The organism is Streptomyces sp. NPDC017246 (assembly GCF_044331325.1).
GTDB lineage: Bacteria > Actinomycetota > Actinomycetes > Streptomycetales > Streptomycetaceae > Streptomyces.
Genome location: NZ_JBIRMW010000023.1, coordinates 56,712 through 111,764 on the forward strand (window position 1 = coordinate 56,712; position 55,053 = coordinate 111,764).

Annotated in this window: 51 protein-coding genes and 1 pseudogene (1 of these 52 cut by a window edge); 30 read left to right on the plus strand and 22 right to left on the minus strand. The window is 73.2% G+C overall.

Annotated elements, in window-relative coordinates; genetic code table 11:
• The 3 genes from ACH4MY_RS35640 to ACH4MY_RS35650 all read right to left on the minus strand — a co-directional run.
• A protein-coding gene (locus tag ACH4MY_RS35640) for a hypothetical protein (RefSeq protein WP_398008642.1) crosses the window boundary here: on the minus strand, positions 1 to 426 show its 5' portion. The gene continues 114 nt to the left of window position 1, outside the view; 426 of the gene's 540 nt are visible here — the first part of the coding sequence; it begins with the start codon at positions 424 to 426; the stop codon falls past the left edge of the window.
• A 222-nt stretch (positions 427 to 648) separates the two neighbouring features.
• The gene (locus ACH4MY_RS35645) at positions 649 to 2,256 is read right to left on the minus strand and encodes an alpha/beta hydrolase (protein WP_398008644.1); all 1,608 of its coding nucleotides are present in this window, start codon (positions 2,254 to 2,256) and stop codon (positions 649 to 651) included.
• 373 nt (positions 2,257 to 2,629) lie between these two features.
• On the minus strand, positions 2,630 to 3,280 hold the full coding sequence (locus tag ACH4MY_RS35650) for an alpha-ketoglutarate-dependent dioxygenase AlkB (RefSeq protein ID WP_398008646.1): 651 nt from the start codon (positions 3,278 to 3,280) through the stop codon (positions 2,630 to 2,632).
• 241 nt (positions 3,281 to 3,521) lie between these two features.
• Between ACH4MY_RS35650 and ACH4MY_RS35655 the strand changes: the two genes are divergently transcribed.
• Together ACH4MY_RS35655 and ACH4MY_RS35660 are read left to right on the plus strand one after the other, a co-directional pair.
• The gene (locus tag ACH4MY_RS35655; RefSeq protein ID WP_398008648.1) at positions 3,522 to 4,712 is read left to right on the plus strand and encodes an NAD(P)/FAD-dependent oxidoreductase; all 1,191 of its coding nucleotides are present in this window, start codon (positions 3,522 to 3,524) and stop codon (positions 4,710 to 4,712) included.
• A 10-nt stretch (positions 4,713 to 4,722) separates the two neighbouring features.
• Complete coding sequence (locus ACH4MY_RS35660) at positions 4,723 to 5,652, plus strand: sigma-70 family RNA polymerase sigma factor (protein ID WP_398008650.1); 930 nt, start codon at positions 4,723 to 4,725, stop codon at positions 5,650 to 5,652.
• 158 nt (positions 5,653 to 5,810) lie between these two features.
• On the opposite strand, the gene ACH4MY_RS35665 is transcribed toward ACH4MY_RS35660, so the two are convergent.
• Positions 5,811 to 6,131 carry an L-rhamnose mutarotase gene (locus ACH4MY_RS35665; RefSeq protein WP_398008651.1) on the minus strand — a complete coding sequence of 107 codons (321 nt, stop codon included), beginning with the start codon at positions 6,129 to 6,131 and terminating at the stop codon, positions 5,811 to 5,813.
• Positions 6,132 to 6,355: 224 nt separating this feature from the next.
• Here ACH4MY_RS35665 and rhaI point away from each other — a divergent pair, with 224 nt between their 5' ends.
• From rhaI to ACH4MY_RS35695, 6 genes are all read left to right on the plus strand, one after another.
• Entirely contained in the window at positions 6,356 to 7,522 is a 1,167-nt protein-coding gene (gene rhaI, locus ACH4MY_RS35670) for an L-rhamnose isomerase (protein WP_398008653.1), read from the plus strand.
• Positions 7,523 to 7,699: 177 nt separating this feature from the next.
• Positions 7,700 to 9,739: a bifunctional aldolase/short-chain dehydrogenase gene (locus tag ACH4MY_RS35675; RefSeq protein ID WP_398008655.1), complete on the plus strand. Its 2,040-nt coding sequence runs from the start codon at positions 7,700 to 7,702 to the stop codon at positions 9,737 to 9,739.
• A gap of 179 nt (positions 9,740 to 9,918) precedes the next feature.
• A complete protein-coding gene (locus ACH4MY_RS35680) occupies positions 9,919 to 11,406 on the plus strand; it encodes a rhamnulokinase family protein (RefSeq protein ID WP_398008657.1) in 1,488 nt (495 codons plus the stop codon).
• On the plus strand, positions 11,406 to 12,161 hold the full coding sequence (locus tag ACH4MY_RS35685) for a (Fe-S)-binding protein (protein WP_398008659.1): 756 nt from the start codon (positions 11,406 to 11,408) through the stop codon (positions 12,159 to 12,161). The genes ACH4MY_RS35680 and ACH4MY_RS35685 overlap by 1 nt, the downstream gene beginning before the upstream one ends.
• Positions 12,158 to 13,576 carry a LutB/LldF family L-lactate oxidation iron-sulfur protein gene (locus tag ACH4MY_RS35690; RefSeq protein ID WP_398008660.1) on the plus strand — a complete coding sequence of 473 codons (1,419 nt, stop codon included), beginning with the start codon at positions 12,158 to 12,160 and terminating at the stop codon, positions 13,574 to 13,576. The genes ACH4MY_RS35685 and ACH4MY_RS35690 overlap by 4 nt, the downstream gene beginning before the upstream one ends.
• Entirely contained in the window at positions 13,573 to 14,322 is a 750-nt protein-coding gene (locus ACH4MY_RS35695) for a lactate utilization protein C (protein WP_398008661.1), read from the plus strand. Before ACH4MY_RS35690 ends, ACH4MY_RS35695 begins: the two co-directional genes overlap by 4 nt.
• Positions 14,323 to 14,434: 112 nt before the next feature.
• Here the strand turns inward: ACH4MY_RS35695 and ACH4MY_RS35700 are convergent.
• Positions 14,435 to 14,857: pseudogene (locus ACH4MY_RS35700) on the minus strand (RrF2 family transcriptional regulator); the annotation flags it as partial.
• Positions 14,858 to 14,949: 92 nt separating this feature from the next.
• On the opposite strand from ACH4MY_RS35700, the gene ACH4MY_RS35705 reads away from it, so the two are divergent.
• The 3 genes from ACH4MY_RS35705 (at position 14,950) to ACH4MY_RS35715 (ending at position 18,336) form a co-directional block, all read left to right on the plus strand.
• The gene (locus tag ACH4MY_RS35705; protein ID WP_398008662.1) at positions 14,950 to 15,696 is read left to right on the plus strand and encodes an SDR family oxidoreductase; all 747 of its coding nucleotides are present in this window, start codon (positions 14,950 to 14,952) and stop codon (positions 15,694 to 15,696) included.
• A 68-nt stretch (positions 15,697 to 15,764) separates the two neighbouring features.
• On the plus strand, positions 15,765 to 17,123 hold the full coding sequence (locus ACH4MY_RS35710) for a nicotinate phosphoribosyltransferase (RefSeq protein WP_398008663.1): 1,359 nt from the start codon (positions 15,765 to 15,767) through the stop codon (positions 17,121 to 17,123).
• Between the two features lie 100 nt (positions 17,124 to 17,223).
• The gene (locus tag ACH4MY_RS35715; protein ID WP_398008664.1) at positions 17,224 to 18,336 is read left to right on the plus strand and encodes an ABC transporter substrate-binding protein; all 1,113 of its coding nucleotides are present in this window, start codon (positions 17,224 to 17,226) and stop codon (positions 18,334 to 18,336) included.
• 28 nt (positions 18,337 to 18,364) lie between these two features.
• Here the strand turns inward: ACH4MY_RS35715 and ACH4MY_RS35720 are convergent, their stop codons facing one another.
• On the minus strand, positions 18,365 to 19,861 hold the full coding sequence (locus ACH4MY_RS35720) for an IMP dehydrogenase (RefSeq protein WP_398008666.1): 1,497 nt from the start codon (positions 19,859 to 19,861) through the stop codon (positions 18,365 to 18,367).
• A 393-nt stretch (positions 19,862 to 20,254) separates the two neighbouring features.
• Between ACH4MY_RS35720 and ACH4MY_RS35725 the strand changes: the two genes are divergently transcribed.
• Genes ACH4MY_RS35725 through ACH4MY_RS35740 form a run of 4 tightly spaced genes read left to right on the plus strand, consistent with a single transcriptional unit; the run spans position 20,255 to position 24,440 of the window.
• The gene (locus ACH4MY_RS35725; protein WP_398008667.1) at positions 20,255 to 21,931 is read left to right on the plus strand and encodes an FAD-dependent oxidoreductase; all 1,677 of its coding nucleotides are present in this window, start codon (positions 20,255 to 20,257) and stop codon (positions 21,929 to 21,931) included.
• Positions 21,928 to 23,397 carry an ATP-binding protein gene (locus ACH4MY_RS35730; RefSeq protein ID WP_398008668.1) on the plus strand — a complete coding sequence of 490 codons (1,470 nt, stop codon included), beginning with the start codon at positions 21,928 to 21,930 and terminating at the stop codon, positions 23,395 to 23,397. The genes ACH4MY_RS35725 and ACH4MY_RS35730 overlap by 4 nt, the downstream gene beginning before the upstream one ends.
• Entirely contained in the window at positions 23,394 to 23,747 is a 354-nt protein-coding gene (locus ACH4MY_RS35735; RefSeq protein ID WP_398008669.1) for a UBP-type zinc finger domain-containing protein, read from the plus strand. The genes ACH4MY_RS35730 and ACH4MY_RS35735 overlap by 4 nt, the downstream gene beginning before the upstream one ends.
• 21 nt (positions 23,748 to 23,768) lie before the next feature.
• Complete coding sequence (locus tag ACH4MY_RS35740) at positions 23,769 to 24,440, plus strand: pyridoxal 5'-phosphate synthase (protein WP_398008671.1); 672 nt, start codon at positions 23,769 to 23,771, stop codon at positions 24,438 to 24,440.
• Between the two features lie 64 nt (positions 24,441 to 24,504).
• Here the strand turns inward: ACH4MY_RS35740 and ACH4MY_RS35745 are convergent, their stop codons facing one another.
• The 4 genes from ACH4MY_RS35745 to ACH4MY_RS35760 all read right to left on the minus strand — a co-directional run bounded on the left by ACH4MY_RS35745 (position 24,505) and on the right by ACH4MY_RS35760 (position 27,261).
• Positions 24,505 to 25,170, minus strand: coding sequence for a molybdopterin-binding protein (locus ACH4MY_RS35745; RefSeq protein ID WP_398008673.1), 666 nt, complete (start codon positions 25,168 to 25,170; stop codon positions 24,505 to 24,507).
• A 596-nt stretch (positions 25,171 to 25,766) separates the two neighbouring features.
• Complete coding sequence (locus tag ACH4MY_RS35750; RefSeq protein ID WP_398008675.1) at positions 25,767 to 26,276, minus strand: nucleoside deaminase; 510 nt, start codon at positions 26,274 to 26,276, stop codon at positions 25,767 to 25,769.
• Positions 26,273 to 26,449, minus strand: a complete 177-nt coding sequence (locus tag ACH4MY_RS35755; RefSeq protein ID WP_398008676.1) for a hypothetical protein — start codon at positions 26,447 to 26,449, stop codon at positions 26,273 to 26,275. Before ACH4MY_RS35755 ends, ACH4MY_RS35750 begins: the two co-directional genes overlap by 4 nt.
• A complete protein-coding gene (locus ACH4MY_RS35760; RefSeq protein WP_398008678.1) occupies positions 26,446 to 27,261 on the minus strand; it encodes a purine-cytosine permease family protein in 816 nt (271 codons plus the stop codon). Before ACH4MY_RS35760 ends, ACH4MY_RS35755 begins: the two co-directional genes overlap by 4 nt.
• 223 nt (positions 27,262 to 27,484) lie before the next feature.
• On the opposite strand from ACH4MY_RS35760, the gene ACH4MY_RS35765 reads away from it, so the two are divergent.
• Positions 27,485 to 29,059 carry a helix-turn-helix domain-containing protein gene (locus tag ACH4MY_RS35765; RefSeq protein WP_398008680.1) on the plus strand — a complete coding sequence of 525 codons (1,575 nt, stop codon included), beginning with the start codon at positions 27,485 to 27,487 and terminating at the stop codon, positions 29,057 to 29,059.
• Positions 29,060 to 29,089: 30 nt separating this feature from the next.
• On the opposite strand, the gene nhaA is transcribed toward ACH4MY_RS35765, so the two are convergent.
• The gene (gene nhaA / locus ACH4MY_RS35770) at positions 29,090 to 30,388 is read right to left on the minus strand and encodes a Na+/H+ antiporter NhaA (protein WP_398008681.1); all 1,299 of its coding nucleotides are present in this window, start codon (positions 30,386 to 30,388) and stop codon (positions 29,090 to 29,092) included.
• 272 nt (positions 30,389 to 30,660) lie between these two features.
• Here nhaA and ACH4MY_RS35775 point away from each other — a divergent pair, with 272 nt between their 5' ends.
• Together ACH4MY_RS35775 and ACH4MY_RS35780 are read left to right on the plus strand one after the other, a co-directional pair.
• Entirely contained in the window at positions 30,661 to 31,692 is a 1,032-nt protein-coding gene (locus ACH4MY_RS35775; protein WP_398008683.1) for an NAD-dependent epimerase/dehydratase family protein, read from the plus strand.
• Between the two features lie 47 nt (positions 31,693 to 31,739).
• The gene (locus ACH4MY_RS35780; protein ID WP_398008685.1) at positions 31,740 to 33,113 is read left to right on the plus strand and encodes an FAD-dependent oxidoreductase; all 1,374 of its coding nucleotides are present in this window, start codon (positions 31,740 to 31,742) and stop codon (positions 33,111 to 33,113) included.
• On the opposite strand, the gene ACH4MY_RS35785 is transcribed toward ACH4MY_RS35780, so the two are convergent.
• Both ACH4MY_RS35785 and ACH4MY_RS35790 read right to left on the minus strand, forming a co-directional pair.
• Positions 33,086 to 34,222, minus strand: a complete 1,137-nt coding sequence (locus ACH4MY_RS35785; RefSeq protein ID WP_398008687.1) for a sensor histidine kinase — start codon at positions 34,220 to 34,222, stop codon at positions 33,086 to 33,088. The genes ACH4MY_RS35780 and ACH4MY_RS35785 overlap by 28 nt on opposite strands.
• Positions 34,215 to 35,168: a response regulator transcription factor gene (locus ACH4MY_RS35790; RefSeq protein WP_398008688.1), complete on the minus strand. Its 954-nt coding sequence runs from the start codon at positions 35,166 to 35,168 to the stop codon at positions 34,215 to 34,217. The genes ACH4MY_RS35785 and ACH4MY_RS35790 overlap by 8 nt, the downstream gene beginning before the upstream one ends.
• A 123-nt stretch (positions 35,169 to 35,291) precedes the next feature.
• Between ACH4MY_RS35790 and ACH4MY_RS35795 the strand changes: the two genes are divergently transcribed.
• From ACH4MY_RS35795 to ACH4MY_RS35805, 3 genes are read left to right on the plus strand one after another with little or no spacing between them, the layout of a single operon-like run.
• Complete coding sequence (locus tag ACH4MY_RS35795; protein WP_398008690.1) at positions 35,292 to 36,008, plus strand: glycosyltransferase family 2 protein; 717 nt, start codon at positions 35,292 to 35,294, stop codon at positions 36,006 to 36,008.
• On the plus strand, positions 36,005 to 36,637 hold the full coding sequence (locus tag ACH4MY_RS35800; RefSeq protein WP_398008692.1) for a DUF2064 domain-containing protein: 633 nt from the start codon (positions 36,005 to 36,007) through the stop codon (positions 36,635 to 36,637). The genes ACH4MY_RS35795 and ACH4MY_RS35800 overlap by 4 nt, the downstream gene beginning before the upstream one ends.
• Complete coding sequence (locus tag ACH4MY_RS35805; RefSeq protein WP_398008693.1) at positions 36,634 to 37,293, plus strand: class I SAM-dependent methyltransferase; 660 nt, start codon at positions 36,634 to 36,636, stop codon at positions 37,291 to 37,293. Before ACH4MY_RS35800 ends, ACH4MY_RS35805 begins: the two co-directional genes overlap by 4 nt.
• 62 nt (positions 37,294 to 37,355) lie before the next feature.
• On the opposite strand, the gene ACH4MY_RS35810 is transcribed toward ACH4MY_RS35805, so the two are convergent.
• The gene (locus tag ACH4MY_RS35810; RefSeq protein WP_398008694.1) at positions 37,356 to 37,820 is read right to left on the minus strand and encodes a hypothetical protein; all 465 of its coding nucleotides are present in this window, start codon (positions 37,818 to 37,820) and stop codon (positions 37,356 to 37,358) included.
• On the minus strand, positions 37,817 to 38,962 hold the full coding sequence (locus ACH4MY_RS35815; protein ID WP_398008696.1) for a molybdopterin-dependent oxidoreductase: 1,146 nt from the start codon (positions 38,960 to 38,962) through the stop codon (positions 37,817 to 37,819). The genes ACH4MY_RS35810 and ACH4MY_RS35815 overlap by 4 nt, the downstream gene beginning before the upstream one ends.
• Positions 38,963 to 39,075: 113 nt before the next feature.
• On the opposite strand from ACH4MY_RS35815, the gene ACH4MY_RS35820 reads away from it, so the two are divergent.
• Positions 39,076 to 40,581, plus strand: a complete 1,506-nt coding sequence (locus tag ACH4MY_RS35820; RefSeq protein WP_398008697.1) for a hypothetical protein — start codon at positions 39,076 to 39,078, stop codon at positions 40,579 to 40,581.
• Positions 40,582 to 40,759: 178 nt separating this feature from the next.
• Here the strand turns inward: ACH4MY_RS35820 and ACH4MY_RS35825 are convergent, their stop codons facing one another.
• The gene (locus ACH4MY_RS35825) at positions 40,760 to 41,272 is read right to left on the minus strand and encodes a hypothetical protein (RefSeq protein ID WP_398008698.1); all 513 of its coding nucleotides are present in this window, start codon (positions 41,270 to 41,272) and stop codon (positions 40,760 to 40,762) included.
• Complete coding sequence (locus tag ACH4MY_RS35830) at positions 41,269 to 42,549, minus strand: molybdopterin-dependent oxidoreductase (protein ID WP_398008725.1); 1,281 nt, start codon at positions 42,547 to 42,549, stop codon at positions 41,269 to 41,271. The genes ACH4MY_RS35825 and ACH4MY_RS35830 overlap by 4 nt, the downstream gene beginning before the upstream one ends.
• A 366-nt stretch (positions 42,550 to 42,915) precedes the next feature.
• Between ACH4MY_RS35830 and ACH4MY_RS35835 the strand changes: the two genes are divergently transcribed.
• Positions 42,916 to 43,935, plus strand: coding sequence for a TIGR00341 family protein (locus ACH4MY_RS35835; protein WP_398008700.1), 1,020 nt, complete (start codon positions 42,916 to 42,918; stop codon positions 43,933 to 43,935).
• A 3-nt stretch (positions 43,936 to 43,938) separates the two neighbouring features.
• On the opposite strand, the gene ACH4MY_RS35840 is transcribed toward ACH4MY_RS35835, so the two are convergent.
• The gene (locus ACH4MY_RS35840) at positions 43,939 to 44,850 is read right to left on the minus strand and encodes a YhjD/YihY/BrkB family envelope integrity protein (protein WP_398008702.1); all 912 of its coding nucleotides are present in this window, start codon (positions 44,848 to 44,850) and stop codon (positions 43,939 to 43,941) included.
• Between the two features lie 6 nt (positions 44,851 to 44,856).
• Entirely contained in the window at positions 44,857 to 46,155 is a 1,299-nt protein-coding gene (locus ACH4MY_RS35845; protein WP_398008704.1) for a hypothetical protein, read from the minus strand.
• A gap of 226 nt (positions 46,156 to 46,381) precedes the next feature.
• On the opposite strand from ACH4MY_RS35845, the gene ACH4MY_RS35850 reads away from it, so the two are divergent.
• The 5 genes from ACH4MY_RS35850 to ACH4MY_RS35870 all read left to right on the plus strand — a co-directional run bounded on the left by ACH4MY_RS35850 (position 46,382) and on the right by ACH4MY_RS35870 (position 50,319).
• Positions 46,382 to 46,792, plus strand: a complete 411-nt coding sequence (locus ACH4MY_RS35850) for an SHOCT domain-containing protein (RefSeq protein ID WP_398008706.1) — start codon at positions 46,382 to 46,384, stop codon at positions 46,790 to 46,792.
• Positions 46,793 to 46,948: 156 nt separating this feature from the next.
• Positions 46,949 to 47,584: a hypothetical protein gene (locus ACH4MY_RS35855; protein WP_398008708.1), complete on the plus strand. Its 636-nt coding sequence runs from the start codon at positions 46,949 to 46,951 to the stop codon at positions 47,582 to 47,584.
• Positions 47,585 to 47,592: 8 nt separating this feature from the next.
• Positions 47,593 to 47,850, plus strand: coding sequence for a DUF1049 domain-containing protein (locus ACH4MY_RS35860; protein ID WP_398008709.1), 258 nt, complete (start codon positions 47,593 to 47,595; stop codon positions 47,848 to 47,850).
• 87 nt (positions 47,851 to 47,937) lie between these two features.
• Positions 47,938 to 48,555 (plus strand): TetR/AcrR family transcriptional regulator, encoded by a 618-nt coding sequence (locus ACH4MY_RS35865; RefSeq protein ID WP_398008710.1) that lies wholly within the window; start codon positions 47,938 to 47,940, stop codon positions 48,553 to 48,555.
• 93 nt (positions 48,556 to 48,648) lie between these two features.
• Positions 48,649 to 50,319, plus strand: coding sequence for an acyl-CoA dehydrogenase family protein (locus tag ACH4MY_RS35870; RefSeq protein WP_398008712.1), 1,671 nt, complete (start codon positions 48,649 to 48,651; stop codon positions 50,317 to 50,319).
• 69 nt (positions 50,320 to 50,388) lie between these two features.
• On the opposite strand, the gene ACH4MY_RS35875 is transcribed toward ACH4MY_RS35870, so the two are convergent.
• Positions 50,389 to 51,390: a LacI family DNA-binding transcriptional regulator gene (locus tag ACH4MY_RS35875; RefSeq protein WP_398008714.1), complete on the minus strand. Its 1,002-nt coding sequence runs from the start codon at positions 51,388 to 51,390 to the stop codon at positions 50,389 to 50,391.
• 209 nt (positions 51,391 to 51,599) lie between these two features.
• On the opposite strand from ACH4MY_RS35875, the gene ACH4MY_RS35880 reads away from it, so the two are divergent.
• The gene (locus tag ACH4MY_RS35880; protein WP_398008716.1) at positions 51,600 to 52,547 is read left to right on the plus strand and encodes a nitrilase-related carbon-nitrogen hydrolase; all 948 of its coding nucleotides are present in this window, start codon (positions 51,600 to 51,602) and stop codon (positions 52,545 to 52,547) included.
• A gap of 86 nt (positions 52,548 to 52,633) precedes the next feature.
• On the opposite strand, the gene ACH4MY_RS35885 is transcribed toward ACH4MY_RS35880, so the two are convergent.
• Positions 52,634 to 53,584 (minus strand): SDR family NAD(P)-dependent oxidoreductase, encoded by a 951-nt coding sequence (locus ACH4MY_RS35885; RefSeq protein ID WP_398008718.1) that lies wholly within the window; start codon positions 53,582 to 53,584, stop codon positions 52,634 to 52,636.
• Between the two features lie 217 nt (positions 53,585 to 53,801).
• On the opposite strand from ACH4MY_RS35885, the gene ACH4MY_RS35890 reads away from it, so the two are divergent.
• Positions 53,802 to 54,401 (plus strand): GNAT family N-acetyltransferase, encoded by a 600-nt coding sequence (locus ACH4MY_RS35890; RefSeq protein ID WP_398008720.1) that lies wholly within the window; start codon positions 53,802 to 53,804, stop codon positions 54,399 to 54,401.
• Positions 54,402 to 54,427: 26 nt separating this feature from the next.
• On the opposite strand, the gene ACH4MY_RS35895 is transcribed toward ACH4MY_RS35890, so the two are convergent.
• Positions 54,428 to 54,931 carry a GNAT family N-acetyltransferase gene (locus ACH4MY_RS35895; RefSeq protein ID WP_398008721.1) on the minus strand — a complete coding sequence of 168 codons (504 nt, stop codon included), beginning with the start codon at positions 54,929 to 54,931 and terminating at the stop codon, positions 54,428 to 54,430.
• Positions 54,932 to 55,053: the final 122 nt, after the last annotated feature.

Sequence of the window (55,053 nt, forward strand, 5' to 3'; positions counted from 1 at the left end):
GGGATTCATCTCCTCCTTGGTCCAGTCTCCGTACTGCCGGCGCCACAGGCCCGGGCTCAGGCCGACGCCCGCCGCGACGAGCAGGCCGGCCATGGTGGGGATGACCTCGGGGCGGACGCTCCTCGGCGTCATCCGCATGCTCGCGACCAGGCTGGGCACGACGTACGCGAGGACGTCCTTGTCGTGGTCCTCGTACGCCAGGCGCAGCCACTTCATGAACATGAAGATGAGCGTGCAGGTGCCGTCGAGCATGTCGCGGGCGCCCGTGGGGCCCAGGGACGCGGTGAACTGCTCGATCAGCTCCTGTTGTTCGGCGTCGGTCTGGGTCCTGCCGTCGTAGATGCCCTTGAGCCGGGAGTCGATCATCAGGACCGCGGCACCTACATCACCGGCGGGGGCGTACTGGGGGTCGCAGGGCGATGCCACGGGATGCCTCCTCACATGACCGCGGCGAGCGGCGCGGCATGTCCGTACCGTAGACCGCCGCTCGGACCGTGGTCCGGCGTTTCGGCGACCGTCCGTGGTGGCGCCGTGCCGGTGGTACGACAGTGGGGCCCTCGTGGCACGAGGGCCCCACTGCACGGGCGGACAGCCGTATCGGTCAGGTACGGATCGCGCGGTCGCTCGGATGCATGTACGCCCCGGCGGTCAGAAGCGGTCCCCCCGGCCCGGGAGGCCCGGGATGCCCGGAGGCGTCGGCAGCGGAAGGTCCAGGCTGTTCCGCGCCTGGGCCGGCGTGGCCTGGCAGGTCACGTCCGCGGCGGGCAGCCTGCCCGTCGTCAGATAGTCGGTGGCGGTCTTGTCGGCGCAGGACTTGGAGCCGTAGATGCCGTGGCCCTGGCCGCCGAGGACGGTGACCATCCGCGCGCCCTTCATGGTCCGGCGCAGCCCCTGTCCGCTGACCAGCGGAGTCTGGGAGTCCCACTCGTTCTGCAGGATGAGCGCGCCGACGGAGTTGTTCACCTTGGTGGCGGGCTCGGTCCCGTTCTTCCAGAACGCGCACGGCTTGATGTTCGAAGCGAAGTCGCCGTACAGCGGGTAGGTGGCCTTGTCGCGGATCGCGTCGCGGCGGTACTGCTCCGGGTCGCGCGGCCACGCGCGGGTGTCGGCGCAGGCCACGGACCAGAAGGCCGCGTCCGAGTTGTCCGAGGGGACGGCACGGGCGAACGACGGCGGTACGGGACGGGGCGACGTGCTCCGTCGCGAGGGCGCCGGGACCGGAGTCCCCCCGGCGGCCTTCTTGAGCTCGGCGATCGCCTCGGCGGCGCCCTTCACGTCGAAGAACATGGCCCGGCCGGCGCGGATGTCGTCGCCGGTCAGCAGCGTGCCCTGGAAGTCGATCGGCTTGCGGTCCGCCTGGGCGACCAGATCCCAGTAGGTCCTGCCGACCTTGGCGGCGGTGTCGCCGAGCCCGTACGTCGCGTTCCGCTCGGCGGTCCACGCGCTCCAGCGCTTGAACGCCGGCTCCGCGCCCTCCGCCCACACCTGGATCATGCCCCGCCAGATCCGCGCCGGGTCGACCGCGCTGTCCAGCACGAACCGGTCGGACCGCTTCGGGAACATCTGCGTGTAGACGGCGCCCAGGTACGTGCCGTAGGAGTACCCCAGGTACGAGATCTTCTTCTCGCCGAGCACGGCACGGATCACGTCCATGTCCCGTGCGGTGTTGCGCGTGGTGAGGTGAGGGAGGACGGACCCGCCCTTCGCCCGGCATTTCTCGGCCACGGTCCGCGCCCAGCGGACGTCCTTGCCGAACGTCGAGGCCTTGTACGGGCGCTGCCAGTTCAGCTCGTCGTCGTTCAGACCGCAGCTCACGGGCGAGCTCTGACCGACGCCCCGCGGGTCGAAGCCGATCAGGTCGTACTGCTCCTTCACCGCGTTCGGCAGCTCCGGGCCCATCCACAGGGGCATGTCCAGCCCCGGGCCGCCGGGGCCGCCGGGGTTGAGGAGCAGGACCCCGCGCCGCTTCTGGAGGCTGGTCGCCTTGATCCGGGACACGGCGACGTCGAGCTTCCTGCCGCCCGGCCGGGTGTAGTCGAGCGGCACCTTGAGCGTCGCGCACTCGAAGTTCGCCGGTCCCTCGGCCTCGCAGCGCTTCCAGCGCGGTGTCTGCTGCGTGTACGGCTTCAGGGAATCGGCGGTGGTCGCCCACCGGGGTGACGGGCCGGCCGCGGACGCGACGGCGGGCGTGAGAGCGGGCAGGAGCGTCGCGACCGCGCCGATGGCCACGAGGGGTGCTATTCGTCTGCTTCGCACAGTGAGTCAGATCCTTGCGGGAGGTGGATGATCCGTCTCATGCACCCTTGCTCAGCAAGCAGTTGCGCGAATCCCTCCCCCGGCCACCCTTGCCTCCGACCACAGGAGGAGCGCGCCCCCGCGAATGGTTCCCGAGGCGGAGAACGCAATCCGTCGTTTTCCCGTCCGGCCCCACCGACCGTCCCCGCTCATCCCCGTCCGGCCTCACCGACCGTCCCCGCTCACCCCCGTCCGGCATCACGCGGTCCCGCTCCAGAACCTCCCAACGGCGCTTCTCGATCAGCGTCTTCTACAGGAAGCGCCAGGACGCGCGCTGCCGGTCCTCGACCCGCCGGTAGCGCCGGAAGAAGCACCTCGGCAACGAGCGCCGGGCTCAGCGGACCCCGCGGGGGCGGAACTGGACGCTGATGCGGGGTCCGACGGCGCGGCTCGTCTTGGGCACGGCATGGTCCCAGGTCCGCTGGCAGGAGCCGCCCATCACCACGAGATCCCCGTGACCGAGCGGGAGGCGGAGAGCGGTCGGACCGCCGTCGCGCGGGCGGAAGGCCAGATCGCGGGGGTCGCCGAGGGAGAGGATGGCGACCATCGTGTCGTGGGTGTGGGAGCGGCCGGTGCGGTCGCCGTGCCAGGCCACGCTGTCACGGCCGTCGCGGTAGAGGCAGAGGCCGGCGGAGGCGAAGGGTTCGCCGAGCTCGGGGCCGTAGTGGGAGCCGAGGGCCTCCCGGGCCTCGGTGAGCGCGGGGTGCGGGAGGGGGGCACCCTCACCGTAGTGGGCCAGGAGCCGCGGTACGGCGACGACGGTGTCGTACATCGGCCGCTCCTCGGCCCGCCAGGCCACCCGGTCGGCCAGCTCCTCGAAGAGGGCGTCGGAGCCGTGCAGCCAGCCGGGGAGGTGGTCGACCCAGGCACCGTCGCCCAGCACCGTCCGCCGGAGGCCGTCCAGCGGGCCGAACCGTATGTCGTCACCCTGATCGAACAGCGAGCCCTGGAGTCCGGGCAGGGCGGGGGGTCGTGGCGCGGTCATGGTTCCAGCGTAACGAAGAACCGAACATACGAGCGAATGACGTTGCCGCGGCCCCGCCCCGGCGGAGGCCTCGCTCCGGCGACGGCCCTGCCCCGGCGGTCGATCCGGAGGCGAACGAGAGGGCCGAATCGCAGGGCGGACCGACCCGATCCCCCGGGTGACCCGCATCACACTCACCTCCTGTCAGCAATCGGGGACCCGTCTCGTTCAAGGGGCACGCCAACGAGACAGGGGCAACGCCATGAAGCACCGCATCGTCGTACTCGGCGCCGGATACGCCGGGGCCTTCGCCGCCGGAAACCTGGCCCGCCGGCTCTCCCCCTCCGACACCGAGATCACGGTCGTCAACGCCGCGCCCGAATTCGTCGAGAGAATGCGGCTCCACCAGTTCGCGAGCGGCCAGGACCTCGCGTCCCGCCAGCTCGTCGACGTCTTCGCGGGCACCGGGGTGCGGCTGCGCATCGCGCGCGTCACGGGCGTCGACCCCGAGCGAAGGACCGTCGCCGTGACCGGCGAGAACGGCGAGGACGAGCTCGGCTACGACACGCTCCTCTACGCGCTCGGCAGCTCTGCCGCCCATCACGGCGTCCCCGGCGCGGCCGAGTACGCCTACGACGTGACAGGCCGGTCCTCGGCGCTGCGTCTGCGCGAACGCCTGGCCGGGCTGGGCGCGGGCGGCACCGTACTGGTCGTCGGCGAGGGGCTGACCGGCATCGAGACCGCCACCGAGCTCGCCGAGTCCCGGCCCGACCTCTCGGTCGCCCTCGCCGCCCGGGGCGAACCGGGCGCCTGGCTGTCGTCGAAGGCCCGCCGCCACCTGCGCCAGGCCTTCGACCGGCTCGGCATCACCGTCCACGAGCACACCGGCATCGAAGCCGTCGAGCCGACACGGGCGATCGCCGCCGACGGCACGTCCCTCCAGGCCGACGTGACGGTGTGGTCGACCGGCTTCGCCGTGCACCCCCTCGCGGCCGCCGCCGGCCTGGAGGTCGCCGAGACCGGCCAGATCGTCGTCGACCGCACCATGCGCTCGGTCTCGCACCCGGACGTCTACGCCGCCGGTGACTGCGCCTACGCGATCGGCGAGAACGGCCGACCGCTGCCGATGTCCTGCGCCTCGGCCGGCTACACCAACATGCAGGCGACCGCCGCGATCATCGCGCGCCTGACCGGCGGCCAGGTCCCGACCACCGGGCTGAAGTACCACGGCAACCACATCAGCCTCGGGCGGCGGGACGCGATCTTCCAGATGGTGGACGGGGGCGCCCGCTCGAAGCCCTGGTACCTGGGCGGCCGGACCGCCGCGCGCCTCAAGTCGGGCGTGCTCGGTACGGCCGGCTGGGGCATCGCCCATCCGACCTTCGGCCTGCCGAAGCGCAGGCGCAGCCTCGCCACCGCGCCCGACCGGGCCGGTGTGAGGGTCGCCTCCTAGGCTGTTCGGCATGGACAGTTCAGCCATCGATCGCTTCGAGGCCAGCCGGGGCCGGCTGGCCTCGCTCGCGTACCGTCTGCTCGGCTCGGCGGCCGACGCCGAGGACGCCGTGCAGGACACGTTCCTGCGCTGGCAGGCGGCGGACCGCGCACGGGTCGAGGTGCCGGAGGCGTGGCTGACCAAGGTCGTCACCAATCTCTGCCTCGACCGGCTCCGTTCCGCGCAGGCACGCCACGAACGGGCGTCCGGCGCCTGGCTTCCCGAACCGCTCCTCGAAGGCGACCCGATGCTCGGCCCGGCAGACACCTTCGAGCAGCGCGAATCGGTGTCCCTGGCCGTGCTGACCCTCATGGAACGTCTCTCGCCGGTCGAGCGGGCCGTCTACGTCCTGCGCGAGGCGTTCTCGTACAGCCACGTCGAGATCGCCGGGATCCTCGGCATCACCGAGTCCGCGAGCCAGCAGCATGTCCACCGGTCCCGGAAGCGCGTCGCCGCCGAGCGCCGCCGCGGCGGCGAGGCCGACCCCGCGTCCGCGCGCCGGGTCGTCGAGGAGTTCCTCGCCGCCGCCACGTCGGGGCGCACCGAACGGCTGGTGGCACTGCTCACCGACGACGTGACGGCGGTCTCGGACGGCGCCGGACTGGCCAGGCGGCTGCTGCGGTACACGACGCGCGAGCGGGTCGCCTCCTACGTGCGGGCGGGCTTCAAGCCCACGGCGGCGAAGCGGCGGTTGGCCGGCGGCTCGCCCGCGATGCACATCGCGCGGGTCAACGGCTCCCCGGCCGTCCTCGCCGTGGTCGACGGGCGGATCGTGGGCGCCGTGGCGTTCGACGTCGGCGACGGCAGGGTCGCGTCCCTGTACGGCATCGCCGCCGCGGACCGGCTCACACGCCTCAACGAGGCCTGGCGGCCCGACGCGCCGGTCATCCCCGCATGGTGACCGGGGCCGCCGGAAACCCGTGACCCGAGCCGGAGCGAGGACGGCACCCGTACGGCCTCCGCTCCGCGCCGCACAGCGGCTCCTCGGCTCCTCGGCTCCGGAGCCCCATGTCGCCGGGCGTCCCGCGGAGAACCTCCGACGCCGCGGGAGACGCCGCGTCAGGCGAGGTGGAAGATCTCGGTGAGGGGGCGCATGGCGGCGTCGGGTGCCCGCCCGTCGAGCTCCTCGAAGAAGCCGGCCATCTCGGCCTGCCAGCGGCCGTTGACGTCGGTGGCGTCCATGGCGGCGCGGGCCCGCTCGAAGTCGGGGGTCTCCAGGTAGCCGACGAGCAGGCCGTCCTCGCGCAGGAACAGCGAGTAGTTGTGCCAACCCGTCCCGGACAGCGCGTCGAGCATCTCGGCCCAGACCTCCCGATGGCGTTCGCGGTACTCGGCGGCCCGCTCGGCCCGGACCTTCAGTAGGAAGCAGACGCGCTGCATCAGGTGCCCTTTCCCGGGGATGCCGGAGCGACGGCCGTCACCGAAGCAGTCACTCCGGTCTGAAATGTTTCATTCGGATGGCCCGGAAGCTAGCCGTACCCACCCTGCCGGTCAAGTGCGCTCGTACATGTGGGCAGTCCAGAAGCTTGACGACCCCTACGTCCGGGGCTAGCTTCCCTCACGTAATGAATCGATTCACTCCGTTCACTCAGCCCGAGGTGACCATGCCTGACACCGCCGCCGCGAAGGCCGCACTCGCCGGCCAGCGGATCGAGACACCCTCCTGGGGCTACGGGAACTCCGGCACCCGGTTCAAGGTGTTCGCACAGCCGGGCGTACCGCGGACCCCCCGGGAGAAGCTGGACGACGCGGCCCAGGTGCACGCCTTCACCGGCGTCGCCCCCAAGGTGTCCCTGCACATCCCGTGGGACAAGGTCGACGACTACGCGGCCCTGAGCACCTACGCGAAGGAGCGCGGCCTGGAGCTGGGCGCGATCAACTCCAACACCTTCCAGAACGACGCCTACCGGCTGGGCAGCGTCTGCCACCCCGACCCGAAGGTGCGCCGCGAGGCCGTCGACCACCTTCTGGAGTGCGTCGACATCATGGACGCCACCGGCTCGAACGACCTCAAGCTCTGGTTCGCCGACGGCACCAACTACCCCGGCCAGGACGACATCGTGGCCCGCCAGGACCGGCTGGCGGAGGCGCTGGCCGAGGTGTACGCGCGACTCGGGGACGACCAGCGGATGCTGCTGGAGTACAAGTTCTTCGAGCCGGCCTTCTACACGACGGACGTCCCGGACTGGGGCACCTCGTACGCCCACTGCCTCAAGCTCGGCCCCAGGGCGCAGGTCGTCGTGGACACCGGCCACCACGCCCCCGGCACCAACATCGAGTTCATCGTCGCCTTCCTCCTGCGGGAGGGAAGGCTCGGCGGTTTCGACTTCAACTCGCGCTTCTACGCCGACGACGACCTGATGGTCGGCTCCGCCGACCCCTTCCAGCTCTTCCGGATCATGCACGAGGTCGCCAAGAACGACGGCCTGGCCCCCGCCACGAACGTCGCCTTCATGCTCGACCAGTGCCACAACATCGAGGCGAAGATCCCCGCCGTCATCCGCTCGGTGATGAACGTCCAGGAGGCCACCGCCAAGGCCCTCCTCGTCGACCTCGAATCCCTCACCGCCGCGCAGCACGCCGGTGACGTCCTCGCCGCCAACGCGGTCCTGATGGACGCCTACAACACCGACGTACGCCCGCTGCTGCGCGAAGTGCGGGAGGAGCGGGGGCTCGACCCCGATCCCGTCGCGGCGTACGCCGCCTCCGGACGGCAGCGACGGATCGAGGCCGAGCGGGTCGGCGGGCAGCAGGCGGGCTGGGGAGCCTGATCTCCGTACCTGCGGAACCTGCCACGGCTCCCCCAAGCTCCCGGTCACCCCCACACCGTCCGGCTCCTCCGAACCCGCCGTCGCCCCACACCACCCGTCGCCCCCCGCCCTCCCCGCCGTCTCCCGACCGTCCGTCGCCTCCGACGCCTCCGACTCCCCCGAAAGGCTGAATCCCCCATGGCCACCCACCCCGAAGTCGCCGCCCTCCTCAGCCGCGCGCGCCGACTCGGCTCCGATCCCCGCACCACCAACTACGCCGGCGGCAACGCCTCCGCCAAGGGCACCGCCACCGACCCGGTCACCGGCGGCGACATCGAGCTGATGTGGGTGAAGGGCTCGGGCGGCGACCTCGGCACGCTCACCGAGGACGGCCTCGCCGTCCTGCGGCTCGACCGGCTGCGGGCGCTCAGGGACGTGTACCCGGGGGTGGAGCACGAGGACGAGATGGTCGCCGCGTTCGACTACTGCCTCCACGGCAAGGGCGGCGCCGCCCCGTCCATCGACACCGCCATGCACGGCCTGGTGGACGCCGCCCACGTCGACCACCTGCACCCGGACTCCGGCATCGCGCTCGCCTGCGCGGCGGACGGCGAGGCACTGACGAAGGAGTGTTACGGCGGGAAGGCGGCGTGGGTGCCGTGGCGGCGCCCGGGCTTCCAGCTGGGCCTGGACATCGCGGCGATCAAGGAGGCCCGTCCCGAGGCCGTCGGTGTGGTCCTGGGCGGGCACGGCATCACCGCCTGGGGTGCGAGCGCCGAGGAGTGCGAGGCCAACGCCCTCTGGATGATCCGTACGGCGGAGACGTTCCTCGCCGAGCGGGGCGGGAAGCAGCCCTTCGGTGCTCCGCTGGACGGCTACGGCGCACTGGACGAGGAGCGGCGCCGGGAACGGGCCGCCGCCCTCGCGCCCGTGATCCGGTCGCTGGCCTCCCAGGACCGGCCGCAGGTCGGCCACTTCACCGACTCCGAGGCGGTCCTCGACTTCCTCGCCCACGACCGGCACCCGCGGCTCGCGGCCCTGGGCACCTCCTGCCCGGACCACTTCCTGCGGACGAAGGTCCGGCCGCTGGTCCTGGACCTGCCGGCCACGGCCGGGCTCGGCGAGGCGGTCGCCCGGCTGAGGGAACTGCACACCGCGTACCGCGAGGAGTACGCCGCCTACTACGCGCGGCACGCCACCACCGGCTCCCCCGCGATGCGCGGCGCGGACCCGGCGATCGTCCTGATCCCGGGCGTGGGCATGTTCTCCTTCGGCAAGGACAAGCAGACCGCCCGGGTGGCCGGAGAGTTCTACGTCAACGCGATCAACGTGATGCGCGGTGCGGAGGCGGTCTCCTCGTACGCGCCGATCGAGGAGTCGGAGAAGTTCCGCATCGAGTACTGGGACCTCGAAGAGGCCAAGCTGCGGCGCATGCCGAAGCCGAAGCCACTGGCCACCCGGGTGGCCCTGGTGACGGGCGCCGGCTCCGGCATCGGCCGGGCCGTCGCGCACCGGCTGGTCGCCGAGGGGGCGTGCGTGGTGATCGCCGACCTGAACGGCGAGACCGCGGCCGCGGTCGCCGAGGAGCTGGGCGGCCCGGACAAGGCGGTGGCGGTCACCGTGGACGTGACCTCCGAGGAGCGGATCGGCGCGGCGTTCCGCGAGGCCGTCCTCGCCTTCGGCGGTGTCGACCTGGTCGTCAACAACGCGGGCATCTCCCTCTCCAGGCCGCTGCTGGAGACCACCGCCCGCGACTGGGACCTCCAGCACGACATCATGGCCCGGGGCTCCTTCCTCGTCTCCCGCGAGGCCGCCCGCGTGATGACCGAGCAGGGGCTCGGCGGCGACATCGTCTACATCACCTCCAAGAACGCCGTCTTCGCCGGCCCGAACAACATCGCCTACTCCGCCGCCAAGGCCGACCAGGCCCACCAGGTCCGGCTCCTGGCCGCCGAACTCGGCGAGCACGGGATCCGTGTCAACGGCGTCAACCCCGACGGGGTCGTCCGCGGCTCCGGCATCTTCGCCGCGGGATGGGGTGCCCAGCGGGCCGCCACCTACGGCATCGAGGAGGAGAAGCTCGGCGAGTTCTACGCCCAGCGCACCCTCCTCAAGCGCGAGGTCCTCCCCGAGCACGTCGCGAACGCGGTCTTCGCCCTCACCGGCGGCGACCTCACCCACACCACCGGCCTGCACGTCCCCGTCGACGCGGGCGTCGCCGCGGCCTTCCTCCGCTGAGGGCCCCTCGATCGCCCTGGGGCGGGTGACTGACGCACCCGCCCCAGGTGCGTCCGCGGACCGGCGGCGCGATGCCCCGGGGGGAACCGGTCCCGACAGCGTGGCCGCCGGGCGCCGCCGGTCCGCCTTCCCCGCCTTCCCGTTCCTCGACGAGCCGCCCGCACCGCAGAGGTATCCACGTGACCACCACTCCACCGTCCTCCGCGTTCGCCGCGGTCGATCTCGGCGCCACCAGCGGACGCGTGATCGTCGGCCGGGTGGGCGCGGGCACCCTCGGCCTCACCGAGGTGCACCGCTTCCCCAACACTCCCGTACGCCTGCCGGACGGCCTGCGCTGGGACGTCCTCGCCCTCTTCCAGGGCGCTCTCGACGGACTGCGGGAGGCCGCCCGCTCCGGCGGTGTCGCTTCCGTCGGCGTGGACACCTGGGCCGTGGACTACGGGCTCCTCGACGCCGACGGTGCCCTGCTGGGCCACCCGCACCACTACCGCGACGAGAGGACCGACGGCGCCGCGGCACGCGTCTGGGCCGAGGTCGGCCCCGAGGAGCTGTACGGCATCACGGGCCTCCAGCACCTGCCGTTCAACACGGTCTTCCAACTCGCCTCGGCCACGAACAGCGTCCAACTGGGTTCGGCCCGTACCCTGTTGCTCATTCCGGATCTGCTGATCCACTGGCTGACCGGAACCGTCGGTGCCGAGGAGACCAACGCCTCCACCACCGGTCTTCTCGACTCCCGTACGGGTACCTGGTCCAAGGAGCTGATGAGCCGATTGTCCGTCGCCCCCGGTCTGCTGCCGCCGCTGCGCTCCCCCGGTGACCCGGCGGGCACCCTGCTCCCCCATGTCGCCGCGTACACCGGGCTCGACCCCCGTACACCGGTGACGACCGTCGCCTCCCACGACACCGCGTCGGCCGTGGTCGCCGTACCGGCCACCGAGCCCGGCTTCGCCTACATCTCGTGCGGCACCTGGTCACTGGCCGGCCTCGAACTCGACGCCCCCGTCCTGACGGAGGAGTCCCGGGCGGCGAACTTCACCAACGAGCGCGGCATCGACGGCACGATCCGCTATCTGCGCAACATCATGGGAATGTGGCTGTTCGAGGAATGCCGGCGCACCTGGGACAAGGAGGGACTGCCCATCCACATCCCCACGCTGCTCGCCGAGGCGGCCCGGTCGGCGCCGTTCGCCTCGGTCGTCGACCCGGACGCCCCGGAGTTCCTCGCCCCCGGTGACATGCCGGCCCGCATCCGGGACTTCTGCGCCCGCACCGGCCAGCCCGCCCCGCAGAGCCAGGGCGCCGTGGTCCGCTGCGTCCTGGAGAGCCTGGCGCTCGCCCACCGCCGCACCCTGCGCCGGGCCGCCGAGCTCGCCGGCCGCGACATCACCCGGGTCCACCTCGTCGGCGGCGGTTCACGCAACGACCTGCTCTGCCGGCTCACCGCCGACGCCACCGGACTGCCCGTCGTCGCCGGCCCCACCGAGGCCACGGCCCTGGGCAACATCCTCGTCCAGGCCCGGTCCGCCGGCCTGGTCGGCGACCTCCCCGACATGCGCCGGCTCATCGCCTCCACCCAGCACCTGAGGCACTACACGCCCCGGGGCGACAGCGCCGCCTGGGACGCGGCCGCCGCCCGACTCGACCCCGCCCCGAGGAACCCCTGATGCGCGTCGCCCTCTTCGCCACCTGCGTCAACGACGCGGTCTACCCCTCCACGGCCATCGCCACGGTCAGGCTGCTCGAACGCCTCGGCGTCACGGTGGACTTCCCCGCCGCCCAGACCTGCTGCGGCCAGCCCCAGTACAACACCGGCTACCGCCGCGAGACCGAGCCGCTCGTGCGCCGCACGGCGCGGGCCTTCGAGGGCTACGACCATGTGGTCACCCCCTCCGGCTCCTGTGTGGCCATGGTGCGCGACAACTATCCGAGGATCGGGCGGAAGGCCTGCGCCGAGGGGCGGGGCAGCGCGTTGTCGGACGCCGCAGACTCCCTGGTCCCCAGGACGTACGAACTGACGGAGTTCCTCGTCGACGTGCTGGGCGTGACGGACGTGGGCGCGTACTTCCCGCACAAGGTGACCTACCACCCCTCCTGTCACGGCCTGCGCATGCTCGGTCTCGGCGAACGCCCCCGCAGGCTGCTTCAGTCGGTGAAGGGGCTGGAACTGGTGGAGCTGCCGGGAGCCGAGGAGTGCTGCGGCTTCGGCGGCACCTTCGCCGTGAAGAACCCCGACGTGTCGGCGGCCATGGGCGCCGACAAGGTCCGCAACTCCCTGGCCACCGGCGCGGAGGTGCTGTGCGGTGCCGACAACTCCTGTCTGATGCACATCGACGGCATGCTGCGCCGCCAGGACGCCCCGCAGCGCGCGCTGCACATCGCCGAGATTCTCGCGAGCACGGAAGAGGAGCCCCTGGCATGAGCGGCACATTCATCGGTATGCCGGCCTTCCCGAAGGCCGCGCACGAGGCCGTACGGAACGACACCCTGCGGGCCAACCTGCGCCACGCCACCCACACCATCCGCGACAAGCGGGCGGTGGCCGTGGCCGAGCTCGACGACTGGGCGGAGCTGCGCGAGGCCGGAAAGCAGATCAAGGACCACACACTCGGCCGGCTCGACCACTACCTGGTGCGGCTGGAGGAGTCGGTCACCGCCGCGGGCGGGACGGTGCACTGGGCGGCCGACGCCGCCGAGGCCAACCGGATCGTCGCCGACCTGGTGAAGGCGACCGGCGAGACCGAGGTCGTCAAGGTCAAGTCGATGGCCACCCAGGAGATCGGCCTCAACGAAGCCCTGGAGGCCGAGGGGATCACCGCGTACGAGACCGATCTCGCCGAACTGATCGTGCAGCTCGGCGAGGACCGGCCCTCGCACATCCTGGTCCCGGCCATCCACCGCAACCGCGGCGAGATCCGCGACATCTTCCGCTCCGAGATGGGCAAGTGGGGCCGCTCGGCGCCCGAGGGCCTCACCGACAGCCCTTCCGAGCTGGCCGAGGCGGCCAGACTGCATCTGCGGGAGAAGTTCCTGCGGGCCAAGGTCGGCATCTCGGGCGCCAACTTCATGGTCGCCGAGACCGGCACCCTCGTCGTCGTCGAGTCCGAGGGCAACGGCCGCATGTGCCTCACCCTCCCCGAGACCCTCATCTCCGTCGTCGGCATCGAGAAGATCGTCCCCTCCTGGCGCGACCTGGAGGTGTTCCTCCAGACCCTGCCCCGCTCGTCGACCGCCGAGCGGATGAACCCGTACACGAGCATGTGGACCGGCACCACGGACGCGGACGGCCCGGAGACCTTCCATCTCGTCCTCCTCGACCACGGCCGCACCGACACCCTCGCCGACGAGGTCGGCCGCCAGGCCCTGCGCTGCATCCGCTGCTCCGCCTGCCTCAACGTCTGCCCGGTGTACGAGCGGGCCGGCGGCCACGCCTACGGATCGGTCTATCCGGGGCCCATCGGCGCCATCCTCACTCCCCAACTGCGGGGGACGGCCAGCGAGATCGACGCCTCCCTCCCCTACGCCTCCTCCCTCTGCGGCGCCTGCTACGACGTCTGCCCCGTCGCCATCGACATCCCCGAGGTCCTCGTCCACCTCCGGGAGAGGGTCGCGGACCAGGGCGGCCGGGGGCACCGGCTGGAGAAGGCCGCGGTCAAGGCGGCGAGCTGGGTCCTCGACCACCCCGGCGTCCTGGCGGCGGGTGAGCGCGTCGCGGCGAAGACCCGCGCCCTGCACCCCGGGAGACTCCCCGGCGCGAGCGGGTGGACCGACAGCAGGGAACTGCCGCGGTTGCCCGCCGAACCGTTCCGCGACTGGTGGAAGAAGAACCGCTCATGACCTCACCCACGACACCCTCCTCCCGCGAGCGGATCCTGGGCCGTATCCGTACGGCGCTGGCCGACGCCCCCGACGCCCCGCACCCGTCACGCGGCTACCTCGTCACCCACACCCTCGACGACCCGGCCGGGATCCTCGACCTCCTGCACGAGAACCTCGCCGACTACCGGGCGAAGGTGCACCGCACCACGGAACGCGCGCTCCCCTCCCTGGTGGCGACGCTGCTTGAGGACCACGGGGCGGCCTCGGTCGCCGTCCCGCCGGGCCTGCCCGCCGCCTGGCTGGCCGGCACGACGGCGGAGCAGCGCCCCGACGGGGGTGGGCAGGTACCGCCCCGGGAGACGACATCGGCGACGGGGGCCGGGCCGGGCGCGCCCCTCACCCCGTACGAGCTCGACGTCACGGACGCGGTCGTCACCGGCTGCGCCCTGGCGATCGCCGAGACCGGCACGATCGTCCTGGACGGCGGCCCGGGGCAGGGCCGCCGTTCCCTCACCCTCGTGCCCGACCTGCACATCTGTGTCGTACGGGCGGCCGACCAGATCGTCGCATCGGTTCCGCAGGCGATGCCCCGCCTCGACCCGACCCGCCCGCTGACGTGGATCTCGGGGCCCTCCGCGACCAGCGACATCGAACTCGACCGGGTCGAGGGGGTGCACGGCCCGCGCACCCTTCACGTCGTGCTGCTCGTCGACGGGGACGGCGTAGGGGACGGCGACGGCGTAGGGGGCGCGAAGCAGGGCTGAGCAGGAGGGCGGGCGTCTTCGACCGGAGCCGACCGAGCAGCCGGGTGGCCGAGCGGCCGACCACCGGCCACCGGCCATCGGCCGAGCGGCAGAACCGGCGCCGCCGCGGGACTCAGCGGCGGGTCACGCCCGCGCCCGTGTCCCCGTCCGGGCCCGCGGTCAGCCAGGAGCCGATTCCCGGGAACGCGTCCGGCCCGCTCTCGCCCTCCACCGTCGCGACGAGGTCGGCGACGGTGGTCCCGGCCAGCGAGGCCCGCCACGCCCCTTCGGCGGCGCCCATCGCCCGCGCGATCGGGCAGGGCTTCGTGCACTTCTCCGGCGGGGTCGCCAGCGGGCCGCGCCGGCGGATCTCGGTGCAGACGAACGCCGGATCGGGTCCGTCGACGGCCTGCACCACGTCGAGCAGAGTGATCTCCGCGGCCGGCCTGGTCAGCACATAGCCGCCGGTCTTGCCCTGGACGGACCGCACCAGACCGGCCCTCGACAGTGCCTGCATCTGCTTGGCCAGGTAGCTCGGCGACACGTCGTGCAGCTCTCCACTGCTGTGTGGTCCTGACGGCGGCGAGCCGGCCCGTGCCGGCGGCCCGGCTCGCCGAGCCCCGACCGGCCCACGAAGGAAGGCACACCATGAAGATCACCGTCATCGGCGGCACCGGCCTCATCGGTTCGCAGCTGGTCACCCTGCTCCGGAACACCGGCCACGACGTGGTCGCGGCATCCCTCTCCTCCGGCGTCGACCTGCTCACCGGCGCCGGCCTGGACGAGGCCCTCGCCGGCGCCCACACGGTCGTCAACGTGAGCAACTCCCCGACCTTCGACGACCGGTCCCCCGCCTTCTTCCGCACCACCGTGAGCAATCTGCTCCGCGCCGGCGAGCAGGCGGGAGTACGCCACCAGGTCGCGCTCTCGATCGTCGGCGTGGACCAGGTCCCCGAGCTGGACTACTACCGCGCGAAGGTCGTCCAGGAGGACCTGCTGCGCGAGGGAACCACTCCGTACTCGATTGTCCGCGCCACCCAGTTCTACGAGTTCATGGACGCCGTGATGTCCTGGACCTCGGCCGACGGCATCGTCCGCCTCCCCGCGACACCGCTCCAGCCGATCGCGTCCGCGGACGTGGCCGCCGCCCTCGCCGACGTCGCCACCGGGGCGCCGCTCGACGGCACGCTGGACGTCGCGGGACCCGACGTCCTCCCGCTGGACGAGATCGGCCGGATCACCCTGGCCGGCCGGGGCGACGACCGCCGTGTCGTCACCGACGACCGGGCGGGCATGTTCGCCGCCGTCCGCGGCGACGTCCTCGTCGCCGGCCCCGGTGCCCGCCTGGCGCCCACCCACTACCGCGACTGGCTGAGCACCGCCCTCGCCGGCTGACCCGGCGCGGCACGGCGCGGTCCGGCCGTCCCCGTGCGGGGTGCGGTCGGGCCGCGCATGCTCGAAGCATGTCCCAGGTGACCACCACCGACCTGTACGAGGTCACGATGGCGCTCTCGTACCTGCGGGAGGACATGCGGGCACCGGCCACCTTCAGCCTCTTCGTCCGCGGTCTTCCGCCGGGCCGCGGGTTCCTCGTCGCCGCCGGCCTCGAACCTGCCCTCGACTACCTCTCCCGCTTCCGCGTGGGCCGCCCCGACCTCCAGGAGTTCGCCGAGGCGCTGAGGCGGCCCGTCGAGGACCTCGAACCGCTGCACGGCCTGTCCTTCGACGGGCAGGTCCGTGCCGTGCCCGAAGGGCGGCTGGTCCTCGCCGGCGAACCCCTCCTGGAGGTCACGGCGCCCCTCCCCCAGGCCCAGCTCGTCGAGACGTACCTGATGTCCCTCCTCTGCCATCAGACGGTGATCGCGTCGAAGGCGGCCCGCTGTGTGCTCGCCGCGGGCGGACGGCCCCTGGTCGACTTCTCCCTGCGCCGGGCCCACGGGCCCGAGGCCGGACTGCAGGCGGCGCGGCTCTGCGCGCTGGTCGGCTTCGCCGGCACCAGCAATGTCGCCGCCGCGCGCCGGTACGGGATCCCCGCCGCCGGCACGATGGGCCACTCGTACATCGAGGCCTTCGCCTCGGAGGAGCAGGCCTTCCGCTTCTTCGCCCGCACCCATCCCGGTCCGGTGACCTTCCTGGTCGACACCTACGACACGGAGCAGGGCGTCGCGACGGCCGCGCGCGTCCTCAGGGACCTCCGGCTCGGGCCGGGGTGCGCGATCCGCCTCGACAGCGGCGACCTGGGCGCGCTGGCACACCGGGCCCGTACCGCGCTGGACGGGGCGGGGCTGCGGGACGTGCAGATCATCGCGAGCGGGGGCCTGGACGAGTACGCCGTCGCCGCCCTCGTACGGGAGGGGGCACCGATCGACGCGTACGCCGTGGGAACGAAGGTCGGGACGGCCGCCGACGCGCCCTACCTGGACGCGGCGTACAAGCTCGTCGAGTACGACGGCCGGCCCGTCATGAAGCTCTCCACCGGCAAGGCGACGGCGCCCGGCCCCAAGCAGGTCTTCCGCGGCCCCGGCCTGCGGGACGTCATCGGTCTGGCGAACGAGGAGCCGCCCGAGGGCACCGAGCCGCTGCTGCGGACCGTGATGCGCGGCGGGCTGCGGACGGAGCCGCCGGACACCCCGGCCGCCGCCCGCGCCCGCTTCGAAGCCGATCTCGCCGCACTGCCGGAGGAGGCGCGGCTCATCGAGGACCCGACGGCTCCGCTCCCCACGGCGTCGACGCGCCTCACGGCCCTGACGACGGTCGTACGACACCGGATCGAGGCCCGAACGGGCGCCGGGCGCCGGCCGGGGACAGCCCTCGGCCCCTAGCCCCGAGCCACATCCCCGAGCCCCGAGCCCCGAGCCCCGGCGATCGTCCCGTCCCACAAGTCGGTTGCCCCGGGCGACGGTGACGGATCCAATGACCGGCATGATCACACCACCGCCGCGCACCGCGGCACCGCACACGGGCGGTACGTCCGTCCGCCTCGGCATCCTCGTACCGCTGACGCGGCCCGGCTGGGTCGGGGCGGGACGGCACCTGCTCGCGGGAATCGAACTGGCCGCGCACGAGGTCAACGAGGCCGGTGGGATCGACGGCAGACCTCTGGAACTGCTGGTCAGGGACACCGCGGCCGATCCGGAGCGGGCCGCGGCGGCCGTGGACGAACTCGCCGGCCTCGGTGTGGCCGCCGTGGCGGGCGAGTACCACAGCGTCGTCGCCCGCGCCGCCGCCGCCCGCGCCGACGCCGTCGGCGTGCCGTACCTCTGCTCGTCCGCGGTGCTCGACGCGCTCACCGAGGAGCCGACGGAGTGGGTCGCGCGGCTGGCTCCGGCGCAGTCCCGCGGCTGGCGGCTCTACGGGGACTTCCTCCTCGCGGCGGGCCACCGGCGGATCGCCGTGGCGACCCAGCCCAGCGTCTACTGGGCGTCCGGGACCCGCCTCCTGCGGGACCGCCTCGCTGCCCGCGGCGGGACCGTCGTCGAACTCGACGCCCAGGCCCTCACCCCCGAGGCCCTGTGCGACGCGGTCGTCGACCGGGGCGCGACGGCGCTCCTCCTGCTGGTCGGCCATCCGGAGCCGGCGGTGCCGATCGTCAGGGCCGTCCGGGGCGACCGGCGGCTCGCGCAGCTCCTGATCGGCGCTCCGGCCGGGCAGCCGGAGTTCGCCGAGTGGGCCGCGGCGCTGGGCGGGGACGGCGCCGGGATCCCGTTCCTGCGCTATCTGCCCGAGCGTCCGGGCCCGCTCGGCGAACGCGTCGGGAAGGAGCTCCGCGAGCGGCTGGGCGAGGCTCCCTCCTTCGTCGCCTTCGAGGGCTGGGACACCGTCACCGTGCTCGCCCAGGTGCTGCGTTCCCACGGCACGGACCGGGCCGCGATCGCGGCGTCGTGGCCGCGCGTGGCGGTCGAGGGCACCCGCGGTCCGATCCGGTTCTCCCGCACACCCGGCACCGGTGTGTGGCAATGGGTCTGGCCGCCCCTCCAGGTCGTCGATCGCGACCCCGCGGAACCCGGGCGTTTCCGGGTCCTCCGCTCCGGCTGAGGGAGCACGGACGGGCGGCCCGGGCGGGTCAGGAGTGCGTCGCCGGAGTGTCCCGCAGGGTGACGTTGGCGTGGCTCTCCTGGAAGCTCTGGTCCGAGACGAGCGTCAGCCGGGCCGTGGACCGGAATTCCGGCAGCGTGGCCGAACCGCAGGAAACCATCGTGGTCTTGAGCTTGGCGACGGTCAGGGCGAGGCCTTCGTCGAGGTCACCGGCGTAGGGGACGTAGCCGTCCACGCCTTCCTCGAAGAGCAGCCCCTGGCCGCCCTGGCCGTAGCGCTGCCAGTTGCGGGCACGGTTCGAGCCCTCGCCCCAGTACTCCTTCACGAAGCCGTCACGGGTGGGCACCTTCGCGCCGGCCGCCTGGTCGAACCGCGCGAAGTACCGCCCCATCATGACGAAGTCCGCACCCATCGCCAGCGCCAGCGCCACGTGGTAGTCGTGCACCAGGCCGCCGTCGGAGCAGATCGGCACGTACGCGCCGGTGCGCTCGCGGAAGGCGTCCCGGGCGGCCGCGACATCGAGCACGGCGCTGGCCTGGCCGCGGCCGATGCCCTTCTGGTCGCGGGTGATGCAGATGGAGCCGCCGCCCACGCCGACCTTGACGAAGTCGGCCCCCGCCTCGGCGAGGAAGGTGAACGCCTCGCCGTCGACGACGTTCCCCCCGCCGGTCGGGATCTCGGGATAGTGCTTCTTCACCCAGGTCAGAGCCTCCGCCTGCCAGTCGCTGTAGCCGTCGGAGGAGTCGAAGCAGAGGGCGTCCGCGCCCGCCTCCACCAGCGCCGGCACGCGCTCCCGGTAGTCGTGGGTGTTGACGCCCGCGCCCACGCGCAGACGCTTGGCGGCGTCCACGACCTGGTGCGGGAACCGCTTGTTGTCCGAGTAGTCGGACCGGAACACGAGGTGCTGCAGGTTGCCCTCGGCGTCGAGTACGGGGAGACAGTCCAGCCGTTCGTCCCACAGTCGGGCGTTGGCCTCGGAGAGCGTGGTGTCGGGCCCGACATGAGGCAGGTCGGCGATGGCGGTCATCCGCCCGCCGACCGGAGCGGCCAGGTCGTGGCGCTGCGGGTGGAAATCGCGGGAGGTCACCAGGCCGAGCAGTCGGCCCGTGGCGGTCCCGTCATGGGTGACCGCGGCGGTGCTGTGCCCCGTGCGGCGCATGACGTCGTCCAGGACACCGAGGCTGTCGTCGGGGCGGACGTTGGTGTCGCTGGTGACGAACCCGGCCTTGAAGTTCTTCACCTGGCGGACCGCCGCCACCTGGTCGTGGACGGGCTGGTTGTGGTGGAGGAAGCTCAGTCCGCCGTTGCGCGCGAGCGCGATCGCGAGTTCCGGGGTGCTGGCGGCCTGCATGATCGCCGAGGTGAACGGGGAGTGCAGTTCGATCGCCGACGGCTCACCCGCCATGTGCCGCACCAGCGGCGTGCGCAGATCGACCGTCGCGGTCGAGCAGTCGGACCGGGTCCGGTTCGGCAGAAGCAGAAACTCGTTGAACGTCCGCGAGACCTCGGCGATGATCTGTGCCACTCGTTCCTCCTGACCTGTCGGCCGGGGCCCGCTGCCCCGCCGCGAAGAACGCCCCCGTGTTCCAGGGCCCGGGCAGGCAGGGGTCGGCAAGGCAGGCGTGGAGGTGCCACACACCGCGGCAGAGCCCTGACCGGCCCGTGGATCGAACGGGGTGCGGTCGTGACGTGGACCTTATCGACTGCCCGGCCGATACACGAATCGCGTCCCGGCACCGCCGCGCGTCCGCCGGGCGCCCTACGTGCGGGTGCCCGGCGCAGCCGGTCGGCGGTTCCGGCCGGCTCGGCCGGAGCCGCGGGAACGTGCCGGCCCGCCCGATCGAACATACGATGGGCGGGAGCCGGCGTCGGCAGCTCCCGCGGTGCCGGCCGTCCGGAGCGAGCAGGGCGGAGACCCATGGCACAGGCCACCGACGCGACGCGAACCGTCATCCTGACGGTGGACGACGACCCGGGAGTGTCCCGCGCCATCGCCCGGGACCTGAGACGCCACTACGGCGGCGGGTACCGCGTCGTGCGCGCCGAATCCGGCGAGTCCGCGCTGGAGGCGCTGCGCGAACTCAAGCTGCGGGGCGACCTGGTGGCCGTGATCCTCGCCGACTACCGGATGCCGCAGATGAACGGCATCGAGTTCCTGGAGCAGGCCCTCGGCGTGTACCCGGGGGCGCGGCGCGTGCTGCTGACCGCGTACGCCGACACCAACGCCGCCATCGACGCGATCAACGTCGTCGACCTCGACCACTATCTGCTCAAGCCGTGGGACCCGCCGGAGGAGAAGCTCTACCCCGTCGTGGACGACCTGCTCACGGCCTGGCGCTCCAGCGACTACCGTCCGGTTCCCGCCACCAAGGTGGTCGGGCACCGCTGGTCGGCGCGCTCCTCGTACGTACGCGAGTTCCTGGCCCACAACCAGGTGCCGTACCGCTGGTACTCCTCCGACGAGCCGGAGGGGCGGCGGCTGCTCGACGCGGCCGGCGTCGACAGCCCCCGGCTGCCGCTGGTGATCACACCGGACGGCACCGTGCTGGTCGAGCCGGACGCGCCCGAACTGGCCGCCCGGGTGGGGCTGGCGACCACACCGACCGCCGACTTCTACGACCTCGTCGTCATCGGCGGCGGCCCGGCCGGGCTCGGCGCGGCGGTGTACGGGGCCTCCGAGGGGCTGCGGACCGTGCTGGCCGAACGCTCGGCGACCGGCGGGCAGGCCGGCCAGAGCTCCCGCATCGAGAACTACCTCGGATTCCCGGACGGCGTCTCCGGCGCGCAGCTCACCGAACGCGCCCGCCGCCAGGCGAGCCGCTTCGGGGCCGAGATCCTCACCGCGCGCGAGGTCACGGGCCTCGAAGTGAACGGCGCGGCGCGGGTCGTACGTTTCTCGGACGGCTCGGAGGTCGCCGCGCACAGCGTCATCCTGGCGACCGGGGTGTCCTACCGGCACCTCCTGGCTCCGGGCTGCGACGACCTGACCGGCCGCGGCGTGTACTACGGCTCCTCCCTCACCGAGGCGTCCTCCTGCGAGGGGCAGGACGTGTTCATCGTCGGAGGCGCGAACTCCGCCGGGCAGGCGGCCGTCCACCTGGCGCGGGGCGCGAAGTCGGTGACGCTGCTGGTGCGCGGGGAGTCCCTGACGGCGTCGATGTCGTACTACCTGATCCAGCAGATCGAGGAGGCTCCGAACATCACCGTGCGGCCCCGGACCGTCGTCGAGGCGGCGCACGGCGAGGAGCATCTGGAGCGGCTGACGCTGCGGGACGCCGCGACCGGCGCCACGGAACCCGTCGACGCCCAGTGGATGTTCGTCTTCATCGGAGCGGCCCCGCTGACCGACTGGCTCGACGGGACGGTGCTGCGCGACGAGAACGGCTTCATCCTGGCCGGGCCGGATCTGACTCCGGACGGACGGCCACCGGCCGAGTGGGAGCTCGACCGGCCGCCCTACCACCTGGAGACCAGCATTCCCGGAGTGTTCGTGGCGGGCGACGCGCGCGCCCGGTCCGCGAAGCGCGTCGCCTCCGCCGTGGGAGAGGGAGCCATGGCCGTGATGCTCGTCCACCGGTACCTGGAGCAGTCATGAGCGGACAGGTCCTGCCCTGCGACCAGCACGAGATCGCCTCGCTGTTCCTCTTCGAGAAGCTCTCGCCCGAGCAGCTCGGACGGCTGTGCGCCGAGGGGCGGGTGGAACGGTTCGGGCCCGGCCCGGTCTACACCGAGGGCGACCCGGCCACCTGTTTCTACGTGATGATCGAGGGCACCGTCGTCCTGTCCCGCCGGGTCGGCGTCGACGACGTGGAGGTGAGCCGCACCTCGCAGCGCGGGGTGTACGCGGGGGCCATGCAGGCGTATCTGGGCGAGCGGGTGCCCCAGACGTACAACAACTCCATGCGGGTGACCGAGCCCACCCGGTTCTTCGTGCTGCCCGCGCAGTCGTTCGCGGACATCATGCGCGAGTGGTTCCCGATGGCGGCGCACCTGCTCGAAGGCCTCTTCTTCGGCTCCAAGAACACCCAGCGCGCCATCGGCCAGCGTGAACGCCTCCTGGCGCTCGGGTCGTTGTCCGCCGGACTCACCCACGAGCTCAACAACCCGGCCGCGGCGGCCGTCCGCGCCACCGCGGACCTGCGGGAGCGGGTCGGCAAGATGCGGCACAAGCTGGCGATCATCGCCCGGGGCCCCTACCCCCGGGAGGCTCTCGCCGAGCTCATCGAGATCCAGGAACGCACCGCCGAACGGGTCGCCAAGGCCCCGGTGCTGAGCCCGCTGGAGGCCTCCGACCGGGAGGACGAGCTGGCCGACTGGCTGGAGGACCACGGCATCCCGGAGGGCTGGCGGATCGCGCCCACCTTCGTCCAGGCCGGTCTCGACACGGACTGGCTGGAGCAGGTGGCGACGACCGTGGCCGAGGACATCCTGCCGGGGGCCGTCGGCTGGCTCAACTACACGGTCGAGACGGAACTGCTGATGGACGAGATCGGCGACTCCACGAGCCGCATCTCCCACCTGGTGGACGCGGCCAAGCAGTACGCGCAGCTCGACCGTGCCCCGCACCGCGACGTCGACGTCCACGAACTCCTCGACAGCACCCTGCTGATGCTGTCCGGAAAGATCGGTCGGCGGGTGCGGGTGGTCAAGGAGTACGACCGCTCGCTCCCCGAGGTGCCCGCCTATCCGGCGGAGCTGAACCAGGTGTGGACGAACCTCATCGACAACGCGGTGTCCGCCATGGCCGGCACCGATGGCGACGGCACCCTGACGGTCCGTACGGCCCGGGAGGGCGACCGGCTGCTCGTCGAGTTCCGCGACACCGGCCCAGGTGTTCCCGAGGAGATCCGCGGCCGTATCTTCGACCCCTTCTTCACCACCAAGCCGGTCGGCGAAGGCACCGGTCTCGGTCTCGACATCTCCTGGCGGATCGTCGTCGGCAAGCACCACGGGAGCCTCCAGGTCGAGTCCGTCCCGGGCGACACCCGGTTCCAGGTGCTGCTGCCGCTGACCGCCCCGGAGACCGATACCGATACCGAGAGCGCCGAGGAGCCCCTATGACCGAGACCGACGGCATCGACCCGAGCGTGCCGCCCAGCGGCACGGGCTGCGCGGACTGCGACGCGGTCGGCGGCTGGTGGTTCCACCTGCGGCGCTGCGCCCGGTGCGGCCACATCGGCTGCTGCGACTCCTCGCCGGCCCAGCACGCCACCGCCCACTGGAAGTCCACCGGGCACGCCCTGGTGCAGAGCTTCGAACCGAGCGAGGACTGGTTCTGGAACTACGACACCGGCGCCCTGTACGAATCCGGCCCCGCGCTGGCCCCGCCGGGCGGCCACCCGGCCGACCAGCCGACCCCCGGCCCGGCCGGCCGCGTCCCGCGCGAGTGGCAGGAGCTCCTCCATCGCTGAGGAGGACAAGGAGAGGACGACATGGCCGACAGCCACGACTCCACGGTCCGCGACTGGCTGCGCGGCATCGAGGTGTTCGCACGCCCCCTGCCGGAGTTCGCGACGGACGAGGCCCCGCCGGAGCCGACCTCGCTGTTCCTCGAGTGGCTGGCCGACTCCGTGGAGGCGAAGGTTCCCGACCCGCACGCCATGACCCTGTCGACCGTGGACGAGTCGGGCCGGCCCGACGCCAGGGTCCTCATCCTCAAGGACGTGGACGCGGCGGGCTTCCGGTTCGCGGGACACGCCGGCAGCCCGAAGGGGCGGCAGCTCGCCGGCAGCGGCCGGGCCGCCCTCACCTTCTACTGGGCTCCGCTCGGGCGCCAGGTCCGCGTCCGCGGCGTGGCTTATCCCGAGCCCGCCGACCGTTCGGCCGCCGACTTCCTGGCGCGCCCGGCCACCGCACGGGCCGAGGCCCTGCTCGGCCGGCAGAGCGAGTACCTCCTCGACCCGCACGAACGCGACCGGGCGCTCCGGGCGAGCCTGGCGAGGATCGAGGCGGAACCGGACCTCGTCGACCCCGGCTGGACCCTCTACACCCTCGCCCCGGACGTGATCGAGTTCTGGCAGGCGGCCGCGACCCGCGTCCATGTCCGGCTGCGGTACGAGAGGGACGTCGGCGCCCGCTGGCAGCACCGGCTGCTGTGGTCCTGACCTCGCCCCACGCCCCCGGCTCCGCTTGTCCGCCCCCGCCCCGCCTCTGCCCCGGCCTCCGGTCTCAGGCCGCCGGAAGCAGGAGGGGTGCGAGGTCGCCGTCGGTCCAGTCCGGGCCGATCGCGGCCAGCGCGTCGCCCACGGCCGCGCCGCGCAGGTGGGCCGCGCCATGACCGTCGACGATCCTGACGTCTCCCCCGGACCACGAGACGGGCACCACCCGGGTGAGCCCGGGGGCCGTCCGCATCCTCCCCCGTACGGGCATCCGGGAAAGGGCGCCGAGCGCGCGCCCCGACAGGCCCGCGAGGAGCGGGCCGAGGAGGGTACGGGCGGCGACGAGGGCCGCGTACGGATTGCCCGGCAGCCCCACCACCCAGCCCCCGGCGGGGAGTTCGGCGAGCAGCATCGGATGGCCGGGCCGGCAGGCGACCGTGTCGACGACCACGCGGGCGCCGGTGTCGGTGAGCAGCCGCCGCAGTCGGTCGGTGACTCCGACCGAGGTGGAACCGGTGACGACGACGACATCCGCCGCCGCGCCGACGCCCCCGGCCCGGGGGGCTTCGACCTCTTCGTCCAGTCGTCCGGCGGGACGGTCCGGTACATGCCGCAACGCGACCGTGGCACCCCCGAGCCGGTCCACCAGGCCGGGCGGCGACGGGCCGAGCGCGTCGCGGACCCGCCCGGGCGCGGGGACGCCCGCGTGGTCCAGCTCGTCGCCCGTGACGAGCACACCGACGCGGGGCCCGGGGACGCACGGCCAGGGTGTCGTGACCGCCGCTCGCGGCCAGCCCGACCAGAGCGGGGCCGACCGGGGTTCCGGCCGGGGCCAGGCGCTCCCCGGCCGCGGCGTCCTCGCCCGCCCTCCGGATGTGGCGGCCCCGCGGACCGCGGATCCCCGGACACCCGGTGGCCGGTGACCGACGCCGGCCGGGCTGACGGTCCACGCCCCGGACGGCGATCTCGGCTCCGACATCCTCACCCTCCTCGGCGAGGGAACACCGGCCGCCGGCGCCTGGACGTACCAGTCGCCTCCCGTGGCGGCGCACAACCGCCCGTACTACGTACCGGCCGCGCCGCGCCTCTGACCACCCGTAGCCGGTGGCGGTGGCGGGCACGCCCCACGGAGCCGCGTCGCCGAGCACGGCCCTGGCGAGGGGTGTGCGCGTGTTCCGCACGATGCGTCTGCCGTCCTTCCGGTGGTTGGTCCTCACCTGCCGACCACGAAGGAGGCCCGTCCGCCGAGCCGCTGCCCCGCCGACCGCACGGCACCCTCCCGGGGAGCCTGATCTCCCCGGGAGGGTGCCGTGCGGTGGTGAGCCCCGCGGGTCAGTTCCAGAAGCCCTCGTGGACGGCGGCGGCGCCCTCGACGGCGACCGGTCCGACGACCGGGAGATCGCGCTGGCCGGCCTTGAAGACCTCCCGGCACGGCAGCGCCATGGTCGGGTTCTCCTCGTTGGCGCCGGTCATGGCGAGCAGTTCGTCCTCGCCCAGCGCGTAGACGACCCGGCCGATGTTGCCCCAGTAGACGGCGCCGGAGCACATCGCGCACGGCTCGGTCGAGGTGTAGAGGGTGCAGGTACGCAGGAAGTCCGCGTCGTACGTCGCCGTGGACAGCCGGACCAGGTTGGTCTCGGCGTGCCCGGTCGCGTCGCGCTCGGTGGTGACGGTGTTCTCCGCCTCCAGAAGAACCGTGCCGTCGGGTCCGACGAGCAGCGCGCCGAAGGGGTGGTTGCCCCGGGCACGGGAGCGCCGCGCGACGGTGACGGCGGTGAGCAGATGGGCGATGTCGGCGTCGGTGGCGGACGGGGTCTGCGCAGGAACCTGGGCGGTGGTCATGCGGTGATCTCCTCAGGAGTAGGGGTGGAACTCACGGGCCCGCCGGTACGCGAGGTGCGCACGAGCAGGAGGTGGACGACGCCGGCCGTGACGAAGGCGACGGCGGCGGCACAGGCGCCGAGGGCCGGACGGCCCTCGGTGATCGGCCCGACGAAGACGCCGGGCTGGCTCATGAAGGGCACGGCCGCGGCGATGCCGAGCAGCCAGGCACCGAGCCGAGCAGCGCACCGCCGAAGGCGTTGGCGAAGAGCTTGCGCGGTGGGGTGTCGCGCGGCATGTAGCGGGTGTAGTCGGCCGCGTAGGAGGAGAAGCTGAGCGAGCGCGCCGCCTGGATGGCGACGGTCAGCGCGAAGGCGCCGACGAAGCCCAGCGGCCCCGCCTTGTCCGCGTCGAAGGCCGATCCCAGGTCGCTCTCGGTGAAGCCGTAGACGGAGACCCCGATGAACAGCAGCGGCAGGACGACGGCCATCGCCTTCTGTATGAGGTGGATGAAGCCGTAGCCGAGCAGTGCGATGACGACCTGGCTGACCGTCACCACCGCGAAGGCGAGCCCGAACCCGGTGCCCAGCAGGGACTGGAGGGCGAAGGCGCCGAGGATGGAGTTGACGGCGAACCAGGCGCAGGCCTTGAGGAAGACCAGGACCGCGGGGACCGCGCTGCCGTAGCGGCCGAGCGGGATGCGGGACTGGACGAGCAGGCCGACGCCGGAGCGCGGGCCGAAGGTGGACATGACGCCGATCGCGGCGGCGCCGACGGCGCTGCCGAGGACGATCGCCACGAGTGCCTGCAGCCACCCCAGACCGAAGGCGGCGGTGGCGAGCATGCCGCTGCTCAGACTGGAGAACTGGACGTTGGAGCTGAACCAGAGGGTGAACGACGCGCCGGGTCCGCCTGTGCGTTCGGCATCGGGGACCGGTTCGACCCCTGACGTCTCGACTTCGGTGGCGGCGCGGATGGTACGGGTGATGCGTCCGTGCTGGGCCATGAGAGCCCCATTCCGTCGATCATCGGATTCAGGCTGTCCGGATGGGCATCCGAACAGGGAGGGGATTGCTGCAGCACGGGAAGTAGACCAGCGGACGACCTGGTCGAGGCAGACGACGACCATCGGAAACCCCGGCCGAATTCCGTCGCGGTCTCGTACGATCGTCGGAATCGAACGGAGCGGGCCGCCGTTTCCTGCGCCCCACCGGAGAGGAAGGGCACCCATGCGGGTCTCGGATCTGCTGGACCTGCCCGACACCCGGCTCGCACTCCTGACGGGGGACCCCGAGTCGCTCGCACGTGAACTGCGCTGGGTGTACGCGACGGACCTGCTGGAGCCCGAGCCGTTCCTGACCGGCGGCGAGCTCGTCCTGACCAGCGAGGGCTGGTACCGCGAGCCGGCGGACTGCGCCGTCTTCGCCGCCTCCCTCGCGTCGGGCGGCGCGGCCGCCGTCGTGGCGGGCGACCTGCTCCTCGGCGAGGTGCCGCCCGCCCTGGTCAGGGCCTGCGCCGAGCACCGTCTGCCGCTCCTCGCGGCTCCGCCGGAGGTGTCGTACGGCACCCTCTCCCGTACGGTCATCGACCGCATCAACCGGGAACGGGGCCGGGCACTCGGCGAGATCCTCGGCCGCCATCGCCGGCTCGTCCAGGCGCTGATCGACGGGGCCGACCTCGGCGGGCTGACGGCCATGCTCGCCGCGGAGCTGGATCGCGACTGCTGGGCCCTGTCGCCCGCCGGACGGCTGCTCGCGGGACCCGCGGCCACGCTGCCCGTCCCCGCGCGGGCCGCCCTGAGCGCGGCGGCCCTGACCGCGGACCGGCTGCCGACGACCCTCGCACCGGAGGCCGACGGCACGCCGGAGGGCGGCGACCGCACCGTCCTGCCGATCGGCAGACGCGGCAGCGGCGGCGGTCATCTCGTCGTCGACGGCGCCCTCACCGACCCCGCGGCCCTGGAGACGGCCGCCCAGACCGCCGAGCTGCTGGCTCTCGGCGGGGCCCGTCGTGACGAACGACGCCGTACCGAACAGCACTTCTTCGCCGACCTGATCCGGCTGATCGAGACCGGAGCGCCGGCCTCCGCCGTCGAGCCCCGGCTCCGTACGGCGGGACTCCCGGCCGATCGCCCCCTCGTCGTCGTGACCGCCACCAGCAGGGGAGCCCTACGCCCCTGGGACCTCGCCGCCGACCTCGTGGAGAGCACGCTCGACCACGACCCCGGGGTCGCCACCGTCGTCGCCGGCGACAGCACCGGCCTCACCGTCATCGCCGCCCTCGGCGACCGGGTCACCGACGACCTGTCGGCGGCCCGGCTGCTGCGCGAACGGCTCACCGCCCTGTCGGGCACGGCGGAGGGCGGCAGGATCGCCTTCGGGCTGAGCGGTACGGTCACGGAACCGGGCCACCTCGGCCGCGCCCTGGAGGAGGCCCGCCACGCGGCCCGCCTGGCCGAACTCCGCCCCGAGCGCCTCTCCCTCGTCACGGCCCGCGAGCTCGACTCCCATCTGATGCTGCTCGCCGGCGTGCCGGCCGAGGTGCGGCGGGCGTTCCGCCACCGGCTGCTCGGCACGCTGGAGGAGTACGACCGCACGCACGGCGCCGAGCTCCTCCACACCCTCTCCGTGTTCCTGGAGCAGAACGGGGCCTGGCGTACGACCGCCGCCGAACTGCACGTCCACGTCAGCACCCTTCACTACCGCATCGGCCGTATCGAACAGCTCACCGGCCGTGATCTGTCCCGGGCGCGGGACCGTGTCGACCTCTACCTGGCCTGCGCCATCCCCGGCGCCGCCGGCTGAAGCCGGCGCCCGCCCGCGGCGAGGCCTCGGTCAGCGGCCCGTGCCGGTGGCTCCGGTCCGGTAGATGTCGGGGATGCCGTCGGCGTCGTCGTCGCGCTCCTCCTCCTCGTACAGCCGCCTGTAGAGGCGGTTGCGGCGGCGCAGGAGGACGGCGGCCAGGGCCGCGGCGGTCAGCGAGCCGACGAGTACGGCCGCCTTGATGTACTCGGCCTCGGCGGCGTTCGGGAAGGCGAGTTCGCCGACGAGGAGGGCGACGGTGAACCCGATGCCCGCGAGGGTCGCAAGGCCGAACACATCGGCCCAGGCGAGGTCGGGGTTGAGCTCCGCGCGGGTGAACCGGGCGGCCAGGTAGGTGCCGAGGAAGATGCCGAGGATCTTGCCCACCACGAGGCCGATCAGGACGCCGAGTGGTTCGGGGTCGGTGAAGACATGCCCCAGGGCCGCCCCGGAGACGCCGACCCCGGCCGCGAAGAGCGCGAAGAGCGGCACCGCGACACCCGCCGAGAAGGGGTGGACGAGGTGGGAGACCCTGGCCGCCGGCGAGACCTCCTCCCCCTTGTCCCTGGTGGTGCGCAGGATCAGCCCCATGGCGACACCGGCGACGGTGGCATGGACCCCGGAGTTGTACATCAGTGCCCAGACGGCGATGCCGAGCGGCACGTACCACCACCAGCCCCGGACGCGGAGCCGCTGGAGGACGTAGAAGACGAAGAGGCCCGCGAAGGCTCCGCCCAGCGCCGGGAAGTTCAGGTCGTCGGTGAAGAAGACGGCGATGACGAGGATGGCGCCGAGGTCGTCGACGACCGCGAGGGTCAGCAGGAACGCCCGGAGCGCCGAGGGCAGATGGGTGCTGAGGACGGCCAGGACGGCGAGCGCGAAGGCGATGTCGGTGGCCATGGGGACGGCCCAGCCGTCCGGGCTTCCGCCGCCGGCCGCGGCGGTGAGTACATAGAGGGCGGCGGGGACGGCCATCCCGCAGACGGCGGCGATCACCGGCAGGGCCGCGGTCGCGGGTGTACGGAGCTCGCCGACGACGAGTTCGCGCTTGAGCTCGATGCCCGCGACGAGGAAGAAGACCGCGAGCAGTCCGTCGGCCGTCCAGTGCCCGACGGACAGGTCGAGGCCCAGGGCGGGTATGCCGAAGTGGGCGTCGCGGATGGCGGAATACGCCTCGCTCCATGGGCTGTTCGCCCAGATCAGAGCGACGACGGCGGCAGCGAGGAGAACCAGACCGCCGATCGTCTCGGTGCGCAGGGCCGAGGTGATCGCCTGGCGTTCGGGCCAGGGCAGGAGACCGAGGACGGTCTTGCGGGGACGGGGCGGCGTCATGGGCCGGGCCTCCGGGGCGGATCGACGGATGGGCACACGGGCCCTCGGACGCCGACCAGACTTCCCGGCACACCAGCGTCGCATTGACGCGTTCTTTACACCCTAGTGGGTGGTCCGATCCCCTCACCAGACGTCTCCCACCTGCTGGAACCGCTCGGCGGCCGGCGGGTCGGGACCGGCCAGCCGGTCCCCCGGCCGGGAAACCCCTTACGGATCCATGACACGCGGCCCGTCGGACCCCCTGCCGGGGCGCAGCGTCATAGCTTCGGTCCATGCGCGTACTTGTGACAGGAGGAGCGGGCTTCATCGGCTCGCACATCGTGGCCGAGCTGATCGGACGCGGGCACGACCCGGTGGTGTTCGACCTGGCGGGAGACGGCCGGGACGTCCGGGACCCGGAGGCGGTACGGGAGGCCCTGGCCGGCGTCGACGCGGTCTGTCACCAGGCGGCCAAGGTGGGCCTGGGCAAGGACTTCGGGGACGCACCCGGCTATGTCTCGGCCAATGACCTCGGTACGGCGGTGCTGCTGGCCGGGATGGCGGAGCGGGGCGTACGCCGGCTGCTGCTCGCCGGGTCGATGGTCGTCTACGGCGAGGGCCGGTACGAGTGTGCCGCGCACGGCGTGGTCCGGCCCGGACCACGTGCCGAGGCCGACCTGCGGGCCGGGCGGTTCGAGCCGCGCTGCCCGCGCTGCGCCGCCGACCTCGCACCCGGCCTGGTCGGCGAGGACGCGCCGATGGACCCGCGGAACGTCTACGCCACGACCAAGCTCGCACAGGAACACCTGGCCGCCTCGTGGGCGCGGGCGACCGGTGGCCGTACGGTCTCGCTGCGCTACCACAACGTGTACGGGGAGGGGATGCCCCGCGACACCCCGTACGCGGGGGTGGCCGCCCTGTTCCGCTCCGCGCTCGCGCGGGGCGAGGCGCCGCGCGTCTTCGAGGACGGCGGTCAGCGGCGGGACTTCGTCCACGTACGGGACGTGGCGGCGGCGAACGCCGTGGCGCTGGAGGCCCTGGCGGAGGGGCCGGGGTTCGCGGCGTACAACGTCGGCAGCGGCGATCCGCGGACCGTCGGCGACATGGCCGGGGCGCTGGCCGTCGCGCACGGGGGCCCGGACCCGGTGGTCACCGGTGAGTACCGGCTGGGCGACGTCCGGCACATCACCGCCGACTCGGCGCGGCTGCGGCGCGAGCTGGGCTGGCGTCCGGCGGTGTCGTTCGCGGAGGGCATGTCCGCACTCGCGGCCGGAGGGGAGAATCCCGCCGCGCGTCACGAGGCCGGGCTCACCCGGCAGCCCTAGGGCACCGGTGGGAAAATCGGGGGAGGGACCCCTCCCCTGGAGGCCTCATGGACACGCGCGGGCCTCACCGGCTGGGCGAGAGCGCCGTCGTCGTCGGTGCGGGCATGGCGGGGCTGTGCGCGGCCCGCGTGCTCTCCGACCACTTCGGGCAGGTCACGGTCGTCGACCGCGACGTCTTGCCCGAGCAGGCGCGGTCACGGCCTCATGTGCCGCAGGACAGGCATCCGCACCTGCTGCTCCACGCGGGCAGCAGGTTGCTGGAGGGCTGGTTCCCCGGCATCCTCGACGAGCTGTACGCCGCGGGCGCGACCGAGTTCGACATGTGCGGCGACTTCTACCGGCACCAGTGCGGCGGCCCCCTGATCCGTCCGGCCAGCGGGATGGTCGGCCCGGTCATGTCTCGCCCCCTGCTGGAGGCCACCGTCCGGGGGCATGTCGCCGCCCTTCCCGACGTGGCCTTCCGGGACGGCTCCCCGGCCAAGGGAGTGGTCACCGGCGACGGGGGTGCCCGGATCGTCGGGGTCCGGTTGTCCGACGGCTCCGCCCTCGACTGCGACCTCCTGGTCGACGCCACCGGACACCAGGCCAGAAGCCTGGGCTGGCTGAAACGGATGGGGTACGCCGAACCGCCGACCTCCGTCGTCACCGTGGACATCCACTACGCGAGCCGGACCTACCACCGGGAGGAACAGCCCGCCCGGGACTGGAAGGCGGCCGCCGTGATCGGCGGCCCCGATTCCCGGCGCCTCGCTGTCGCGCTCCCCTGGGAGGGAGACCGGTGGGTCGTCGGGCTCGTCGGCGTCAACGGCGAGGTCCCGCCGGCCGACGAGGCCGACCGGCTGGCCTTCGCCCGCTCCCTGGACTCACCGGTCATCGCCGACCTCATGGCCGCCTCACGACCGCTGGACGAAACCGCCGTGTACCGGTTCACGGCCGACCGGCGCCGGCATGTGGAGCGGATGCGACGGTTCCCCCTGGGCTGGGTGCTGATCGGCGACGCCGTGTGCAGCCTCGACCCGGTCTACGGACAGGGCATGAGCACGGCCGCCCAGCAGGCGGCCGCACTCGGCCGGGTCCTCGACGAGAGCCGCGCCCTCGACCGCCACTTCTCCCGCCGCTACTTCCGTGCCGTCGCCCACCCGGTCGCCGTCGCCTGGTCCGCCGCCGCCGGTGGCGATTTCGCGTACGCGGACACCACCGGCAAGAAACCGCCGGGCACCGATCTGTTCAACCGCTACCTGGCCCGGGTCGCCCACGCGGCCCAGCAGGACTCCACGGTGTGCGTCCGCTTCAGCGAGGTCGCGGGCCTGGTCCGCCGCCCCGAGTGGCTCCTCACCCCCGCGTTCGTCCTCCGGGTACTGCGGCACGCGCGGCGGCCCGGGGAACCGGTCCGTCAGCCGGAGTCGACCGGGGCCCCGTGACCCGCGGGGACGGGCAGGGTCAGTTCGAAGCGGCAGCCGCCGATGACGTTGCGGACGTGGGCCCGGCCCGCGTGGGCCTCGACGATGCCGCGGACGATCGCCAGGCCCAGGCCCGCGCCCGCCGGCGGCGTACGGGCCGGGGTGCCGCGCCAGCCGGTGTCGAAGACGCGCGGGAGGTCCTCCTCCGGGATGCCTCCGCAGGCGTCCGTGACCGACAGCACCACCGTTCCCGCGCGGCCTTCGGCGGCGATCGCGACCGTGCCGTCGGCCGGGGTGTGGCGGATGGCGTTGACCAGGAGGTTGGAGAGGACCCGGGTCATCTCCTTGCCGTCCACCTCCACCGGGAGCGGGGCGATCCCCTCCCCGACCAGACGCACGCCGTGCTCCCCGGCCAGTGCCTCGGCGCCCGCCAGGGCGTCGCCCACCAGGTCGTACAGGGACATGCGAGTGGGGCTGAGGGAGAGTGCGCCCGCGTGGATGCGGGAGAGCTCGAACAGGTCGCCGACCATCGTGTTGAGGCGGTCCACCTCGGTGCGCATCTGCCGGTGGTAGCGGGCGGGGTCGGGCGCCATCCCGTCCTCCAGCGCCTCCGACATGGCGCGCAGACCGGCGAGCGGTGTGCGCAGATCGTGCGAGATCCAGGCCACCAGTTCGCGCCGCGAGGCCTCCAGGGCGCGCTCCCGCTCACGAGAGGCCGCCAGGCGCTCGCTGGTCAGGGCCAGTTCACGGCTGAGTGCGGTGAGCTCGGCCGGAGCCGGTATCGCCGGCGCCGTGAAGGTGCCCGCCTCGCCGAACACCCGGGCGGCGTCGGCGAGCTCCCGGCACCTTCGTACGACCTGGCGTCCCAGCAGCAGCGCGGTGCCAAGCGACACGGCGGTGGCCATCGCGACGACCGTGGTGACCACGGCCAGGTCGTGGGAGGACAGGAACATGGCCCAGGCCACGGTGAGCGTCCCGGCGAGCATCGCGGACACCGCGACGGCGGCGACGACCGCGAGGGAGACGGCGACGCTGCGGCGTCGGGACATCCGCAGCGCGACGGCTCCGAGGAGGCCGGCGGCGCCCGCGCCGAGGAGGGCGTAGAGGGCGATCAGCGAGAGGTCACGCATGGCCGCCCACCGCCGTTCCCCCGCTCGTCCCCGCGGGCGCTCCGGACTCCGCCGCCGTGCCCGCGTCGAAGCGGTATCCGGCGCCCCAGACCGTCTGGATGAGCCTCGGGCTCGCCGGATCGTCCTCGATCTTGCCGCGGAGTCTGCGGACGTGGACGGTGACGGTGGACAGGTCGCCGAAGTCCCAGCCCCAGACGTCACGCATCAGCCGTTCCCGGTCGCAGACCTGTCCCGGGTTCCGCATGAGGTAGGCGAGCAGATCGAACTCCCTCAGGGTCAGGGCGAGTTCCCGGCCCTCCTTCGACGCCCGGCGGGCCGCCGGGTCGAGGTTCAGGCCCGCCGCGGTGAGGCGGGGGCCGCCGGGCGGGACGGCAGGGACGGCGCGGCGCAGGACCGACCGCACGCGCAGCACGAGTTCACGGGGGCTGAACGGCTTGGTCACGTAGTCGTCCGCGCCCACCTCCAGGCCCAGGATGCGGTCGTCCTCGTCACCTCGGGCGGTGAGCATGATGACCGGGACCGGAGGAGCTCCGTTCTCTCGTGCGCGGAGCCTGCGGCAGACCTCCAGACCGTCCATGCCGGGCAGCATGAGGTCGAGGACCACCAGGTCCGGGCGGCGGTCCCCGGCGGCCCGCAGGGCGGTCGGACCGTCACCGGCGAGGCGTACGGAGAATCCGGCACGGTCGAGGTACCGGCCCACGACCTCCGACACGGTCGGGTCGTCGTCCACGACCAGCACCGAGCCCTGGACGCCGGCCCCGACCGTGTCTCCGGTGCCTCCGGTGCCTCCGGTGCCTCCGGTGTCTCCGGTGCCTCCGGTGCCTCCGGTGTCATCGGTCGCGCCTGTGGCGGCTTCGCGCGTCTCGGTCCCGCCCGCGTCGTCGGTGCCTGCCGAGCCGGCCGAGCCGTCCTCCGGGTCCGTGCTGTCCACGGTGCTGACTGCCATGCCCCCAGACTGTCACCCGTACGGGCTCCGATTCCCTCGGCTCTCCCCCATCCGGGACGGCGTCCGCGTTTCGTAAGGTCTGGAAACCCCCTTCTCCGATGCCCGCTTCCTACGGTGTGGAGGGTGACTTCCTCTGCATGCGCACCGCCCCGTGCCGACCTCGTACTGCCCTGCCTCGACGAGGCCGAGGCGCTCCCCTGGGTGCTGGCCCGGGTGCCCGCCGGATGGCGGGCCATCGTCGTCGACAACGGTTCGACCGACGGCTCCGCGGAGATCGCCCGCGGCCTGGGCGCCACCGTCGTCCACGAGAGCCGGCGCGGCTTCGGCGCCGCCTGCCATGCCGGGCTGCTCGCGGCACGCGCCGACCTCGTCTGCTTCTGCGACTGCGACGCCTCCATGGATCCGGGGCTGCTCGCGCCGATGGCCGCGCGGGTCGCGGCCGGTGAGGCCGATCTCCTGCTGGGCCGCCGACGCCCGCAGGGCCTCGGCGTCTGGCCCGCGCACGCCCGCGCCGGAAACCTCGCCCTGGCCCGGATGCTGCGCCGCCGCACCGGGCTGCGGCTGCGCGATCTCGGTCCGATGCGGGTGGCGCGCCGCGAGGCCCTGCTGGGCCTTGAGCTGACCGACCGGCGCAGCGGCTACCCGCTCCAGATGGTCGTACGGGCCTCGGACGCGGGCTGGCGGGTCGCCGAGACGGACGTCCCGTACCTGCCGCGTTCGGGGAGGTCCAAGGTCACCGGCACCTGGCGGGGCACCTGGCACGCCGTACGGGACATGCGCCGGGTCCTGGCCGAGCCGTCGCGCGACCGGTCCGAGCCGGTCGGGGAGGTCGCCGCGTGAGCACGCTCCTGGTGATCGCCAAGGCTCCCGTGGCCGGCCTGGTCAAGACGCGGCTGAGCCCGCGGTTCTCCCCTCGGCAGGCGGCGGACCTGGCCCGCGCCGCGCTCCAGGACACCCTCGCGGCGGTCCTCGCCACTCCGGCCGGGCGCCGTGTCCTCGTCCTCGACGGCGACCCTGGGCCCTGGGTGCCCGACGGGATCGAGGTCGTCCGCCAGTGCGCGGGCGGGCTCGACGCCCGGCTGGCCGCGGCCTTCTCCGAGGCGGGCGGCCCGGCGCTGCTCATCGGCATGGACACTCCTCAGGTCACTCCCGGCCTCCTCGCCCGGGGCCTTCGGTTCGGCGACGCCGACGCCTGGTTCGGCCCCGCCGACGACGGCGGGTTCTGGGCGCTCGGCCTGGCCGAGCCGGACCCGGCGCTGCTCCTCGGCGTTCCCATGTCCGTACCGCACACGGGGCGCGACCAGCGCCGGCGGCTGACCGCGTCCGGGCGGGCGGTACGGGACCTGCCGGAGCTGTGCGACGTGGACACCCCGGCGGACGCGGCACGGGTCGCGGCCGCCGCACCCGGCACCCGCTTCGCCCGCCTCCACGGCGAGCTCCGGGCCGGTCTGTGCGGAGCGGCCCGATGACCGCACCGCCGGCCGACACCTGCGCCCCGGCCTGGGGGGCGGACCCGTACGCCGAGGCGCTCCGGGCCGGCCGGGGCCCGCTCTACCTGCGCCGCGGCGACGGCTGGCTGCTCCCCCTGGAAGTCGACCGTTGGTGCGCCGAACCCGACGCGGCCGACACCACGGTGCTGGACCGCTGCGCTGGACCCGTGCTGGACATCGGCTGCGGACCGGGCCGCCTCGTCGCCGCGCTCGCCGCACGGGGGCACCGGGCGCTGGGTGTGGACGTCACCCCGGAGGCGGTGGCCCGTACCGTACGGGCCGGGGGCAGCGCGCTGTGCCGGTCGGTCTTCGATCCGCTGCCCGGTGAGGGCCGCTGGGGCACCGTCCTGCTCATCGACGGCAACATCGGCATCGGTGGCGATCCCGCCGCCCTGCTGCGCCGGGCCGCCCAACTCGCCGCCACGGGCGGCTCCCTGCTGGTCGAGGTGGCCACGGCCGATGTCGACGAACGGGTCGAGGTACATGTCGACGACGGCCGCGGCGGTCGCGGCGCGCCGTTCCGGTGGGCCCGCCTGGGTGTCCGGGCCCTGTGCGCCGAAGCGGCGGTGGCCGGCTGGACCCGCTCCCTCACCTGGCAGGCCGCGGGCCGCAGCTTCGTGGGTCTGCGGCGTTGACCGGGTGACGGCGGGTCGCCGACGCCCCTCGGGCGTCGGCGGCCCGCCCCGGGGAGGGCGCGTCAGCGCCGCCGGGCCGCCCGCCGCGCCCATGCCGCCGCCGACCACCGGACCGCCGGCGTCGACCGCCGGACCGCCCACCTCACGCCCGCCCGGGTTCCGGCGTATCCGACCGTGATCACGGCGACGGCCGCCATCGCGAGGAGCCAGTTCCGCGGGTAGTCCAGTGGCAGCACGGTCGCGTTGGCCACCGGTCCGGGGCGCAGGAGCGGTGGCAGGGCGATCACCGTCAGGGAGCCCGCGACGATCAGGGCCGCGCGCGGAGCTCCGCGCAGGCGCGGTCCGGCCGCCGCCGCGAGTGCGCCGACGGCCATCACCAGCGGTGCGATCACCGCGTCGTGCACGAGAACCCCGCCCGCGAGCCACAGGACGACCGACCACGGCTCGGGTCGCCCGATCACCAGTGACCCGCCGAAGGCCATGAGGGCGAGCCCGCAGCCCCCGACCACGTACCGGCCGGCGCTCACGACGACACCTCCAGCCGGCCGACCCACTTGGTCTGGAGCACTCCGGGCCTGTTCGGCGCGATGATCCGTGCCGGGTAGCCGTGGTCCAGGGACAGCACGTCGCCGTTCAGGCCCAACGCCAGCAGGGTGAGCGGGTCCTGCGCGTACGAGCGGCCCATCTCCGTCACCCGGTACGCGCCCGCCGCCTCCAGCGACACCACCCGGCACCGGGCGCGTGGTCCGCCCCCTGCCCGGTCCAGCAGGTCCCGCACCCGCACGCCCGTCCAGCGGGCCGACACGCTCCAGCCCTCCACGCAGGCGAGCGGCAGGGTCACCTCGTACTGCCGCATGGCCCGCAGCTCCTCCAGTGTGAGGCTGTACGGACGGGGTCCGGCGACGGTCAGCCGCCAGTCGGCCAGGGACGCCTCGGTGACGAGTGCCGCGGCGGCGGTCCGGTTGACGGGCAGTCCCTGCGGAGCGCGGGCCGGGCTGCGCGGGCCGAGGAGGTCCAGTGGGCCGAGTGCGGTGACGGACTGGCCGACGGTCGTCAGCGTGACGGCGCCGACCCCCGCCGCCACGGCGGCGAGCAGTTGGCGGCGGTCGGGTCCGTCGGCCGCGGCCAGGGCCTGGGTGCCGGGTGAGCGGCGGGTGAGGTGGTCGCGGATCGCGGGCCATTGAACGGCGAGGTGGAGCAGGAGGGCTCCCAGCAGGAGCCAGGCGACGGCGTAGTGCACGGGCACGAAGGAGAACGGCCAGGGGTACCACTGGGCGGTGTTGAGGAGTCCGGTGAACAGCTCGAAGAGCGCGGCGGCGACGAGCAGCGCCACGGAGAGGCGTTCCAGCGCGTGCCGGACCGAGCGGACGGGCGGCCACGCGAAGAGCCGTGGGTAGACGGCCCACAGTTTGGCCAGGAGCAGGGGGACCGCGGCGATGCCGGAGGCCACGTGCAGTCCCTGGGTGAGCCGGTAGCCCCAGTACGGGCGGCTCGGCAGCCGGTCGGCGAGCAGCGCGGGCGGGTGCTGGAGGTAGTGGCTGAGCACGCCGGTGACGAAGCACACGGCGACGGCGAGCCCCAGTCGGCGACCGAGCACGGTCGCGGTGCGGGCGTCGTGCAGACGCGCCGTGAAGGTGAGCGGCGGCCCGGAGGGCGGGGTGAGGCGCATGAGCCCATGACACCCCCGGCAGGGCCCGCGCGGGCGGTGGGAACACCTTACGAAACACGGACGTGCGGGGCGCCCGGCGCCGCTTCGGGGCCCGTTCCTGAAACGCTTCGGACGTGAACCCGCGCACCGCCCCGACCGCCACCGCCGCCACCGCCGCCTCCGCCGCCGGGCGTTCCGCCGTCGGCCGCACCGCTCCCGCCTCGCCGGGCCCGGTGCTGCTGGCCGGCACGGCTCTCGCCGCCCTCACCGCCGTCCTCTGCCTGACGATCCGGTACGACGGTCATGTCACCGACCCCGCCGGGCTGTTCTGGAGGTACGCGGCCTGCTGGGCGCTGTTCGCGGGGGCGTCGCTCGCGCTGCGCCGGGTTCCGTCCTCGCGTGTCGTGCCCCTGCTCGTGGCCGGCGCGATCGCCGTGACGGTGACGGGGCTGGTGGCGCCGCCCCGGACCAGCACCGACTCGTACCGCTACGCCTGGGACGGCCGCGTGCAGTCCGCCGGCATCTCCCCGTACGACCATGCTCCGCGGGACCCCGCGCTGGTCGGGCTGCGGGATTCCTGGCTCTTCCCCACGGGTGACGCCTGTGCGGGACCTGACCTGTACCCCCTGGCCGGTACGGGCCCCACGCGGAGCTGCACGCGCATCAACCGGCCAGCCGTGCACACCATCTATCCGCCGGTCGCGGAGGTGTACTTCCTGGCCGTCGACCGGCTCTCCCCCGGGGGAGCCCGGCACAAGCCGCTCCAGATCGGCGCCGGTCTGATCTCGCTGGGGGTGACGGGTGCGGTGCTGCTGATCCTGCGCCGGCGGGGCACGGACCTTCGCCGGGCCGCGTACTGGGCGTGGTGTCCCGCCGTGCCCGTCGAGGCGGTCAACAACGCTCATGTCGACGTCCTGGGGGTGCTGTCGGCCGTGATCGGCCTCGGGCTCGTCGCGGGGACCGGCTCCGGCCGCCGGAGGATGGGCGGACGGGCGGCCGGCGGCCTGGTCCTGGGCGCCGCCGTCGCCACCAAACTGATGCCGGCGGTGGTCCTGCCCGGGGCGCTGTCCGGAGTCCGCCGCGTCCGCGACGCGGCCGCCGTGCTGCTGCCGGCCGCGGCGTTCACCGCGCTCGCCTATCTGCCGTACGTGCTCCTCTCGCACGGCTCCGTCTTCGGCTATCTCGGCGGCTACGTGGAGGAGGAGGGGTACTACGATCCTTCGGCCGGATCCCGGTACGCGCTGCTCCATCTGCTCCTGCCCGACAGCTGGGCGTTCCCGGTGCTCGTCGCCGTGATGGCGGGCGTCTCGGTGTACGTGATGCGGCGCGGCAGCCCGTCCCGCCCGTGGAGCGGCGCGCTCCTGGTCACCGGCTGGGCCTTCGTCCTCCTGACACCCGGCTACTCCTGGTACGCCCTGCTCCTGGTGGCCCTCGTGGCGCTGGACGGGCGCTGGGAGTGGCTGGGCGTCGCCTTCGCCGGCGCGGCCGTCTACGTCCTCGGCCCGGTCTTCGGCCACGAGTGGACGTTGAGCGCGACCGCGTACGGTCTCGCGGTCCTTCTCGTGTCGGGGGCCACCGCGGTGCGCCGGAGGCACAGGACCGGGAGCCGCCGGACCGAGGACGGACCGGGCCGGGCGTAGGCGGGAGGGGCGCAGGTCGGGGCCGTGGGCGAGAGCGGGGGCGCGGACGAGGACGAGGTGGTCGGGTCGGCCGCCGTCGGCCGGGGGTCCGGTCCCGGGGCTGCGGGGGCGGTCGGCAGCGCTTCGTCGACCGTCTCGTTCCGCCAGAGCTTCCACGGCCGGAACCAGTAGGAAAGTCTCACGTCCGGGGCCCGGTCGGGCGGGGTCGTGCCGCTCGTCTTCGAGGTGCTGTCTCCCGCCACCGGCGGACGAGGAAGATCGCCGCCGACAGGGCGAGGAGAGCCGCGGTGATGAGCAGCCAGCGCCCCAGGAAACCGTCGGCCGGGAGCCCTGTGGCCGCCGTGTAGTGGGGGACCCGGCGCAGGATCAGCGGCCACCAGACCAGGAGCAGCAGCCCCGAGACGAAGAGGGGTACGCGCACAAAATTGACGCTCGGCCTCGGCGGCGCCTCCCCCGCGCCGGCCCTCCCCCTGAACAGGCGCTGCACCGCCCGGTCGGTCACCACGTAGAGGGGGAGGAACACGAGGTCGTGCAGGAGGGCCGCGCCGACGAACCAGAGGGCCACGCCCAGGGTGTCTCCCTCGAGCAGGCGGACGCCAGCGTAGGCGGCGAGGGCGAAGGAGGTCAGGACGAGGAGGAGGTGGAGCGGGGAGGCTCCGTAGCGGCGGCGGAAGGCGGTCGTGCGGCTCATGCCGGCTCTCCGAAGGTGAGGCGGGCCACCCACTTGGTGTTGTGGACGCCGGGAGCGCCGGGGACGATCACCCGGGCCGGGTAGCCGTGGTCGTTCGAGAGGACGGCACCGTTGACCCGTACCGCGAGGAGCGAGCGCGGGTCCCGGACCTGGTTGTCCCTCAGGACGACCGAGGTGAACGGCCCGCCCCGCTGTACCGATTCCACCAGAACCCGCGGGGTGTCCGTGCCCCTCCCGACCAGTGCGGCCAGGTCGGCGAGCCGTACTCCGCTCCACAGCTGGTCGGGGGTCGACCAGCCCTCCACACAGGCGATGGGAAGGGCCGCCTCGTGCTGCTCCATGGCCAGCAGCTCGTCCCGGGTCAGCACGACCTGGCGGCCGGCCTCGCCGCGTACGCTGAGCCGCCAGGCGGGGCCGATGTCGCTGGGCCGGATCCCCACCGATGCCGCGGTCTTGTTGATCTGGAAGCCGTTCGGCCCCGAGCCGGGGTCCCGGCCGTGCGGGGCGAGCAGCGCGGTCGCGCGCCACCAGCCGCCCACGCTCTGACCCGCCGTCACCACGAACAGTGCCAGGGATCCGAGTCCGACCATGCCGAGAGCGCCCCGGCGGGAGATGGTCGGCGGCGCCGGCCGCGGAGCGACCAGCCCGGCGGCTTCCCCGCTGCCGGCCTCCGGCTGCCCGGTTCCGCGCCCCACGGCCCGGAGCGCCCGCGGGAGCCGGAAGGCCACGTGGACGACGAAGGCGCCGATGAACACCCACGCCCCGTAGAAGTGCAGGACGTAGAAGGAGCCCGGGAAGATGTAGTGCAGCTGCACGTTGAGGATGCCGGTGGCGAACTCGAAGCCGGCTCCGCCCACCAGCAGGAGCAGGGACAGTCGCTCGACGCCGTGCCCGACCGACCGCACGGGCGGCCATGCGAACAGCTTGGGGACGACCGACCACAGCTTCGCGAGCAGCACCGGCACGAGGACGACGCCCAGGACCACGTGCACGCCCTGGTTGAGCCGGTAGAGCCAGGACGGCGAGGTGGGCCAGGAGAACAGGTAGAAGCCGAGCCATCCCTTGTCGGGCGTCTGGTCGTTGACCGGGGACAGATCGGGGTTGTACGCCGCGTACGACAGCAGGCCCGTCACGAACAGCACCGTGATTCCGGCCATCAGGACAAGTCCGAGCACGGCCGTCAGCCACGGGCCCCGCAGCGGGCTGCGCCAGAACTCCGGACGCGCCGGCCCGGGAGGGGGCCCCGACGGGAGAGCGGAGTCCACGGCGCCGCGCACACGGGTCAGCAGGGCGGGCGGTTTCGGCGGCTTCGACGGTTCCGAGGGCCTTCGCGGGTTCGACCCGGGCTGATCCCGCTCACCGTCACTCGTCTCCAAGGGGACTCCTCCGCACACGCGCCGACCGTCGGGGAGAACATCCCGCACCTGGGGTCCTTCGGGGCCTCGTGACACGCGCGGGTCTCGTGGCGCATGCAGGTCTCGCATACACGTACGGGTCTCCTGACACGTGCGCCCGAGGCCGGCGGTGTCGAAGTGCGGTCGTACCGCGAACCCATAAGATCGTGTGAGCCGATATGTCCCCTCAGCGAGGTCTCGCACGCGTCCTCGGCTCCTGACCCGCACCCGAGACAGGACGGAACCACCATGGCAGGTGTGAGTGCGGACGCGGCACGCCGGATGGCCGACGCCCTGTACATCGAACGGGCCTGGCGCAGCCGCAGCTCCACCCGTTTCTGGGTGCTCCTCGTCCTGGCGGCGGTCATCGCCACCGCCGGTGTCATCGGCGACTCCACGGCCACGGTGATCGGGGCGATGATCGTCGCCCCTCTGATGACGCCGATCCTCGGCAGCGCCCTCGCGCTGGTCCTGGCGGACCGCGCGCATCTCGTCCGCAGCGCTCTGCTCGTGCTCGCCGGTGCGGCGGCGGTCGTCCTCATCGGCATGCTGCTCGGGTGGATCGTCTCCCCTCCCGACGCGTTCGCCTCCAACAGTCAGGTGTCCTCCCGCATCAGCCCGCGGCTCATCGACCTGCTCGCGGCCCTGGCCACGGGTACGGTCGGCGCCTTCGCCCTCGTACGGACCGACATCTCCGACACCCTGCCGGGCGTCGCGATCGCCATCTCGCTGGTGCCGCCGCTGGCCGTGACGGGACTTCTGATCACCGTCCACCGCTACCACGACGCCGGCGAGTCGGCGCTGTTGTTCGCCACGAACGTCGCGGCGATCGTCGCCACCGGCACGGTGGTGTTCCTGGCGTACGGGGTGCGTGCGGGGGCCCAGGAAGCGGCGCTGCCGGTGGGTGCGTTCCGGGGCCGGACGCTCGCGGCCGTGGTGGCCGTCCTGCTGCTCGTCGCCGTGCCTCTCACCACCGGCACGGTGGCGGTGGCCCGCGACCGGGCCCTGGCCGCGAACGCCCGGCCCGTCGCGGAGCGGTGGGCCGCCGACCGCAGCTGGCAGATCGCCTCGGTCGAGGCACGCAACGGCGTCGTCGTGATCGGGGTCCTCGGCCTGCCCCCACAGCCCGCCCCGACGGCGCTGCGCGCCGCCCTGGACCGCGACGGTATGCGGGACGCGGACCTGGAACTCCACCTCGTCGGCGGCCGTACGCACTGGTGCCCGGCCGGTGGCCTCACCTGCACGACGCGGGAAGCGGCCCGCAGCTGACGGTCACCCGTTCCCGAGTGGGGTCTGCTCCGTCGGACCGTCCGCGCCCGTGGTCCCCGGCGGGTCGTCCCTCGCTCTCAGGTAGCGGTCCAGGGGCGGCTCCTGCGCCAGCACCGCGCCGATGGTGAACGCGAAGGTGAGGGCCGCGCACACGACGATCAGCCAGGACAGCATCGTGAGGACGAGGCCGAGGGATCCGTACTCCGCCAGCGCCCTGTTGAGCGCGTTCGGCATGTACAACCGCGCGGTCAGCGACAGCACACTCGTGGCCACGGCCGCCAGGAGCCCGCCGGGAAGCAGAAGCCGCCACGGGACGCGGCCGACCAGCAGCAGGTGCTGGGTCCACATCCAGATCCCCGTGCTCACCAGGAAGAAGACGGGGACGCCGACCCACAGCCCCGCTCCGAAGCCGTCCCGCAGGGGACCCTGGAGCAGGACCGCGATCATCAGCACCAGCAGCCAGACCAGCCAACGCCAGACCGCGACCCGCGTCCTGGACTTGGGCAAGGCCCAGGCGCGTTCACAGACCCGGGCCATGGCCCGGCTGAAACTGGTCGCCGAGGCCAGGGCGACGACCAGGCCGACCGCACCCGTCGTCTCCCGCAGCTCGGCGTCGCCGGAGTGGCCCAGAACCTGCTGCAGTTCGACGTCGGAACGACCGCTCAGGCCGAACATCGCACGCAGGGAATCCCTCAGTTGCTCCCGTACCGACTGCGGGGCGAACGCGGCGACGGCGAAGAGGAGCGGCACGGCGGCGAGGAACGCCTGGGCCGCCAGCCGGGTCCCCCCGTCGAGCAGGTTCCCCGACAGCAGCCGGTTCGCGACCTCCGACAGGACGGGCAGCCGCTCCTCGGCCGAGGAGCGCAGCCGCCGAAACCGCTCCGCCCACGCCGCCGTCCGGCCTGTTCCCGGCATCCGCCGCTACGCCTGGACATGTGCTTCGTCGTCGGCGTCCGAGGGCTCCGCCGCCAGGAACCCCATCACCGCGAAGGCGAAGAGCAGGGCCAGGGCGAGGCCGACGACGACCCAGCCGGTGGGGTGGTCCCAGAGGATGTACACGAGGACGGCGAGCGCGACCAGGATCCAGGTGATCCACTTGCGGTGGCGTCGTACGAACGGGCCGACCGGTCCCGTCCGCAGACCGGCCGAGTCCGCCGCGGTGCGGGTGGCGGTGATACCGGAGTTCCACATGCGGCGGGTGACGACGGCGGGACGGCTGGGACCGACGAGCCAGGCGGCGACGGCGAGCACCACGCCGAGGACGACGACCATGCGGACCGTGGTGCGCAGGAAGTGGATCAGCGCGTCGTAGACGGACGCGGCCGCGGCCTGGGACACGGTGTCGGGCAGGGCGTTGAGGTAGACCGTGCGGAACACGGTCAGACAGACACCGAGGAACAGGGCGGCCACGGCCACGCCGAGCGCCGAGGCGATCAGGGTGCGGCGGCGGTGGACGGAGAGCAGTACGCCCGCGGCCACCAGCAGGACGGCGATGACGGGCAGCCACAGTCCCATGATCTGGAGCAGGCGGAAGCCGGTCTTGACCTTGCCGATGTCCTCGGACTTGACGATGGTGAAGTCGGTGTGGATCTCGGGGATCTTGGCGGCGACGGTGAGCCCCGAGTCGACGAGCCGCTGCTTGACCCGCTCGATCACGGGTGCCAGGTCGACCGTCACGGTGTCGTTGTTGATCTGTACGGCTCCCTCGTCGCTGCCGGTCAGGGCGCGGACGAGCGAGGTGTGGATCGCCCGGTTGGCCTCGGTCCAGATCGTCTCGAAGCCGTCCGATGCGACGACCTCCTGCGTCTTGTCGCGGACGAAGCTGCTGACGGCGCTCTCCAGCGACCCTCCGAGCCGTCCCAGCGCCTTGGCCAGCAGAGGACGCTGGTCGGGGGCGACCCCCTCCAGGAGGTCCTCCAGGTCGATGTGCTCCATGACCGCGGCGGTCACCCGGTTGGCGACCGCCGCCTGGACGTCCTCGTCGGAGGCGAGCGGGGCGACCGTGGAGACGTACCGGTCGGTGTCGCCGACGATGTCGGCGGTCCACGCGGAGACGATGCCCAGCGGGACGAGCAGACAGCCGATCACGATCAGGACGGCGGCCAGGAACGACCTTCCCCGGTGGCGCGGGGTGGGGCGGCCGGCGTCCGCCTCCGCCTCCAAGGCGGCGACCCGGGCCCGCAGCGCGGCCAGTTCGTTCGGGTTCTCATCCTGCGGCACGGGTGCCTCCTCGCGGTTGTGCTCCAGGGAAACCCGTCCGCGCGGTTCCGGCGAGGCGGGGCGGAGCAAACGAGTGAGAGCACGAGGAAAGCGGTCCGGTCCGGCCTTCCCGCAGGCCCGATGCCCGGCTCGCAAGATCGGACAAACAGGCTGATACTTCTCAAAAGCTATATCTCATCAGCTAGGTGCCGTCAGCTGATGGACGCACACCCCAACGGAGGCGACGATGGACGACTATCCGCTGCTGGACATCTTCTGGACGATGCTCTGGTTCTTCCTGTGGATCATGTGGTTCTTCCTGCTGTTCAGGATCATCACCGACATCTTCCGGGACGACGAGATGAACGGCTGGGGCAAGGCCGGCTGGCTGATCTTCTGCATCCTGCTGCCGTTCCTCGGCGTCCTCGTCTACGTCATCGCCCGCGGATCGAGCATGACCAAGAGGGACGTGAAGCACGCCCAGGCGTCCGAGGCGGCCTTCCAGGACTACATCCGCAAGACCGCCGGATCGAGCCCCGAAGGCGCGACGGGCGGCCACGCCGACCAACTCGCCAAGCTCGCCGAACTCAAGGACAAGGGCGCGCTCACCGAGGCGGAGTTCCAGCAGGCCAAAACGAAGCTGCTGGCGTCCTCCTAGGCGTGTCACGCCGGTCCGAACCCGATCGGCACGTCACCCACAGTCCCCCGCCCCGGGCGGCAGGCCCTCTTCACGTCGACCGGGAAAACCCTCGCGCACGGCGACTCCACCCGGCCCCCACTGGGAGAGGGCCAGCTCCCCTCCCAGGAGGGCCGCATGGACGACCACACACGTGGCACCCCTGAAAGGCGCCCCGGCGATGCCCGCGCCGGCGGCGCCGGGCACCTCGCACGCGCCCTGCCCTGGCTGTTCCTGGCGATGGGGGCGGCCTACCAGGTCAGCACCCCGAAGGAGCTGACCGGAGCGCCGTTCTTCGCCGCGGCCCCCCTGATCGCGGCGCCGCTCATCACCAGCTTGGCCACGGTCCTCTTCGGTGGCGCGGGACTCCTCGCCGCCGCCTCCTACGACACCGGGCACGCGGGCGGCACCACCGAGACCCAGGGGCTCTTCACGGAACTGGCCACCCTGGCCTTCGTCACGGCGATCGCCGTCCTCCTCAACCGCGTCGTGCGCCGCGAGCGGGAGCGTCTCGCCTCGGCCCGCGGCGTCGCCGAGGCGGCGCAGCGGGCCGTGCTCCCGATCCCCGAACGCCACCTGGGCGGCCTGACCGAGGACGTCTTCTACGATCCGGCGGACCGCCTGGCCGGCCGGGTCTTCGCGTCACCGGACCGTCTCCTCGACGCGCTCGTGGCCGACGTGCGCCGGTTCACCGCCGGCCCGCTGTCCGACGACATGGCCCTGTTGGCCGTCCGCCGCCCCTTGAGTCGACCGGGCGACCATACCGGTCGATAATGGAACGCATGTCCAGGAATACGACGAAGAAGCCGCACGACCCGTCGACCCTGACCGTCAAGGGCCGCGACATGCGCGTGCGCACGATCGGCTTCGTGGTCCTCGCCGCTCTGGCCATCTGGTTCATCGCGGCCAACACCGGCTCGGTCACCGTCAGGATGTGGATCCCGGAGGTCACGCTACCCCTCTGGATCGTCCTGACCGTCACCCTCCTCGTCGGCATCGTCCTCGGCCTCTTCATCGCCCGGCGCCGCGCGCGGCGGTGAACGGCCGGGCGTCCCGCGCCTCTGATCGTTCGTACCGGGGTGCCCGCGTGTCTGGTGTGAAGTTCTGAACGGTGATTCACTGCTTCCATGGCATACCGCAAGACGCCCGCCGAGCTGGCACGGCTCAGCAGCGCACGGGAGCATCTGATCCAGCAGGCCACCGATGTCGTCGCCGAGGTGGGCTGGGCACAGGCCTCCGTGAACACCGTCGCTGCCGCGGCCGGGATCGCGGCCGGCTCGGTCTATCAGCACTTCCCCTCCAAGGCGGCGCTGGCCGTCGAGGTCTTCCGGCGTGCCTCCGGCCGTGAGGTCGAGGTCCTGGGCGAGGTGCTGCGCAGCCCGGGCGCCCCCGTGGAGCGGCTCACCCGCGGAGTCGAGGTCTTCGCCCGGCGGTCCTTCGAGCGCAGAGGCCTGGCCCACGCCCTGCTCGCGGCGCCCGCCGAGCCCGCGGTGGGCGCCGAACGCCTGGAGTTCCGACGCCGGTACCGCGCGCTGTTCGCCGAGGTCGTGCGAGAGGGCGTGGCGGCGGGAGCCCTGCCGGCGCAGAACCCCGAGATCACCGCCGCCGCCCTCACCGGCGCGATCGGCGAGGTGCTGGTGGACCCACTGGGCGCGTCCGACGCGGACTCCACGGAACAGCTGATCACCGAGCTCATCGCGATGTCGCTGCGCTGCCTGGGCGCGGGCCGGGCGGCGACGGGCTGACCGTGACCGGGCGGCGCACCGGACGCGCGCGGACCACGCACCGCACCACCTTCCCGACGACACGCCCTCCCGACGACTCCGAAGGACACGACCATGACCACCACCGCCGGCACCCGTCCGGTCAGCAACCCCACCGCGCGCACCCACGAGGTGACCAACCAGACTCCCCCGCTGGTGGGTCACGACGTCGCCGACGACCCGGTCCTGCTGGAGGGCGTACGCCGCGAGGGCGCCGAGTGGTACCTCGACGACCTGCACCGGATCGGGCGACGCACCGGCAGCGAGGAGGTCCAGCGCTGGGCAGAGGAGGCCAACCGCCACGAGCCCGAGCTGCGCACCCACGACCGCTACGGCAACCGCGTCGACGAGGTCGACTTCCACCCCTCGTACCACTCGCTGATGGACGTCGCGATCGGCGAGGGACTGGCCGGCGCGCCCTGGGCCGACGAGCGGCCCGGTGCGCATGTGGCGCGCGCGGCGGGTTTCATGGTGTGGAGCTCCGCCGAGGCGGGCCACGGCTGCCCGGTGTCGATGACGTACGCCGCGGTGCCCGCGCTCCGCAACTCCCCCGAGCTGGCGCAGGAGTACGAGCCGCTGCTGACCGGCCGGGTGTACGACCCGGGGCTGCGGGCGCCGGGCGGCAAGCGCGGTCTCCTCGCGGGGATGGGCATGACGGAGAAGCAGGGCGGCACCGACGTCCGCACCAACACCACGACGGCGGTCCCGGCCCCCGACGGGAGTTGGCGGCTGCGCGGCCACAAGTGGTTCACCAGCGCACCGATGAACGACCTGTTCCTCGTTCTCGCCCAGGCCCCGGGCGGGCTGTCCTGCTTCCTCGTCCCGCGCGTGCTGCCCGACGGCGGCCGCAACACCTTCCGCATCCAGCGGCTCAAGGACAAGCTCGGCAACCGCTCCAACGCCAGCAGCGAGCCCGAGTTCGACGACACCGTGGCCTGGCTCGTCGGCGACGAGGGGAAGGGCGTGCGGACCATCATCGACATGGTCACCATGACCCGCCTGGACTGCATCCTCGGTTCCGCCTCCGGTACGCGCGCCGCCCTCGCGCAGGCCGCCCACCACGCCCGCCACCGCGCGGTGTTCGGCGCCAAGCTCATCGACCAGCCGCTCATGCGGAACGTCCTCGCGGACCTGGCCCTGGAGTCGGAGGCCGCCACCACGCTCGCCCTGCGGGTCGCGGGGGCGACCGACCGCGCCCAGCGCGGCGACGCCGGCGAGCGGGCGTTCCTCCGGCTGGCAACGGCGGTCGGCAAGTACTGGGTGTGCAAGCGTCAGCCGGCGGCCGTGGCCGAGGCCCTGGAGTGCCTGGGCGGCAACGGCTACGACGAGGCGTCCGGCATGCCGCGGCTGTACCGGGAGGCCCCGCTGAACGGCATCTGGGAGGGCTCGGGCAACGTCAACGCCCTCGACGTGCTGCGCGCGTTGGTCCGCGAACCGGAGTCTCTGGAGGCCTTCCGCGCCGAGGTGGAAGCGGCGGCGGGCGCGGACTCCCGACTGGACGCGGCGTGGCGGGACGTACAGGGCGAGCTGGCGCGGCCGGAGGACGCCGAGCTGCGCGCCCGGCGCCTGGTCGAGCGGCTCGCGCTGGTCCTGCAGGGCTCCCTGCTCGTACGGCACGCTCCCGCTCCGGTGGCGGACGCCTTCTGCGCGTCGAGGCTGGCCGGCGACCGGGGACTGGCCTTCGGCACGCTCCCGGCGGACACGGACCTGGCGGGAATCATGGAACGGCTTCCGGCCGGTCTGTAGGCGGCGGGAGTCACCCGCCCGTCGCCCGACCCGGCCGGCCTTTTCTCCCTGGGGGGAGGGCCGGCCGCGTCAGATCGGTCCGGCGGTGGAGGCGCGCGTCTCCAGGGCCCACGCGTGCCGGCGCACCGTGTCCGGGCCCGCACGGCCGGCGAGGACGTCGCAGAGGAGTTCCGCGCAGGCCCGGCCGTACGCGGCGGGGCGCAGATCGACGGCGGTGACGGGCGGACTGCCGCCGCGGGTGGCGGCGCCGTCGACGCAGGAGGCGACGAGGAAGTCCCGCCCCACGGTCCGCCCGAGCGCGGCGGCCGCGAGGACGACACCCGGCGCCGCGCCGTCGGGCGCGCAGACGACGGCGTCGATCTCCGGGTCGGCGGCGAGCAGGGCCAGGGTGGCCTGCTCGGCCTCGTGCGCGGTGGCGGCGAAGGAGACGGTGCGGATCTCCACCGGCACTCCGTGCTTCCGGCCCCAGATGTCGGCGGTGGCATGGAGGGCGGCGGCCCAGGCCGAGGTGTCGGCGGGGGCGAGGAGCGCGGGGCGGCGGGCGCCCCGGGCCCGGACGTGGTCGAGGAGCACGGTCAGGGAGGCGGAGTTGTCGCAGACGACGGCGCCGGTGGGCGCGGCGGCGGGCCCGAGGTAGCGCTCGCCGGTGACGACGGGGACGCCGGCGTCGAGGAGGGCGGGCACGGCGGCGTCGCCGATCTCGGGGTCGACGACGAGGAGGCCGTCGACGCGCGAGGCGAGTCTGCCGTGCGTGCCGGTGGCGGGGGCGAGCAGGACGACGTCGAGTCCCTCCTCCTGGGCGCGGGCGACCGCCCCGAAGGCGAGGTTCATGTAGTAGTCGAGCCGTGTCGCGGTCTGGGGCAGATGCAGCCCGATCGCCCCGGTGCCGGCGCGGCGCAGTCGCTGCGCCGCGCTGTTCGGCCGGTAGCCCAGCCGGTCCGCGACCTCGCGGACCCGGTCGCGGGTGGCCTCGGCGACGCGCCCCGAGCCCTGGAGGGCGTCGGAGACGGTGCTCTTGGAGACTCCGGCGGCGCGGGCGACGTCGAGGAGGGTCACGGTGCGGGCGTTCACCCGTCCGAAGTGTAGACGTTCGGGGCCGGCCTTGCCGGAACGTTCCGGCACGGTCTACATTCCCCCTTGCCGGAACGTTCCGGCACGGTGGGCGCGACTCTGCGGCCGCTCGCCGGATGCCGCATGACGGGCCCTTTGACGCCTCACATCTTGACTGAACATTCAGTTAACGATCACATCGACCCCTCGACTCCCGAAAGCAGCCCGCCATGACCTCGTACGCACTCCTCACCTCCTACGGATCCCCGCTCGGCTCGCCGGGCCGCACGGCACCCGCCGAACGCGAACCGCTGCGGGTCGGTCTCGTCCAGATGCGCTGGTACGCCGACCCGGTCGAGCACGACGACCGGCTGCGCGAGGGCGTGGCCCTCGCCGCCGAGCAGGGGGCCACGGTGGTCTGCCTGCCCGAGCTCACCCGCAGCCCCTACTTCTGCAACACCGACGACCCGATGGCCGACGGCGCCGCCCGCCACCTGGAGGACGTCGACTCCGGCCCCACCGTCGCGCTCGCAGCCGAGCTGGCCACCGCACTCGGCATCACCGTCCACGCCTCCCTCTACGAGCGGGCGCACGACGGCGGCCTCGGCTACAACACCGCCGTCTGCGTCGACTCCGACGGCAAGCTGATCGCCCGGACCCGCAAGAACCACATCCCCGCCTTCCCCGGCTACCGCGAGGACCTGTGCTTCCGCCCCGGCGACAGCGGGTTCCCGGTCGTCGACCACGCCGGCGCCCGGTTCGGCTTCCCCACCTGCTGGGACGAGTGGTTCCCCGAACTGGCCCGCGCCTACTCCCTGGCCGGCGCGGAGATCCTCGTCCACCCCACCGCCATCGGCTCCGAGGTGGACCTGCCGGAATTCGACACCCGCCCCATGTGGGAGCACGCCATCAGCGCCAACGGCCTCGCCAACGCCCTCTTCATGATCGTCCCCAACCGGGTCGGCACCGAGGGCCGCTCCACCTTCTACGGCTCGTCCTTCATCTCCGACCCCTACGGCCGCGTGATGCTGCGCGCCCCGCGCGACCGGGGGGCCGTCCTCGTCGCCGACCTCGACCTCGACCAGCGCCGCGACTGGCTGGAGTTCGGCCTGATGAGGACCCGCCGCCCCGAGCTGTACACCGGCCTCACCGAAGGTCTCGACTCGCGGGCCGTCTGAGGCGTGTCTCCTCGCCGCGCTCGCCGGTCGACCGGAGCTGAGCAGCGCGGTCGGCCCGAGGTCGGCTGCCCCGGGCGCGCCTCCCTCTACCGGAAGCCGAGGTGCGGAGCGGTGTCGGTCAGTGCGCAGCTGGCGGCCCACAGGCGAGCGGCGATCTCCGGATCTGCCATGTGGGAGGGGACGGGCTCGCGCCGTGGTGTGCCTCGCAGGCCGAAGAACCTCGGGCCCCACAGTTCTCCTCCCCGCACGTCGGGGTCGAGGACTGCGCGGACGACGGGCCAGGCCCCGGCGTTCTTTCCCTGCACCAGGAGCCCGGCGGGCACGGCGCGCAGTCGCTCGGCGGGGGTGGTCAGGTGGACCGGCGGGCGGGAGGGGGTGAGTGAGTCCAGCGCGCCACCGGGGTGGGCCACCACGCTGCGCACCGTGCTGCCGACGGCTCGCAGACGTCGGTCGAGTGCGAAGCCGAAGGACATCTGTGCCAGCTTCGACCGGCCGTAGGCGCGCTTGGGCCGGTAGTCCCGGGTCGACTGCAGATCGCCCGGGTCCAGTCGCTCGGACCGCGCCGCGAAGCTTCCCACCGTCACGATGCGGCCCGCCGGCGCCGCTGACAGCAGGGGGGCCAGCTGTCGGGTGAGCGCGAAGTGGCCGAGGTGGTTGGTGCCGAACATCAGCTCGTGGCCGTCCTCGGTCTCCCGACGCGGCGGGTCGTCGAGCGCGACCCCCGCGTTGTGGACCACCGCGTCGAGACGATCGAGGTCCAGCCCGTCCACGACGGTCTTCAGGGACGACAGGGCGGCGAGGTCCAGGGAAAGGTGCCGTACGTGCGCGCCGGAGACGCGCGAGCGGATCGAGGTCATGGCGGCCCCGGCCTTCGCGGCGTCCCGGCTGCCGAGCACCACGACGGCGCCGGTGGCGGCGAGCTGCTCGGCGACGAAGTAGCCGATCCCGGCGTTGCCCCCGGTGACCAGGAACGTTCTGCCCTCGGCGGTCGGCGGCCGGTGAACGTCCCACGGCCCGCTCCGGGATGCGAAAGACATGATGACAGGCTCCTTGCGCTCGGGCAGCGTGCTCACGGCGAGCACCCTCCCTCCCAACGTCGCAGCCTTCACCGACAAACCGTCGACAGATCGCGGCCACCGCCGACAGGCCTCCGGCACCCTCCACTCCGGGCTCGTCGGCGACCCGGCAGGACGGTGCGCCGCCGGACGGAGAAACCCGGTGGTCCCGCCCTGAAGACGCCCATAGCATCCGCCCATGACCGAAGACATCATGATGACGCGCGACGGACAGGAAGAAGCCCGGAGGGAGCTCGCCTGGCGCGCCGGGACCGTCGGCCTCGCGGCTGTCGACACGGACGACGCCGAGCTCCTGCACAGCTGGCGATCCGACCCCGTCGCCGCTCACCACATGGGGATCTGGCCTCGCTCACTCACCGCCGTGCGTGAGCGCGTCGAGCGTGACATCGAGGACGACGACCGCGACGACTTCGTCGTTCTCCTTCCCGACGGCACCCCTGTCGGTTACGTGGCTCTGGCCGGCCAGAACATCGTCGACGGCACGGCTCGGGTGGAGCTGATGCTCGATGCCCGGCATCGCGGGAACGGCCACGGAACCGCCGCCCTCGACGCCGTGGTGGACCTGGCCTTCGGTGAACTCCCGATGTACCGGCTCACGGCGGAGACCCACACGGAGAACGCCCCTGCCCTCGCCGTCCTCGCCAAGTCCGGCTTCACGCGGGAAGGGATCAGCCGCGCCGCCTGCCTCCACCGCGGCCGCCGCCACGACATGGCGGTGCTCTCGCTCCTCCGCCCCGAGTGGGAAGCCCTGAACCGCCCTCGCGCCTGGGACGCCTGACCCGGCAGCCGGCAGCCGGCAGCGCTCTACTCCTCCACCTCCGTGCGGTACACGCGCAGCCCCCGGCTCCGGTAGTTGAGGAGCGCGCTCGGGTGGTCGTGGGAGTTGGTGTGCAGCCATACCCTGCGGACGGCCTCCGCCCCCAGCGGTTCCGTCGCCCAGGCCTGGCGCAGCGCCAGCGTCAGGGCGTGCCCGCCGAGTCCCCGGCCGACGTACTCCGGCAGCAGACCGAACGTACGGAGCTCCACGTCCCCGCCGGGCAGGGGTTCCAGCGCGGCGATCCCGGCCGTCTCGCCCGCCAGTCTGATCAGCCAGTACTGACGGTGCGGGTGCTCCCGCGCCAGCTCGTCCCACTCCTGACCGGACCGCGTCGAGCTGCGCCACCCGTAGGCCGCTCCAACCCGGGCCTGCACCGAACGCGCCACCTCCGAAAGCCCCTCTTCGCGCCGGAGGTCCAGCGAGGGAACAGCCCTCCCGGGCTTCAGCTCACCGCGGTCGGTCATCTCCAGATACGTGACAGTCTTGGCCATCCCGGCACGCTATCGGGAGCCACTGACACCACCACGGCGACCGGCCCGGGGACGTACCACCGGGTCGGGGCGGTGGGGTCCCGGCGCGAGACGCGGCACCAGGGCCACGCCCGCCCCTGCGG

Excerpts from the sequence above, each read along its gene's own strand:
- ACH4MY_RS35675 (WP_398008655.1), top strand. The coding sequence starts at position 7,700 with ATGGCCACCCACCCCGAAGTCGCCGCCCTCCTCAGCCGCGCGCGCCGA.
- ACH4MY_RS35825 (WP_398008698.1), bottom strand. The coding sequence starts at position 41,272 with ATGAGCCGCACGACCGCCTTCCGCCGCCGCTACGGAGCCTCCCCGCTC.
- ACH4MY_RS35780 (WP_398008685.1), top strand. The coding sequence starts at position 31,740 with ATGGACACGCGCGGGCCTCACCGGCTGGGCGAGAGCGCCGTCGTCGTC.
- ACH4MY_RS35855 (WP_398008708.1), top strand. The coding sequence starts at position 46,949 with ATGGACGACCACACACGTGGCACCCCTGAAAGGCGCCCCGGCGATGCC.
- ACH4MY_RS35685 (WP_398008659.1), top strand. The coding sequence starts at position 11,406 with ATGCGCGTCGCCCTCTTCGCCACCTGCGTCAACGACGCGGTCTACCCC.
- ACH4MY_RS35730 (WP_398008668.1), top strand. The coding sequence starts at position 21,928 with ATGAGCGGACAGGTCCTGCCCTGCGACCAGCACGAGATCGCCTCGCTG.
- ACH4MY_RS35865 (WP_398008710.1), top strand. The coding sequence starts at position 47,938 with ATGGCATACCGCAAGACGCCCGCCGAGCTGGCACGGCTCAGCAGCGCA.
- ACH4MY_RS35655 (WP_398008648.1), top strand. The coding sequence starts at position 3,522 with ATGAAGCACCGCATCGTCGTACTCGGCGCCGGATACGCCGGGGCCTTC.
- ACH4MY_RS35790 (WP_398008688.1), bottom strand. The coding sequence starts at position 35,168 with ATGGCAGTCAGCACCGTGGACAGCACGGACCCGGAGGACGGCTCGGCC.
- ACH4MY_RS35750 (WP_398008675.1), bottom strand. The coding sequence starts at position 26,276 with ATGACCACCGCCCAGGTTCCTGCGCAGACCCCGTCCGCCACCGACGCC.
- ACH4MY_RS35840 (WP_398008702.1), bottom strand. The coding sequence starts at position 44,850 with ATGCCGGGAACAGGCCGGACGGCGGCGTGGGCGGAGCGGTTTCGGCGG.
- ACH4MY_RS35735 (WP_398008669.1), top strand. The coding sequence starts at position 23,394 with ATGACCGAGACCGACGGCATCGACCCGAGCGTGCCGCCCAGCGGCACG.
- ACH4MY_RS35835 (WP_398008700.1), top strand. The coding sequence starts at position 42,916 with ATGGCAGGTGTGAGTGCGGACGCGGCACGCCGGATGGCCGACGCCCTG.
- ACH4MY_RS35710 (WP_398008663.1), top strand. The coding sequence starts at position 15,765 with ATGTCCCAGGTGACCACCACCGACCTGTACGAGGTCACGATGGCGCTC.
- ACH4MY_RS35690 (WP_398008660.1), top strand. The coding sequence starts at position 12,158 with ATGAGCGGCACATTCATCGGTATGCCGGCCTTCCCGAAGGCCGCGCAC.
- ACH4MY_RS35695 (WP_398008661.1), top strand. The coding sequence starts at position 13,573 with ATGACCTCACCCACGACACCCTCCTCCCGCGAGCGGATCCTGGGCCGT.
- ACH4MY_RS35870 (WP_398008712.1), top strand. The coding sequence starts at position 48,649 with ATGACCACCACCGCCGGCACCCGTCCGGTCAGCAACCCCACCGCGCGC.
- ACH4MY_RS35650 (WP_398008646.1), bottom strand. The coding sequence starts at position 3,280 with ATGACCGCGCCACGACCCCCCGCCCTGCCCGGACTCCAGGGCTCGCTG.
- ACH4MY_RS35850 (WP_398008706.1), top strand. The coding sequence starts at position 46,382 with ATGGACGACTATCCGCTGCTGGACATCTTCTGGACGATGCTCTGGTTC.
- ACH4MY_RS35775 (WP_398008683.1), top strand. The coding sequence starts at position 30,661 with ATGCGCGTACTTGTGACAGGAGGAGCGGGCTTCATCGGCTCGCACATC.
- ACH4MY_RS35880 (WP_398008716.1), top strand. The coding sequence starts at position 51,600 with ATGACCTCGTACGCACTCCTCACCTCCTACGGATCCCCGCTCGGCTCG.
- ACH4MY_RS35860 (WP_398008709.1), top strand. The coding sequence starts at position 47,593 with ATGTCCAGGAATACGACGAAGAAGCCGCACGACCCGTCGACCCTGACC.
- ACH4MY_RS35665 (WP_398008651.1), bottom strand. The coding sequence starts at position 6,131 with ATGCAGCGCGTCTGCTTCCTACTGAAGGTCCGGGCCGAGCGGGCCGCC.
- rhaI (WP_398008653.1), top strand. The coding sequence starts at position 6,356 with ATGCCTGACACCGCCGCCGCGAAGGCCGCACTCGCCGGCCAGCGGATC.
- ACH4MY_RS35815 (WP_398008696.1), bottom strand. The coding sequence starts at position 38,962 with ATGCGCCTCACCCCGCCCTCCGGGCCGCCGCTCACCTTCACGGCGCGT.
- ACH4MY_RS35885 (WP_398008718.1), bottom strand. The coding sequence starts at position 53,584 with ATGTCTTTCGCATCCCGGAGCGGGCCGTGGGACGTTCACCGGCCGCCG.
- ACH4MY_RS35715 (WP_398008664.1), top strand. The coding sequence starts at position 17,224 with ATGATCACACCACCGCCGCGCACCGCGGCACCGCACACGGGCGGTACG.
- ACH4MY_RS35805 (WP_398008693.1), top strand. The coding sequence starts at position 36,634 with ATGACCGCACCGCCGGCCGACACCTGCGCCCCGGCCTGGGGGGCGGAC.
- ACH4MY_RS35725 (WP_398008667.1), top strand. The coding sequence starts at position 20,255 with ATGGCACAGGCCACCGACGCGACGCGAACCGTCATCCTGACGGTGGAC.
- nhaA (WP_398008681.1), bottom strand. The coding sequence starts at position 30,388 with ATGACGCCGCCCCGTCCCCGCAAGACCGTCCTCGGTCTCCTGCCCTGG.
- ACH4MY_RS35895 (WP_398008721.1), bottom strand. The coding sequence starts at position 54,931 with ATGGCCAAGACTGTCACGTATCTGGAGATGACCGACCGCGGTGAGCTG.
- ACH4MY_RS35785 (WP_398008687.1), bottom strand. The coding sequence starts at position 34,222 with ATGCGTGACCTCTCGCTGATCGCCCTCTACGCCCTCCTCGGCGCGGGC.
- ACH4MY_RS35755 (WP_398008676.1), bottom strand. The coding sequence starts at position 26,449 with ATGAGCCAGCCCGGCGTCTTCGTCGGGCCGATCACCGAGGGCCGTCCG.
- ACH4MY_RS35760 (WP_398008678.1), bottom strand. The coding sequence starts at position 27,261 with ATGGCCCAGCACGGACGCATCACCCGTACCATCCGCGCCGCCACCGAA.
- ACH4MY_RS35740 (WP_398008671.1), top strand. The coding sequence starts at position 23,769 with ATGGCCGACAGCCACGACTCCACGGTCCGCGACTGGCTGCGCGGCATC.
- ACH4MY_RS35765 (WP_398008680.1), top strand. The coding sequence starts at position 27,485 with ATGCGGGTCTCGGATCTGCTGGACCTGCCCGACACCCGGCTCGCACTC.
- ACH4MY_RS35705 (WP_398008662.1), top strand. The coding sequence starts at position 14,950 with ATGAAGATCACCGTCATCGGCGGCACCGGCCTCATCGGTTCGCAGCTG.
- ACH4MY_RS35890 (WP_398008720.1), top strand. The coding sequence starts at position 53,802 with ATGACCGAAGACATCATGATGACGCGCGACGGACAGGAAGAAGCCCGG.
- ACH4MY_RS35660 (WP_398008650.1), top strand. The coding sequence starts at position 4,723 with ATGGACAGTTCAGCCATCGATCGCTTCGAGGCCAGCCGGGGCCGGCTG.